Origin of the sequence: Methanobrevibacter sp. (assembly GCF_045120835.1) — an archaeon.
Taxonomy (GTDB): Archaea; Methanobacteriota; Methanobacteria; order Methanobacteriales; family Methanobacteriaceae; genus Methanocatella.
Map to the genome: position 1 here is coordinate 1 of NZ_JBGVFE010000043.1, position 57671 is coordinate 57671.

The 57671-nt window shown below is 38.1% G+C and carries 44 protein-coding genes and 1 tRNA gene (1 of these 45 running past the window's edge); 19 read left to right on the forward strand and 26 right to left on the reverse strand.

All coding sequences use genetic code 11. From position 1 onward, the window contains the following. From ACJMLO_RS04700 to ACJMLO_RS04725, 6 genes are all read right to left on the reverse strand, one after another. Positions 1 to 5337 (reverse strand): Ig-like domain repeat protein (locus ACJMLO_RS04700; RefSeq protein WP_405294406.1); only part of this gene is annotated, 5337 nt, incomplete at its 3' end. Positions 5338 to 5410: 73 nt separating this feature from the next. After that, a complete protein-coding gene (locus ACJMLO_RS04705; RefSeq protein WP_405294408.1) occupies positions 5411 to 11050 on the reverse strand; it encodes a right-handed parallel beta-helix repeat-containing protein in 5640 nt (1879 codons plus the stop codon). A gap of 207 nt (positions 11051 to 11257) precedes the next feature. Further along, positions 11258 to 16213: a hypothetical protein gene (locus ACJMLO_RS04710; RefSeq protein ID WP_405294410.1), complete on the reverse strand. Its 4956-nt coding sequence runs from the start codon at positions 16211 to 16213 to the stop codon at positions 11258 to 11260. A gap of 162 nt (positions 16214 to 16375) precedes the next feature. After that, the gene (locus ACJMLO_RS04715) at positions 16376 to 16537 is read right to left on the reverse strand and encodes a hypothetical protein (RefSeq protein WP_405294412.1); all 162 of its coding nucleotides are present in this window, start codon (positions 16535 to 16537) and stop codon (positions 16376 to 16378) included. A gap of 43 nt (positions 16538 to 16580) precedes the next feature. Then, positions 16581 to 18272, reverse strand: coding sequence for a phosphoserine phosphatase SerB (serB, locus tag ACJMLO_RS04720; RefSeq protein WP_405294414.1), 1692 nt, complete (start codon positions 18270 to 18272; stop codon positions 16581 to 16583). A gap of 12 nt (positions 18273 to 18284) precedes the next feature. Continuing rightward, positions 18285 to 18830, reverse strand: a complete 546-nt coding sequence (locus ACJMLO_RS04725; protein ID WP_405294416.1) for a TATA-box-binding protein — start codon at positions 18828 to 18830, stop codon at positions 18285 to 18287. Positions 18831 to 19277: 447 nt separating this feature from the next. On the opposite strand from ACJMLO_RS04725, the gene ACJMLO_RS04730 reads away from it, so the two are divergent. The 6 genes from ACJMLO_RS04730 to fen all read left to right on the forward strand — a co-directional run bounded on the left by ACJMLO_RS04730 (position 19278) and on the right by fen (position 24327). Further along, positions 19278 to 19406, forward strand: a complete 129-nt coding sequence (locus ACJMLO_RS04730; protein WP_405294418.1) for a hypothetical protein — start codon at positions 19278 to 19280, stop codon at positions 19404 to 19406. Between the two features lie 364 nt (positions 19407 to 19770). Beyond that, positions 19771 to 20307, forward strand: a complete 537-nt coding sequence (gene cyaB / locus ACJMLO_RS04735) for a class IV adenylate cyclase (protein WP_405294420.1) — start codon at positions 19771 to 19773, stop codon at positions 20305 to 20307. 37 nt (positions 20308 to 20344) lie between these two features. Beyond that, complete coding sequence (locus tag ACJMLO_RS04740; RefSeq protein WP_405294422.1) at positions 20345 to 21508, forward strand: homocitrate synthase family protein; 1164 nt, start codon at positions 20345 to 20347, stop codon at positions 21506 to 21508. 8 nt (positions 21509 to 21516) lie between these two features. Beyond that, positions 21517 to 22770, forward strand: coding sequence for a homoaconitase large subunit (hacA, locus tag ACJMLO_RS04745; RefSeq protein ID WP_405294424.1), 1254 nt, complete (start codon positions 21517 to 21519; stop codon positions 22768 to 22770). A gap of 11 nt (positions 22771 to 22781) precedes the next feature. Then, positions 22782 to 23339: a chorismate--pyruvate lyase family protein gene (locus tag ACJMLO_RS04750; protein ID WP_405294426.1), complete on the forward strand. Its 558-nt coding sequence runs from the start codon at positions 22782 to 22784 to the stop codon at positions 23337 to 23339. A 4-nt stretch (positions 23340 to 23343) separates the two neighbouring features. After that, positions 23344 to 24327, forward strand: coding sequence for a flap endonuclease-1 (gene fen, locus ACJMLO_RS04755; protein ID WP_405294428.1), 984 nt, complete (start codon positions 23344 to 23346; stop codon positions 24325 to 24327). A gap of 240 nt (positions 24328 to 24567) precedes the next feature. On the opposite strand, the gene ACJMLO_RS04760 is transcribed toward fen, so the two are convergent. Together ACJMLO_RS04760 and ACJMLO_RS04765 are read right to left on the reverse strand one after the other, a co-directional pair. After that, on the reverse strand, positions 24568 to 25218 hold the full coding sequence (locus tag ACJMLO_RS04760) for a DUF2119 domain-containing protein (protein WP_405294430.1): 651 nt from the start codon (positions 25216 to 25218) through the stop codon (positions 24568 to 24570). Between the two features lie 22 nt (positions 25219 to 25240). Further along, positions 25241 to 26491 carry an adenosylhomocysteinase gene (locus ACJMLO_RS04765; protein ID WP_405294432.1) on the reverse strand — a complete coding sequence of 417 codons (1251 nt, stop codon included), beginning with the start codon at positions 26489 to 26491 and terminating at the stop codon, positions 25241 to 25243. A gap of 173 nt (positions 26492 to 26664) precedes the next feature. On the opposite strand from ACJMLO_RS04765, the gene ACJMLO_RS04770 reads away from it, so the two are divergent. The 4 genes from ACJMLO_RS04770 (at position 26665) to ACJMLO_RS04785 (ending at position 31358) form a co-directional block, all read left to right on the forward strand. Beyond that, positions 26665 to 26774 (forward strand) — tRNA-Met (locus ACJMLO_RS04770). A gap of 109 nt (positions 26775 to 26883) precedes the next feature. After that, positions 26884 to 28050, forward strand: coding sequence for an aldo/keto reductase (locus ACJMLO_RS04775; RefSeq protein ID WP_405294434.1), 1167 nt, complete (start codon positions 26884 to 26886; stop codon positions 28048 to 28050). 233 nt (positions 28051 to 28283) lie between these two features. After that, entirely contained in the window at positions 28284 to 29639 is a 1356-nt protein-coding gene (glnA, locus tag ACJMLO_RS04780) for a type I glutamate--ammonia ligase (protein WP_405294436.1), read from the forward strand. Between the two features lie 39 nt (positions 29640 to 29678). Further along, positions 29679 to 31358 (forward strand): NrpR regulatory domain-containing protein, encoded by a 1680-nt coding sequence (locus ACJMLO_RS04785; RefSeq protein ID WP_405294438.1) that lies wholly within the window; start codon positions 29679 to 29681, stop codon positions 31356 to 31358. Here ACJMLO_RS04785 and ACJMLO_RS04790 read toward each other — a convergent pair whose 3' ends face one another. The 11 genes from ACJMLO_RS04790 to ACJMLO_RS04840 form a co-directional block, all read right to left on the reverse strand. Continuing rightward, positions 31359 to 31649, reverse strand: coding sequence for a DUF2097 domain-containing protein (locus ACJMLO_RS04790; RefSeq protein WP_405294440.1), 291 nt, complete (start codon positions 31647 to 31649; stop codon positions 31359 to 31361). It lies immediately after the preceding gene. A gap of 90 nt (positions 31650 to 31739) precedes the next feature. After that, complete coding sequence (locus ACJMLO_RS04795; RefSeq protein ID WP_405294442.1) at positions 31740 to 32030, reverse strand: DUF2097 domain-containing protein; 291 nt, start codon at positions 32028 to 32030, stop codon at positions 31740 to 31742. A 38-nt stretch (positions 32031 to 32068) separates the two neighbouring features. Then, on the reverse strand, positions 32069 to 32944 hold the full coding sequence (locus ACJMLO_RS04800; protein WP_405294444.1) for a formylmethanofuran dehydrogenase subunit C: 876 nt from the start codon (positions 32942 to 32944) through the stop codon (positions 32069 to 32071). Positions 32945 to 32946: 2 nt separating this feature from the next. After that, complete coding sequence (locus ACJMLO_RS04805) at positions 32947 to 34665, reverse strand: formylmethanofuran dehydrogenase subunit A (protein WP_405294523.1); 1719 nt, start codon at positions 34663 to 34665, stop codon at positions 32947 to 32949. 7 nt (positions 34666 to 34672) lie between these two features. Continuing rightward, positions 34673 to 36049, reverse strand: coding sequence for a formylmethanofuran dehydrogenase subunit B (locus tag ACJMLO_RS04810; protein WP_405294446.1), 1377 nt, complete (start codon positions 36047 to 36049; stop codon positions 34673 to 34675). Then, the gene (locus ACJMLO_RS04815; protein ID WP_405294448.1) at positions 36039 to 36608 is read right to left on the reverse strand and encodes a molybdopterin dinucleotide binding domain-containing protein; all 570 of its coding nucleotides are present in this window, start codon (positions 36606 to 36608) and stop codon (positions 36039 to 36041) included. Before ACJMLO_RS04815 ends, ACJMLO_RS04810 begins: the two co-directional genes overlap by 11 nt. Before the next feature lie 12 nt (positions 36609 to 36620). After that, positions 36621 to 36851, reverse strand: a complete 231-nt coding sequence (locus ACJMLO_RS04820; protein WP_292743149.1) for a ferredoxin family protein — start codon at positions 36849 to 36851, stop codon at positions 36621 to 36623. Between the two features lie 8 nt (positions 36852 to 36859). Continuing rightward, positions 36860 to 37957, reverse strand: coding sequence for a tungsten-dependent formylmethanofuran dehydrogenase subunit FwdF (gene fwdF, locus ACJMLO_RS04825; protein WP_405294451.1), 1098 nt, complete (start codon positions 37955 to 37957; stop codon positions 36860 to 36862). Next, positions 37950 to 38408 carry a 4Fe-4S binding protein gene (locus ACJMLO_RS04830; protein ID WP_405294453.1) on the reverse strand — a complete coding sequence of 153 codons (459 nt, stop codon included), beginning with the start codon at positions 38406 to 38408 and terminating at the stop codon, positions 37950 to 37952. Before ACJMLO_RS04830 ends, fwdF (ACJMLO_RS04825) begins: the two co-directional genes overlap by 8 nt. Before the next feature lie 439 nt (positions 38409 to 38847). Then, a complete protein-coding gene (gene fwdF, locus ACJMLO_RS04835; RefSeq protein ID WP_405294455.1) occupies positions 38848 to 39861 on the reverse strand; it encodes a tungsten-dependent formylmethanofuran dehydrogenase subunit FwdF in 1014 nt (337 codons plus the stop codon). Positions 39862 to 39876: 15 nt separating this feature from the next. Then, a complete protein-coding gene (locus ACJMLO_RS04840; RefSeq protein ID WP_405294457.1) occupies positions 39877 to 40068 on the reverse strand; it encodes a 4Fe-4S binding protein in 192 nt (63 codons plus the stop codon). A 464-nt stretch (positions 40069 to 40532) separates the two neighbouring features. Here ACJMLO_RS04840 and mobB point away from each other — a divergent pair, with 464 nt between their 5' ends. Together mobB and moaA are read left to right on the forward strand one after the other, a co-directional pair. Continuing rightward, on the forward strand, positions 40533 to 41573 hold the full coding sequence (mobB, locus tag ACJMLO_RS04845; protein ID WP_405294459.1) for a molybdopterin-guanine dinucleotide biosynthesis protein B: 1041 nt from the start codon (positions 40533 to 40535) through the stop codon (positions 41571 to 41573). Beyond that, complete coding sequence (gene moaA / locus ACJMLO_RS04850) at positions 41566 to 42498, forward strand: GTP 3',8-cyclase MoaA (RefSeq protein ID WP_405294461.1); 933 nt, start codon at positions 41566 to 41568, stop codon at positions 42496 to 42498. Before mobB ends, moaA begins: the two co-directional genes overlap by 8 nt. A 76-nt stretch (positions 42499 to 42574) precedes the next feature. On the opposite strand, the gene ACJMLO_RS04855 is transcribed toward moaA, so the two are convergent. The 3 genes from ACJMLO_RS04855 to ACJMLO_RS04865 form a co-directional block, all read right to left on the reverse strand. After that, complete coding sequence (locus tag ACJMLO_RS04855; RefSeq protein ID WP_405294463.1) at positions 42575 to 43780, reverse strand: Coenzyme F420 hydrogenase/dehydrogenase, beta subunit C-terminal domain; 1206 nt, start codon at positions 43778 to 43780, stop codon at positions 42575 to 42577. 17 nt (positions 43781 to 43797) lie between these two features. Next, a complete protein-coding gene (gene fdhF / locus ACJMLO_RS04860; RefSeq protein ID WP_405294465.1) occupies positions 43798 to 45963 on the reverse strand; it encodes a formate dehydrogenase subunit alpha in 2166 nt (721 codons plus the stop codon). Positions 45964 to 46043: 80 nt separating this feature from the next. After that, positions 46044 to 46850 carry a formate/nitrite transporter family protein gene (locus ACJMLO_RS04865; RefSeq protein WP_405294467.1) on the reverse strand — a complete coding sequence of 269 codons (807 nt, stop codon included), beginning with the start codon at positions 46848 to 46850 and terminating at the stop codon, positions 46044 to 46046. Positions 46851 to 47483: 633 nt separating this feature from the next. Between ACJMLO_RS04865 and fdhD the strand changes: the two genes are divergently transcribed. Then, on the forward strand, positions 47484 to 48233 hold the full coding sequence (gene fdhD, locus ACJMLO_RS04870; RefSeq protein ID WP_405294469.1) for a formate dehydrogenase accessory sulfurtransferase FdhD: 750 nt from the start codon (positions 47484 to 47486) through the stop codon (positions 48231 to 48233). Here fdhD and hxlB read toward each other — a convergent pair. Beyond that, complete coding sequence (gene hxlB, locus ACJMLO_RS04875) at positions 48225 to 48815, reverse strand: 6-phospho-3-hexuloisomerase (RefSeq protein ID WP_405294471.1); 591 nt, start codon at positions 48813 to 48815, stop codon at positions 48225 to 48227. The genes fdhD and hxlB overlap by 9 nt on opposite strands. Positions 48816 to 48872: 57 nt before the next feature. Between hxlB and ACJMLO_RS04880 the strand changes: the two genes are divergently transcribed. From ACJMLO_RS04880 to lysS, 5 genes are all read left to right on the forward strand, one after another. Next, the gene (locus tag ACJMLO_RS04880; protein WP_405294473.1) at positions 48873 to 49742 is read left to right on the forward strand and encodes a LysR family transcriptional regulator; all 870 of its coding nucleotides are present in this window, start codon (positions 48873 to 48875) and stop codon (positions 49740 to 49742) included. A gap of 162 nt (positions 49743 to 49904) precedes the next feature. Beyond that, complete coding sequence (locus ACJMLO_RS04885; RefSeq protein WP_405294475.1) at positions 49905 to 50819, forward strand: carbohydrate kinase family protein; 915 nt, start codon at positions 49905 to 49907, stop codon at positions 50817 to 50819. Between the two features lie 231 nt (positions 50820 to 51050). Continuing rightward, positions 51051 to 52349, forward strand: a complete 1299-nt coding sequence (gene thiC / locus ACJMLO_RS04890; RefSeq protein ID WP_405294477.1) for a phosphomethylpyrimidine synthase — start codon at positions 51051 to 51053, stop codon at positions 52347 to 52349. Between the two features lie 137 nt (positions 52350 to 52486). After that, complete coding sequence (locus tag ACJMLO_RS04895; RefSeq protein ID WP_405294479.1) at positions 52487 to 53689, forward strand: proteasome-activating nucleotidase; 1203 nt, start codon at positions 52487 to 52489, stop codon at positions 53687 to 53689. 73 nt (positions 53690 to 53762) lie between these two features. Next, positions 53763 to 55346: a lysine--tRNA ligase gene (gene lysS, locus ACJMLO_RS04900; protein ID WP_405294481.1), complete on the forward strand. Its 1584-nt coding sequence runs from the start codon at positions 53763 to 53765 to the stop codon at positions 55344 to 55346. 19 nt (positions 55347 to 55365) lie between these two features. On the opposite strand, the gene ACJMLO_RS04905 is transcribed toward lysS, so the two are convergent. From ACJMLO_RS04905 to ACJMLO_RS04915, 3 genes are read right to left on the reverse strand one after another with little or no spacing between them, the layout of a single operon-like run. Continuing rightward, on the reverse strand, positions 55366 to 55740 hold the full coding sequence (locus ACJMLO_RS04905) for a GNAT family N-acetyltransferase (RefSeq protein ID WP_405294483.1): 375 nt from the start codon (positions 55738 to 55740) through the stop codon (positions 55366 to 55368). Then, on the reverse strand, positions 55740 to 56210 hold the full coding sequence (locus tag ACJMLO_RS04910; RefSeq protein ID WP_405294485.1) for a nucleoside deaminase: 471 nt from the start codon (positions 56208 to 56210) through the stop codon (positions 55740 to 55742). Before ACJMLO_RS04910 ends, ACJMLO_RS04905 begins: the two co-directional genes overlap by 1 nt. Positions 56211 to 56241: 31 nt before the next feature. Beyond that, complete coding sequence (locus tag ACJMLO_RS04915; protein ID WP_405294487.1) at positions 56242 to 57225, reverse strand: acyltransferase; 984 nt, start codon at positions 57223 to 57225, stop codon at positions 56242 to 56244. 158 nt (positions 57226 to 57383) lie between these two features. On the opposite strand from ACJMLO_RS04915, the gene polC reads away from it, so the two are divergent. Next, a protein-coding gene (gene polC / locus ACJMLO_RS04920) for a DNA polymerase II large subunit (RefSeq protein WP_405294489.1) crosses the window boundary here: on the forward strand, positions 57384 to 57671 show its beginning. 3003 nt of this gene lie beyond the right edge of the window; only the first 288 of its 3291 coding nucleotides appear in the window; it begins with the start codon at positions 57384 to 57386; the stop codon falls past the right edge of the window.

The following is a 57671-nucleotide window of genomic DNA, read 5'->3' on the forward strand; positions in this document are numbered from 1 at the left end:
TTGAAGAATTACGGAAACGATTTTGCCGCAGACAGGATGTGATAGAGCATCAACTAGTCTTGCATGGAACTGGGTGCCGTTTAGATAATACTTGACCAGTGGAGAGACATGCAGCTGGGTTGACCTTCCGGAAATGTATATTTTTGACATCACAGAAGACCTCTTATAATCATCATCACCATCGAAGACCGCCTTTACCGTATAGACGTCAGGAGCCAAAGTAACATTCAAGTAAGCCCTGGCATTTGCATCAGTTGCTGTAATGTATTCCCGGCCATCTAAAATGAATCTGATTTCCTTGTTTTTAAGCAGAGTTCCATTGACATCGCTTAACACAACATAATAGTCTGTGGAACTCAATAGCTGATCTTCACCTTTAAGCAATACGGTTTTTGTTTTATTGTCAGCAGATTCGACAATTACCGTATTGACATTGCTGCTTGGCAAATACAAATCATTGCCTTCATAAGCAACATTGACCAGATAACTGCCGTAACCCAAGTTTAAGTTGAAAGTCAGGTTGCCGTCAGAGGATGTGAATCCTGTTTTATTCAATATGGATTCTCCATCAAAATCAAATACGCCAATCATGACCCTTGAAGAGGATATTCCAACATTCAACTCATCAGTCAGTTGGATTTTAAAGTCCAAGGTCTGATTGTCGAATGAAACGGCATCATGGGAAATGATATTTGAGGAAATCTTATCGGAATCGACGACCAACACCCTTGAAGATCCGTTTGAAGGCAAATAGTTTGGATTGCTGATGCTGTAGCTGACAATGTGTTCACCAACATCCAGATTCAGCAACAGCTTAGCAATTCCTTCAGTGTTTGTGGTTAGATTCTGGGAGATTTTGCCGTCAATGTCTACAAGTATCTGCATATTTCTGATTGGAGAATTGTTAACGTCCCGAAGTCCAATATCCAATATTCGAGATTCGTCCTTTTTTATGACCAGGTCATTGGCAAATATTCTTGTCGGTGTTTTAAAGACGCTGATTTTGTTTGAACCTGATGCAAACAGATTATAGTAAGTGTTTGAATACTTGTATGTGATATCGTATTCTCCAGGATTTAAAGTGATTTTCAGTCTTGCTAGACCGTAGACATCTGTGTTAAGGTTATATGTGCTTGACCATGTTCCGGATGACAATGTAGCTGTGATTGTCTTTCCATACTGGCTGTATGCATTCGGGTCATTGAATCTTATGATGAAAAATTTGTTTTCGCCGTAATACTGAACGAGGTCTGAGGCATTTATGAAAATATCCTGGGGAGCAACATCATTGCTTACGACAATCGTTGCCGCACCGGTTGAATCCTCATACCACAGGCTTCCTCCATAGTCCATTGTGGCCAGGTAGTTTCCTTCACCCATATCTATCCTGAACGATGCCTCCCCATTTGCGTCACATGTCTGGGAATACTGTTTTACAAGCTCACCCTGATAAAGGCTTAAAGTTATTGTCTCACCGTTGATTCTTTTGCCGTACATGTCGCTTAAAACGACTGTGTAGATTCCATTGACCGGAATGGTTGCATGGTAAAATCCTGAAAGCACTGTTAAAACCTTTTCGATTTTTATAATTCCAGTGGACAGTGAAGATCCGTAAACCTCATCGCCTATATACTCCACCTGTATATTGTAAGTGCCCGGAAGATAGTTGATTGTCAGGCTTGCAACTCCAAGTTCATTGGTCTTCAGTGTGAACCTGTCATTGATTGCACCCTGCGTTATTGTTACAAAGACGTTCTCGTCACGTATCCGATTTCCGTAAACGTCCTTTAGGGTAATGTTGTAGAGATTGCCCTCACCATATAAGGTAATGCTCGGAACAACAATTGTGGTGTTGGCGGGATTTATGACTATGTGTGATGTGGCATTGCTGTATGAATACCATGAGTTGCCCCTGAATTCGGACAGTACCGTATATTCACCTGTGTCCAATGTCAACAATGCTTCTCCCACACCGTAATTGTCCGTTACGACATTGATTACCCTTAACTGACCGTTGGAATTGAAGACCGTGAATGTCAATGTCAAGTTTCTTAGCTTGTTGTCGTTTTCACCTGTTAAAATCGCAGAAAACCTGTTGGTTTTGCCGTAATAGGTATGATTATATGAAACCAATATTGTCGGAGAGATTACGATTTCGATTATTGCGCTGGCAGATGATTTTGTAAAGTAGCCGTTGCCCAGATATTTAACCTCAACGGAATATTTTCCGACAGGATAGTCCACGTTAAACTCCGCATGACCATTGTCGTCGGTTGAAAGTGTAAATGTCTTTGCAGAAGTTTCATCGCTCACCTCAACAAGCAATGTCTGGTTGGAAATCTTGAATCCGTTAACGTTCTGCAAAGTTATTGAATACCTATTGTCCCTGCCCTTGAAGGTTACATCATCAGCTATGATATCGGTATGGGTATTTCTGACATTCACTTCCATCAGCTGATTGTCTATTCTTGCATATGCCTTGAAATCATTGTTGAAATTGCAATTGAGTACCGCATAGGCAACACCATTATTCATGGTTATGTTTTCGGGTGAAATCTCGCCGTTGTCTATTTCAAACAGAACGAGCCTCTTCTGGTTGAAGTTTGAAATCTGGCGGATGTTCCCATAGTCATCCACACATCTGGTCAGGGAAGCCCTGATTTGCTTGTTTGAAGAGTATTCCACAGACATTATTATCCAATCGGATACTGTCAGTGTTCCAAGGAACTTGTATATCTTATCAGAACCCGGCTTTTGATTGTCTCCCCACCAGTTTGTAGAGTAATCGACATTTCCTGAAGCTGAAAAGATATCATTTCCGCCGTACAGTGCGGTGTTGTTTACGAATGCGCAGTAGTGAATTTCAAAAGTGTTGGCAACCGCCCCTCCAAATGCCGCACGATTATATTCGAATGTCGAATTCAATATTGAATTGGCCGATGCAATGCCCTCTCCGACAAATGCACCGTCACCGTCCTTGTGGAGGTTTGTATTTTTAGTGAACCGGCAATCATATATTTCACCTGCCCTGACTAGGGCACTGCTTCTATAGGTAGGGTCAGTGTTTTCAATGAATATGGAATTGCTTACACTGTTTGCAATGCATATTGGTCCCTGATTTCCTATAAAGGAACAGTTGTTTATGAATCCGGAAAATGAACCGTAGTCATCATGGATTAAAAATCCTGTGCCGCTGCTTGAATAGCTATCGGAACCGGCAAAGACATTGTTTTCAAATAGGGAATTTTCAACATAGGCATATAAACCATACTCATCAGCATAATCCAGCGGCACACCCAATAGGGCACTCCTTGAATAATAGTATGGATGCAGGTTAACGATGCCTATCTGATTGTTCTTGAAAGTTGAATCATAAATTTCTATTGGACTTGTTACCGGGAAAATGCAGTTATAGCTTTCCAATCCTACAATCGTATAATAATTTGTGAATCTTTCAAAGCTTGTGTTGATGATGAATGATTTGGCAACGCCTGAAATGGCTGATCCCTTGATATCACTGAATCTGCTGTCTTCAATAACAACAGTTCCTCTGTTTTCAATGCCTCCTGAAGTGTAAACAACGCCTGCTGAAGTGATATTTGTAAATGTGGAGTTTACAATCCTCAGATTACCTCCGCTCACCAGAAAAATGGGGTCGTCATATTCCCTGTCGCTTACGGTAAAATGAATGTTCTTAATTGTAAGGCTGCCCCATTCCTTGATGTTGAACATGCTGAAGGAGTTTGACCTTACAAGGACAGTGTCATTGAAACCTATTATTGTAATGTTTTTTGTGATTGTAACATCGGAATCGGCAGGGTTTTTATTGATTCCCCCCAATATGCATAGAGTATTTCCATTTCCAACCCTTGAAAGGGCATACTGCAGAGTCAAAAAGGGCTTTTCATAGGTACCGTCTTCGGGTCCGTCATGGCCGTCGGGAGACAGATAATAGGTATACTCTGAAATTGCATTTCCCACATTAAGCACAAGCCTTTGCCTGTCAATTACTGCATAAACCTTGCCGTCGACGGTGTTTCCAATCAGATAGTTGTTTGTTATCTTATCCAAAGCCTTATAGGATGAGGCGAACTTTCCGCTCTGTGATTCAAAGCTTACATATCTTAAAGGAAGGTACTCGTCTGCACTGAATCCATAGGTATTTACGCCATCACTCCACCTGTTCAAGGTTACTGTAAACTCTCCTGTAGGATTTATTGGGATTGATGCATTTTCATATTCAAATGTTGCAACAGCCCAGTAGCTTACATTGTAATTGTTAAAGTATGACAGGGAAGGGCCTGAGTTTATTCCCCACCAGTTATATGGAGCATAGAGATAATCATATTTTCCCCCGCCGTACATGTTTGCAAGAATTGCACAGTATGTTATATTCAGATTTGAGTATCCTGATGAAATGTCGCAGCTGAAGGTTGAATGTATTGCTGTGAAATTACAGTAATACACTGACAGTCCTATGGAATAGGAACTTTGCTGATTGAACTGAGATTTTGATATGTTTACCTGCGAATTTCTAAAGCCGGCACGATTGGCGAGCCTTGAATTGGACAATGATACAGCAGCCTCTTCCACTTCCAGCAGATCTATGCTGGCGCCATCTATGAAAATATTTGCCCCTGTATATGAAAAATCATCGTATTTGCTGTTGGATTCTATTTCATCAACCCTTGAATTATGTATATTCAAATTCCTATAGTTATAGACCGTTGAAGAGACGTCCTGATTTGAATAGACCAAAGAGGTGGTCAATTTTGAATCAATTATGGTACACTCTCCCAAATTAACGATAACCTGCGCCATATTTTTTGATTTGGAGTTTGTGATAGTGGTGTTTACCACATCCAGATTTTTCTGATTGAATATTGTTCCCATTACGCTGTTCATCTTATCGAATGAGCAATCGCTGATTTTCAGATTTCCATTATTGTTTATGATTGCCAATTGGGAATAGCTGTCGGTGAAACCGTTGACAAACTTAATGTTTTTGAGAGTCAGACAAGCAGACGAGGATATCTTAAAAAACGAAAAGCGGTTTTCGCCGTCAATTATTGCGTTTCCTTCACCTTCAATTGTCAGGTTCCCGTTTATATTTATTTGGGTGTTTAAGATGCCTTTGTATGTTCCTTCATGCAGAATTATAGTTGAATTGGCAGGACTGGAAGAAACGGCATGACCTAATGTGGCATATGGAGACTGCTCATCACCTGAGTTATCGTCTCTTCCCCCATTGCTTACATGAATCGTGTTGTGCTGAATATCCCCCTCACCAATGGTCATGTTGCCGTCATCTGCACTGACGGCGGCTATTGATGCCAAGAATATAAATATCAGTGTGAAAAGAATCAGTTTTTTATTAATTTAAAACACCCCTATTACCGACCAGAAAGAATCAGTATTCCTCCTCTTCCTTTTTATTGTTACGCCTATATCCGATTACAAGCAATATCAATGTTATTGCAGTTAATATTAAGAAAATCATGAATGATGAATCGTCATTTAACAGTTCATCCACTTTTTCATCAAGTTCGTAGTATTTGGCCACATCCTGAGAGTCTCCAGAACCTGAAGAGCTTCCGCCCCCACCCTGAGAGCTTGAAGCTGCGGAAGCCGCATTTGAAGTACTTCCGACAGATTTCAAATTAGGATTATAGCTGGAGCTGTTGGTTCTGCTTAAGCTGTCCCTTTTGACATCCCCGTCAATTTTTGAATCGAGTGATGCATCAAAGCTATTCGCATCTGCATCTCCCTTAATGTTTTGGCCACGATAGGAATTCCATCCAAGGGAACCCAACGGCCCGTTATGTCCATTGCCTATTCCTCCATAGCCCATATTGGAGCCGTCACCATTTCCGCTATACCTCCAGTTTCCATTGCCGTTGCCGGAGTTGCCTATTGAAGTTCCGGTAGATATGCTGGATCCTGTAGATGAAGGATTGGTGTTGGTGGATTTTCCAGAGCCGTCATTTCCACCACTTCCTTCCTTATCAGGATTATTGTCAGGATTTGAAGTTTCAGGACCTGAAATGACCGGATTCCATTGAATCCATTCCTTATACCATGGCCTGAATTGACTATTTGAAACGGCCCATACCGAATCGTCAGGCCCTATGCGTCCATTATTGATTCCCCAGTAATTGTATCTCATGTCTATAGAGGCGCTTCCACTTGCATAAATTGTACTGCTGGCAGGTGCGACATTGTTTACAATATTGCTGTCCCGAATGAAGACATTGCTTGTACCGAACTCGAATGCCCCTGCCCTGTTCAATGCCCGATTGTTGGATATTGTTGAGTTGTAGATATTCAGATTGTCCTGAATGTGGCCATAATATGAGTAGGAAGTATATTCAAGCGCCCCTCCGTAACGGGCAGAGTTGTTTGAAATGACCGTTCTCATTATAATGAAGTTCTTGGATAGGACCAATGCCCCTCCGCTGATTCCTGCAATATTGCCTGCAAACACTGAATCCAAAATTTGACCGTCATTTGCTTTTGCATATAATGCTCCACCATCCTCAACTGCCTGGTTGGAGTAAAATCCGGAATCGGTTATGTAGAACCTGTTAAAAGTACCGTAGACAACTCCTCCATCATATCCAGAATTATATGGGAATTTACTCATGTCGTTGTCTCCTGAGGATTTCCGGGTATCGTTGGCACGGTTGTTAATGAATGTGGAGTTTTTAACTTCCAAATCGATTTTTGATACATAGCTGGATTTTGATGAGAAACTGTCAACAATCGCAGCTACTGCACCACCATATTTGGCGCAATTATCTTCAAATATTGAATTTTCGATTGATATGGATGTATTGGTGTAGATTGCCCCGCCGGATCCGATTGGAGTATTGCATATGGATGAAACCTGGTGAATATTTCCCACATCAATTGACCATGCGGTAGTGTGCAATCTGAGTGCACAGTAATCGAGAGTGGTTAGCGCAGTATTGTTGACGAATGTGGAATCCCTGATTGTGAGAGGATTTCTGGTATTTGTAAATATTGCTCCTCCATGAACACCTCTGTTGTTGTAGAATTGTGAAGATTCGATTGTGGTTTTGCCGAAATCTGCAATTGCTCCTCCCCAATGGGCAAGATTATCATATACGGCAGAGTTTGAAATTGTCAAATCACCATAATTCAGGATTGCTCCGCCCAAACCGGAATTTCTGCAATCTGTGGTATATGCATAGTCGATTTCGCCGTTGTCCTCATAGACCACATCAACCCAATGGGGATGGGAATTGTCAAAATATGATGAGGAGTTGCAGATTATTGAGTTGTCAATGACAAGCTGGCCTCTGTTGACAAATGCTGATCCCCCGTTCACATTATGTGCATTCCTGATTACGACTCCTGAAATGAGCATGCTGCAGGACTTTTCAATGTCAAATAACTGGGATTGTTCAGCATCAATAATGACCTTGCCGGGATTTAGCGAAACAAGATTTATGTCCTTATCGACAGTTATGTTGAATTCTGTGTAAGTTCCCCCATATATGTGGATTGTCGAATGCTTCAATGCGTTTTCAATTGCATGTGAAATGCTTGCATAGGGCTTTTCCTTACTTCCGTCTCCGGTAATGTCGCTTCCATTGACGCATGAAACGAAAACATCAGCGGGAGTATTAGAATGAACCGTATCAAATGGAGCATAGACCGCCCCATCGGCTATTTTTAATCCGTTGGAGCTTATCAGATAATTTTTTATAACCTCATTAAACAGGGCTTCATCAGACTTGATCATTACCGCATAATCATCGCCGGTTTTGGAATGGGAAATGATGTCATTTTCACTTACCACATTTGATTTTGATTTGCCCTCGAAATAAATTGCCGCCAGGCCGCTTCCATTGGCGACAATTGAATTTTTGCTTATTTTGCCATTGCGAACGTTTGTCGCCTTATAAACGAACATTGAAGATGCATTGGCAGTGATTGTATTGCCGACAATCTCATCAGAATCGGAGCTGCGGGAAGTGATAAAAATCAAATCATCACACAATCCGTTGAATGTGTTGTTTCTCACTGCAGTTGACTCACCGCCTGCAATGGCGATGACTGCAATTTTATCCGAAGTGATATTGAATATATTCGAAGCTATTATGCTTCCCTTTGCATTGTTTATGTTAATTGCATTATTTTTTGTGTTGGCTGAAACGTTATTGTTCAAAAATACATTATCCAAACCAAAATCAATGGTCAAAATGCAGTCAAGCAGTGAACTGTTGCATATGAGAACATCAGAACAGTTGTCGAGCTGAATTGTAGAATTGACAAATGAAACATTGGCAATCACTGACTTTGAGGCATTCCGGTTCAGTATGATTGTCACGGTTGCCGGAACGTCAAAATCATATGAGGAAATTGTCAGTTCCTGATTTATCTTTAGAATCTGATTTTTGGTTAGGTTATACATCAATAAGACATCGCCGGACTCTAAAACGTCCTGACACAGATTTCCCTCACTGTCAAAGTAAACATCATAATTTTCATCATCGAGGACATGATAGTTGCCGGATTTGTTGACAAGACAGTCATCTGTTAAGTTGATTAATGTAATTGGATGGAGAGCATTTGTATGGATTAGATTGTTCTCTGCAATTGTGTTGTTAGTATTTTTAATAATGGCTATTGCCGCATTGCCTATGCCCAATGCATCAGAGATTCCCCTGATTTTTGACAAGTCCCCTCCAAAAACGGACAGGGAATTGTTTGCAATGGAAATGTTGTCTGAGCGATAGACGCCAATTCCGTAAACTCCACTTCCGACGCCATAAAGTGTATTGTTTGCAACGGTGGAGTTTTCAACCATGTGAAGTTCAATCAGATACGCCATCTGTTTTGAATGGACAATGATTTCATTGAATGAAACGTTGAGCCCATTCAATTTTCCGACCACATCGGCAAATGCAATACCGTAGGCATAGTCATCGGAGATTATATTGATTCTGTTTGATATGAAATCACTTTCCGTCAGGATATCTGTATATATCGCTTCACAAACTCCTGTTGAAATCATTATAATTGTATTATCCTTGAATAATGCGCCTTTTGATATTTTTGCGTTTAGGTCTGAAGCTATTGCCGAGACCGCATAAGTATATTTCAATTTGGAGTTCACATAAATGTTGTTTTCCATAACGGTCAGATTGTCGCAGACTCCTCTGATTTCAATCGGACTGGAATCTGCACTGCCGTTTTTAAATATTTCCGTTATGTTATTTCCCAAAATGGTTACGTTAGCTACATAATCAACCAGAATAGCTTTTCTGCCGTTGTTGATGAAATTGAACCCTTCAATCAATGATTCATCAGCATCCCCCTTCAGAATGATTGTGACGTTATAAAGCAGATTGCTTCGCTTGTTGCTGATGAGTTTTACCTTATCGGAAAATATCAGGTTTTTGTTGGTCAAAAAGGTTAGAATGACAACCCTGTTGTCCTTTAAATCATGCTTGAAATTGCCATCATCATCAAAATACCTGTAGAAATTGTTATCGTCAATGACAATGGCTGTTGAATTCAGGATGACTCCATTGATTTCATTGTCCTCTTCAGTATTGGACTGCTCATCTGTTATTTCCTTAAATATGCCGACACTTGCATTGGTAATGATGACATTGTCCCTGATTGTAGTGTTGTAGACCAGACCGGTTATGTAAATGCCGTAACTGTCGCTGGTAATCCTGTTTTGCACAATCGTATTATTATAATACCTGTTGTCATGGGATTTTGAAGGGATGGCTATTCCATACTTGTTTGTTGTAATGACATTGTCTTCAACAAAATTGGAGCTGCCGAGAACTGATATTCCTGAATCATGATTGTTTTTAATCCTGTTTTTGAAAACCCTTGTGTCATCTCCGCCGACAGAAATCCCGACACCGTATCCGGCAATGTTTATGATGTTGTCATGAGCAGACACATGATTTTTAACGGATAACCCCACACTGACATCGGCGAATGTGATGTTGTTGTTTTTAACTTCACAATATGAATTGCCTGAACAGCTGGCAGATATTCCAACAGATTGGCTTTCTCCAAAGACATTATTGTCATGGACTGTGAAATTGCTTCCGGTAACGGCAATTCCCACTGAGCTGTCGTTTACTACATTGCCGTATACGGAAATGTCATTTCCATCCAGATTCACACCAAATGACCCCTTAATAATAGTATTATTCGCAACTACAGTTCCGTCATGTTCGGCATAGGTCATCTGCAGGATGATGGACATTGCCCCATTACAGAAACCCTTCAGATAATTATAAGAAATCACATTGCCCAGACATAGTGGAGATCCGGAATAGTCTGCATGGCCAAAGGGATTGAAGTAAATCAGATTGGTAACAGACAAATCGGAATAGGAAAGTACCTCCAGGCTGTTATTGGAAATCAGATTGTAATGGCATTGCCCCATAATTATAACGGAGGTGACATAGGTCTTCATGTCATTATGAATAATCCTGTTATTGCTTGACCATCCCATCGGCATTGCATAAACTCCTCCCGTATTGGCAATCCTGATGGTATTGTAAGCAATCGTGTTGTTGTTGGAATGTGTCAGCCATATTCCATGAAGCTGCCCGACATTTACGCCTGAAAGAGTTAGAGTACCTTTTGTATTGTTGATGAAAAGGTTTTTAACGGTTGAACCGTCACTTCCCCCAATCAGATGAATGAACCCGTTGGTTATTACATCCCCCTCGGATATCGGCATTATTGTAAGCTGGCGGTCAATGACGAAAGCCCTGTTTGAAATATTGCCTATTTTTAGGGTATCTCCCTTTGAAATTCCGGAACTGTCCAGAATCTTACCGGTTCTCATGTTGAAGTAATTGTCATAATTGTCCTGAGTAACTTCAATGGTTTTGGGACTGGTCATTATATCAGAGACCTCATAAGCAACAGCATCCTCATGTACTGGATTTTCCATACTCAATACTTCAAAGGGTTGTAATTCTTCAATTGAAGATGCATTGTTCTGATTGAATTCAGCGCCGTCGGATGCACATGCAAAATTCATCGCCAGGCACGCCAGACAAAGAATCGTCAACGAAATCAATAATTTCCTTTTTATGCTTTCACCTCCATCATAGTTAATCTAATCCAAATCGCCTATGATATAAATTTTTAACTAAAATATATTTAAATTTTATTAAAAAACAGGTGAATAACTGAAAAAAAGAGAATTTGAAAAAAAATAAAAAAGTATAGAGATTAATGAAAATCTCTATTTTTTAACTTTTACAATGGTTTTAGCAGATTTGCCGCCGTAGGTAATTTTAGCTGCGTATTTTTTACCCTTTTTAAGTTTTTTGATTACTTTTTTCTTAAGGGTAAGTTTGGCTACACCTTTCTTGTTGGTTTTTGCCTTATAGGTTTTCTTGTTAAATTTAAATTTAACTACTTTACCTTTAGCCTTTTTACCGTTGATTTTTAAGGATGCTTTTAAAACCAATTTTTTAGCAGACTTCTTGATTTTGATAGTCTTTTTAGCTTTTAAAACGATTTTATCCTTAACAGGTGCTGGGATCTCCTTAACAGTAACTTTTACTGTTACATTAGTAGTGTTGAGTGAGACCACAACATCATATTTACCGACAGGCAAGTTCAAATCAAAGCTGACCTTACCATTTGCATCAGTAGTTGCATTTAAGGTCTTGCCAGCAATGGTTGCGGTAACTGTCTGATTAGCTAAAATCTTACCGTCACTGTCAACTACAGTTACATCTAACTTTTCAGGTCCGTTGACGAATTTTTCAACATCACTGGCATTAATGACGATGCCGATTATTTTAACGTCCAAATCAACAGCCTGAACCAAATAGACCTCATCGAAATAACAGACTTTTGCAGTGTAGTTTCCTGCAGCCAGACCTGTAACATTCACGATAGTTTTAGTGCCGGTAATAGGAGCGGTAAATCTTTTGCCGTCAACAACAACAGTTACGTTATTTTTTAAATAGTCCGGAGAGGTAACTTCAACAACAAGAACCTGGCCAACATAGACTGGAGAAGTGGTTGCTGAAATGTTTGCAACGATTCTGGTCAAGTTGACTTGCTGGTTGTCGACACTTGCATTAATGAATATGTTGTCTGAACTTGTCTGTAAAGGAATGACAACATTGTTTGAGATTGTGCCTTTGTTGACTTTCAAAGTAACATTTACGCCATCAACAGCAAATTCCCTTGGATATGCTGCTCCATCATAATCGGTTACGTTTTCACCGTCAAATGATTTGAAGGCTATAATTGCATTACCCTCTTCGGTAGTGTTGACTGTTAAAATCAACCAGGTGTCAGGGTGAGTTACAGTGCTGCCCACAGTGTATGTAGGTTGTGAGTTATCTCCCCACCAGTTATTGTTAAATGTAATATTGGAATCTGCGGTTTTTGTAACTTTGAAGGTGTCATCAATAATGTATGAATTTTTAACTTCAAGATTACCTGATGAAGTAATTCTGCTTGTAGTTGCAAAATTAGTCATGTTTTCAAATACACAACCGTCAAATACCTGGTCTCCATTTACACCTGCTATTACACTATATACATTATAGAATTTAGTGTTGTATACCCTTAAAAATTCAGGAGATTTATAAGCAGTGTTCCAACCGATAGTAGGAGTGATAGCTCCAGAATTTGCATATTGAGAGTTATAAGATTTTGAATATCCGTCAATTGTAGAGTTGATGATTATTAAACGTTCACCAGCTACACCAACTACGAAATAAGGATTGTTAGCCCAGGTCTGACCGGTTCCAATTATTTCTTGACAGGTTTTACCTGATCTGAAAATTGTTGAATTGACTATGGTAACGTTACCTTTAGCACCAACTGCAACTGAGTCACCGCTCATACCGTTTACACGCAATGAATCCTGAACAATACTGTTATAGAAGAATAATTCACCAGCGGAATAGATGGTTGAACCCCATTTAGCATGGTTTCCAATGAATATGGAATTGTCCACATATAAAGTTCCTTCACTGTTTATTGCACCACCATAATTGGAATCGCCGTTGTTGAAGAAGTAAGAATTGAGTACTGTCAATTTTCCTTGAGATAGAATTGCTCCACCACTATTTCCGTGACATGCAATGAACTCAACACCATCCACTAATAATTCAGTACCGCTTTCGGTGATAATTGCTGATGTACCGATAGCCCTGCTTGGCATGTAATTAGTAGACATATTGACAAGAGTCATATTGTACAATTTAATAGATCCGCCCATACCAGTTAAAAGTTTCATGAACCAGTTTTTATTTTCACCATCAATAATGGTTTTATTCTTGCCTTGACCAATGATGGAAATATCCAATGAAGAGAATGTGGTTATATTAGTATTTCCTGCACCAGCATAAGTACCTTCTAAAACATTAATATATATTACTTGGGATTTGGTATAACCAAAAGCCAATGCTGCATCAATAGTTTTGAATGGTTTATCCAAACTGCCGTCAGCGGTTGAATCATTACCTTTTGCATCTGAAACATATAAAGTTACATTATCCTCTAAATTATTTAAAGAGACTTTAACGGTACCATTGATCATTTTGGTATCATCCACTGCATTATTCCAAATACCTGACAATACATAGTTGCCGTCTTTAAATCCTAAGTAACTGAATTCGGCACGGCCATTGACAAGGTCACTTTCGCCTATGCGTGAATCACCTAAATAAAAAGTGATTTTACCTCCACCAATAACTGCTCCGGATTTGTGAGTTACATCAGCTGAAACAGTATCATACAATTCTTTTGTAGTTAAATCATTGAATGTTACAGTCATGTCAGGCAATACGGTGATGAAAGAACTTGTCGAAGTTGATGGAGCTATGAAAATATCCTTACCGTTAGTTGCGTTATTATTTTTGAATGTGACATCGGTTAATGTTAATTCATACAAGGTCACATCCTTTGAATGTGTAGGATTATAGATTGCACCACCGTTAGCACCGGCAACATTGTCTTCAAACAGACAGTTAATCAATTGTCCGCCATAAAGGGCTATTGCACCACCGTTGCCGGTAGCTGTGTTGTTGATGAATTTTGCATCCTTAATAATCAAGGTTGGATCTCCATTATTACTTGTGGAATAGAATCTTGCTACACCATAATCCCCTTCAGCATGGTTGTTTTTGAATGTATCGTTAATGGAAACTATACTGCGTCCACTCACAGACATTACACCGCCATCATCCCTTGTGGCCTTGTTGTTTTCATAAGTGTTGTTTATACTTCTGAAATTACCTTGAACATAAAATACTCCTCCACCAGAGTAACCGGTACATGTCATATTGATGAATTTGGAGTTCTCGACAATGATTTCATCATCACTTGATACGGTAGCCAGCCATATATTACCAGTTCCGGCGGATGTGAAGTTTTCAAAGTGAGAGTCATATATTTCCCCATTATATATCATCAATTGTTCAGAGTTGGTCCAGCGTACATTTCTAAATACCACCTGGGAAGGACTATTTTGTGCATAAAGTCTTTTAACATTATTCACAATACAGTTTTCAAATGTGGCATAACGAACCTTGAAAGAGTTGGTGCCGGCCAAATCCTTAATTGTTAAATTCTTTAACAATACCTGTGTATACTGATCGGAAGTTAAAAATACGTTTTTATTATTACCGCTGATTACTGTACCTTCTTTGGATTCACCAACCAAAGATATTTTTGCAACCTGACTGTAAGATAAATCATAATCTCCTGTTTCATTATATACTCCGTTTAAAAGATGAACGGTCACATCAACTGATTTGTCAAGACCATAATCTAGTGCATGTTTAATTGTTTTAAATGGATTGGCAACTGAACCGTTACCGCTTTCATCATTTCCATCTGGGGAAATCCATAAGTCCATTGGATTATGATCAAAATTAACAGTTAACTTTCCAGGTTCAACAGTATTTTCGAAAGGATTAGCACTACCATCTGATGAAGTAAAACCATCAATAGCATATTCTCCATTGTCAAATAAGCCTTTAACGGTTAAAGTAGCAATACCATTGGTTGTTGTTGCATATCCATACTGTTTACCATTGATACAGAAGTAAACCCTTGCATATCTAGCAGTGTTGCCCATATCATCAGTCACATTTGCGGTCAACACAAATTGAGTGCCGTCTGCATTAACATCACTGAATTTAACATGAGCATTGAAATTGGTGTTGATGTAGATAAGACCGTTATCTGCAGCACAGTCTATGAACCTGTTGTTTTTTATGTAGGAATTCTGGATGAATAAAATTCCATACTCCCCATCATGAGTACAGTTAATGAAAGTATTGCCGGTTAAATTACCAATATTTTTACCATTATTATATCTTACACCTAAAATAGGATATTTTGAAATCGGCATGTTTTTGAATATATTGTTTCTAATAATGGAGATACCATTTTCCATATCAACAGAAGCACCATATGCCCATGAAGAACTTACTGTTGAATTTTCAAATTCATTGCCGATAAGAGTCAACAAATAATTCTCTCTTGAAAAATAAACATCAGCACCATTGTATGCCTTATTATTTGAGAATTTGGAATTTAAAATTGTCAAATTGTTATTTCCACTCTGATAAACAGTACCGTAGTCGCTTGCTTCACAATTGCTGAATTGACAGGTGTCAATTGTTAAAAAACCAGCATTGGAAATAGCAGAACCGCTGTTGCCTTTACCATGGACAAAAGTAATGTTGACCAGTGACACGACAGCATCAGCACTGATTGATTTGAAAATCGGCGCTTCATAATTTGCATCGATTATAGTTTTACCGATACCCTTACCGATTATAGTTAAACTGCCTCCATTTTCATTGTGAGCCAAACCAATACTTAAATCAGTATTGTTCTCACCAACAAATGTTCCCTCACCTAAATAAATAACTGTTTTTTGAGATGCGTTTGTCTCTGAAATAGCTTTATTTATTGTAGCATAAGGGCTTTTTTGACTTCCATCTGAAGAATCAGATCCTGCAGTGTCAACATAGATTGACTTTGAGGAATCATCAGAAGAAAGTGAATCAGAATTAGAATCTAACTGTATTGTTTCATGACCTGCATCAGCATCTGCGTGTGATACATCATCCATTAAATCATCCTGTGCACTGACTGCACCAAATGACAAGATAGCCAACAAAACAATAGTTAAAATCATTATTTTACTAATCTTCAAGTTGTATCTACCCCTTTTTAATAATTATAATAAACTTACAATGTATTCAAATTTAATTGAATACATAAAAATTATATTTATGTAAAATAATATTTAAAATTTATCAATGATAATTTATGAATGTTAAAGATTAGTAAAAATAGGGAAAGTAAAAAAAGGAAACTATTCTTTTTTGGCAGTCAAGTCTTCATTGTAAAAACGGTAAAAGTCAGCGCAGAAATCACAAATCGGAAACTGGCCGTTACGATAATAACCAAGGTCTGCCTTGTTCATGTCAAATTTTTTACCGCAGATAAAGCAGGTTTCTATTTTTTCTTCTGACATGCTAAAACCTTAAAAAAAAAGAAAATGGTTAGGTTAAATGAATTTAACCTATATTGTATTTTTGCAGGAGTAAAATCTCTTCGGTAGAGACTTTTCCACCTTGTTTGAATTTTTCGAAGATTTCTTGAGCTCTCTGTTTTTCTTCACGGTTTTTGTTGGAACCAGAAGATCCTTTGTTATCGGATTTTCTGCGTTTAGGTTTGTTGGAACCTAACTTCTTGTTGATAACATGGATGTCACTTAAGATTTCTTTAAATTCTTCATGTTTAGCGGATGCATTTCTGCGTGCTTCAATGAAGTTTTTATGTGCTTCATCAGCAGCAGTTCTAATGTCATCAGTTTTTCTGAAGTATTTAAGCATTTCTTCATGAGCCGCTTGAGCTTTTTCGGAAAGTTCAATGACTTTTTCATGTTCCTCTTCGGACTTTTTCCTTAACTCGTCAGCTTCAGCTTTAACACTTTCGTCTTCATGAATTTCCATTAATTGTTTTCTTAAGTCGTTAGCATTTTTAACGAGCTGATTTTCTTTTTTGATATCGAGAACACGAGTTTCAATGATTTTGTCAATCTTTTTAATCTCGTTTTCGATTTTTACTTTGTTGCGTTTACCGGAATTCCATTCAAGACTTTTGATTTTATTGTTTGCATCGTTACGAGCTTTTTTAGCAGCTTCAACTTCTTTGTTGATTTCATTACGCTCGTTTCTGTACTCAATAGCTTTGTTTAAGTTTTCTTTTAAGGATGCATTCAATTCATCTCTGATTTTGCGTTGTTCCCTTGCTGTTTTGTTGAATTCTTCTCTTTCTTCAGCAACTTTGGCGATTTCAGCTTCTTTTTCATCTTTTTGTTTTCTTACACCTTCAATGGTGTCTGCGAGAACAAATTCAGGTTTTTCTTCTTCAGCTTCTTCAGCAGCATCTTCAGCTTCATCTTCCTCAGCAGCTTCTTCAACTTCAGCCTCTTCTGCTTCTTCTTCCTCAGCAGCTTCTTCAGTTTCAGCTTCATCTTCAACAGCTTCAGCATCTTGAACTTCTTCTTCAGCTACGTCTTCAGCTTCTTGAGCTTCTACTTCTTCAACAGTCTCTTCTTCAGCATCATCAGTGGTTAATTGATCAATAATTTCACATAAGACTTTGCACAAGTCTTTTTCTTCTACTACAATATCAGCAATTTCTTTAACGGAATCTTTTGCATTGAATGCAATTCCGCAGCCTGCTGATTCAATCATGGAAATGTCATTTGCGCCATCTCCAACAGCAACTACTTCATCCAAAGTAATTCCTGCTTCTTCGACATGGTCTTTTAAGACATCCAGTTTGGAACCGGATACTAATGGACCAGTCACTTCGCCAGTTAATTTACCATCTTCGACTGTGAAACTATTAGTATAAACTGTGTCAACTCCAAGTTTATCAGTTACTTTATCAGCCACTACATCAAAACTACCACTAATGATAGCTACATCTACACCTTTATCTTTTAGACATTTGATGGTTTTGCAAGCTCCAGGCATTAATGGGAGATCATCAGCAACTTTCTCGATGTCTTCAATTGAAGTTCCTTCAAGAAGTTGAACTCTATCCTTAATAGAAGTTTCAAAGTCAATTTCACCTTGCATAGCTTTTTCAGTGATTTCAGCTATGTCGTCTTCAACATTTGCTAATTTTCCTATCTCATCTATCGCTTCACCATCAATAATAACGTTATCTAAGTCAAATACTACAAGTTTAATCAATAATACCACCAATTATATTAAATCTAGCTCACTTAATCTATCGTAAGCTCTTTCGACGCCTAATTTAGCGTCACTTTTGGTTTTAGCGCCGGTACAAACTACCTTACCAGAACCAAATAATAACAGTACCACTTTAGGGTCGGATAATCTGTATACTAAACCAGGGAACTGTTCAGGTTCGTATTCAGTATCTTCCAATTCCAAAGCGACCGCTTCTAAGTTTAGTGTGGATTCCAAATTCGCAGAAGCCACAATGTTTTGAATTTTAATATCAAACTCATGAGGAATTTCAGTATCGATAGTCCTCATTAAATCTACAGTTTTCTTGATTGCCAATTTGGAATCATCTATAGATTTCGCTCCAGTACAAACAAGCTTACCAGAGCTAAAGATTAATGCTGCTGTTTTAGGATCTTTAAGTTTAAAAACTAATCCCGGAAACTGTTCACGATTAAAATTAACCCCTTCTAAAGCTTCGGATACTTCAGTTAAGACGATATCCTTACCAATGCTTGCAGAAGCAACAATGTTTTCAATTTTAATTTCAACATCGGTCAATTTAAAACCTCCAATTCGTTTTTAAAAGTAGTAAGTAAAATTTAAGAAAACAAAAAATTAGTTAAATTTTTACTAATTAAATATATTATTTAAATAGTATATAAAGGTAGTGATTATTTGAAAATTTATGAAAAATTTTAAAAAAATTAAAAATATTAAATTTTTGAAATGGGAAACCCTTTATAAATAAAAATGAAAATCTTGTATTGAAATAAGTTATTTATAAACTTTACTACATTTCAGTATTATTTCACTAAAAATAGATAAGTAGATTTGCTTATTAAGGCAATGAAGAAAAGTTCAAAATAATGTTGTTCTCACTTTGTTAAATTGCTCCAAATGTGTAAAATTGACTTTAAATTAAACTTAAAACCTATATAGAATAGATTACAAAGAACCAAACAACACCACAATGTGAAATTAATCAATATCAAAAGTGTGATTTATATGAGTAAATTAAACGAACTTGCATATTTTTTAAATTCAATGAAAGAAACCTTGCCATTTAACGACGAAAAGGATTTCAGTGAAAAAATAGTCAGGGATAAAGCTCAAGGATTTAATAAGGTTTTTTGAAACATTTGAAATTTCAACAAATAGACTGTTCATTTTAGCAACATTGGATTATTTCAGATTGGTTTTAAGCAAGAAGTTTCAGATGACGAAACAAAAATAAATTATATGAATATGCTGAAACTATAGAAGAAGAATACTTTAAAAATGATTTATCCCCTAATGAATTAAAAAATATGGACATGAGCATTTTAAAAAATAAATTTGAGTTATTGCAGAACTATGTGAGCGATAAACTCAAAATAATGCCAAGATTGGATGAAGATACAGACTTATCAATTTTCTTTGGCTGATAATGTGAAATAATTGCATTGCAGGATTTAGATATATATAACAACTAACACCAACAAAAGTTAAACTGATTACCATGATAGAAGTTGAAGTCAAAGCTAGAATCGATAGCTTTAAGGAAATGGAAGAAAAACTAGAAAAGCTTGGCGCAGTCAAAAGCAAAAGGGAATTTCAGGAGGACATCTATTTTGCAAGCCCGATCGTTGATTTTGCAAAGACAGATGAGGCCTTGAGGATAAGAACCACAGACAACAACACTTTCATAACCTATAAGGGCCCCAAACTCAACGACAAGGCAAAAACAAGAAAGGAAGTTGAAATGGCCATTGAAAGTGCACAAAAAGCTAAAGACATATTTGAGGAAGTGGGTTTCAGAGCCGCAAGAACCGTCAGGAAAAACCGACAGTACTACACCTATGAAAATTTTGAAATCTCACTTGATGACGTTGAAGGCTTGAATCCATATATGGAAATAGAAATTGCTTTAGATGACAGCCAGGATTACAGCACCGCCCAGGATAAAATTTTCAAACTTTTTGAAAGATTGGGGATTACAGACGGTTTTGAGAGAACTTCCTATATGGAACTTTTAGAAAACTTAAATAATGACTAAATGTTAATATTATATATTAAATTAACGAAGTGATATTTTGCAATATTTTATTAGTCATTATAACAAAGAATCTGAATTGAAATTTCCAGATGATTTAATAATATATGATACAACCCTAAGGGACGGAGAGCAGACCCCTGAGGTTTGTTTTAGCCTTAACGACAAATTAGAGATAGCAAGAAAGTTGGATCAGTTTAAAATCCATCAGATTGAAGCCGGATTTCCGATTGTTTCACAAAGGGAAAGGGAATCTGTAAAAACAATAGCAGGCGAAGGATTTGACGCTGACATCATAGCCCTTACAAGAACAAAACCGGAAGACATTGATGCCGCTCTTGACTGTGACGTTGATGGTATCATAACTTTTGTTGGAACATCAGATATCCATCTCGACCACAAGATGCACATTACAAGACAGGACGCAATCAACCTGTGTGAAACCGCAGTCGATTACGCCAAAGACCATGGTTTGTATGTTGCATTTTCAGCAGAAGACGCTACAAGAACAGATATTGAGTTTTTAAAGAGAATCTACTCAAAAGCTGAAGAGTGTGGAGCGGACAGGGTTCACATTGCAGACACCACAGGTGCAATCACACCCCAAGGAATTGACTATATGGTTCGTGAACTCGTAAAGGACATTGATGTAAACATTGCCCTTCACTGCCACAATGACTTCGGCCTTGCCGTGATCAACTCCATAACAGGTGTCCTGGCAGGGGCCAAGGGAATCTCAACCACTGTCAATGGTATCGGTGAGAGGGCAGGTAACGCATCACTTGAAGAGCTTATCATGGCCATAAAAATCCTATACGGGAAGGACTATGGATTCAAGACAAAATACATTACCGAACTGTCAAATCTCGTCTCAAAAGCCAGCGGACTTCCTATTCCATACAACAAGCCCGTTGTCGGAAACAACGTATTCAGACACGAATCAGGAATCCATGTTGATGCGGTCATCGAAGAGCCTTTATGCTATGAGCCTTACGTTCCCGAGCTTGTGGGCCAGAAACGTCAACTGGTGCTCGGAAAGCATTCAGGCTGCAGAGCTGTTAGAGCCAAATTGAACGAATGTGAACTTGACGTGAGCGATGATGAGCTAATTGAAATCGTAAGGCAAGTTAAAAAACAAAGAGAAGAAGGAAAATACATTAACGATAGGGTTTTCAAGGAAATCGTTAAGAATACTAAAAAATAGGCAAGATTATGAACATTACTGAAAAGATATTATCCGCAAAGGCAGGCCATGAGGTAAGTCCAGGAGAGATTATAGAAATCCCAGTCGACCTTGCAATGTCCCATGACGGAACAAGCCCGCCTGCAATCAAGACATTTGAAAAGATAACCGACAAGGTGTGGGATCCTGAAAGGATAGCCATTATCTTCGACCATAACGTTCCTGCAAACACCATAGGATCTGCTGAATTTCAGAAGGTATGCCGCCAGTTTATCGAAAAGCAGAATATCACTAAAAACTTCATTCACGGCGAAGGAATCTGCCATCAGGTAGTGCCTGAAATGGGTCTTGTGGAACCCGGCATGGTTGTTGTCGGTGCCGATTCACATACATGTACCTATGGTGCCTTCGGAGCATTTTCAACAGGCATGGGTGCAACTGACCTTGCAATGGTTTGGGCAACCGGAAAGACATGGTTTATGGTGCCTGAAGCAATTAGGATGAACGTTACCGGACAGCTGAATGAATACATTGCACCAAAGGACATCATCTTAAACATTATCGGAAGCATAGGAATCGCCGGTGCAACCTACAAGACCGCCGAATTCTGCGGCGAGACAATAGAGAAGATGGGCGTTGAAGGCAGAGCAACAATGTGCAATATGGCAATTGAAATGGGTGCAAAGAATGGCATAATGGAACCGAATAAGGAAGTCATCGATTATATCGCAAAAAGAACAAACAAAAGCCCTTCACAGCTGAACATAGTAAAATCAGATGAGGATGCGGTTTATCAAAAGGAGCTTGACTTTGACATCAGCGATCTGGAGCCTCAAATCGCCTGTCCGAATGACGTTGACAATGTCAAGGACATCTCAAAGATTGAAGGCACATCAGTCGACCAGTGCCTGATCGGGTCATGTACCAACGGCAGGCTGTCTGATTTGAAGGATGCCGCCAAAATACTGAAAGGCAGAAAAATCGACGACAGCATCAGACTATTAATCTTACCTGCTTCCAGGGAAATCTACAAGCAGGCCATTCATCTGGGATACATCGATACCTTCATTGACGCCGGAGCGATCATCTGCAATCCCGGCTGCGGACCTTGTCTTGGAGGGCATATGGGAGTTCTCTCAGAAGGGGAATCCTGCATTTCCACTACAAACCGTAACTTTAAGGGCAGGATGGGAGATCCCAAATCCGAAGTATACTTATCCAACTCCAAGGTCGTTGCGGCCTCCGCACTGACCGGAGTCCTTACAAATCCTAAAGACATATAGGTGTAAAAAATATGACCATTGATAAAAACGAAGCAAACAGAAGTCTAATTGATAAAATCAACAAATTAGAAGAGGAAAACGATGAGGAATTTTCACATGCTCAAAAAATTCTTCTGACAACAGACGGGTCCGTTACAGCCATTTTGGATGTGCTTTTCGGCAAAATTTCCCTCACAACCATCGAACAGCATTTTGATGTTGCAGACAAGGAGCATGCAGAACTGCTAAACATCAATGAGGGTGAGGAAATCAATTTCAGGGAAGTAATAATGCACAGGAACGGAAAACCTTTGATATATGCCATATCACATATTCCATTAGGAAGATGCTCAAAGGACATCTGTGCGGATTTGGTAAGGGCAGACATACCGATCGGCAGAATCCTAAAAAATTACAGTATCGAATCCCGTCGTGAAATCAAAAACATCTGGATTGAAAAGCCTAATGCCCTTCTAAAGGAGATTTTCAAGACAGATGAGGATATGCTCGCAAGGGATTATGTCATAATCAACAATGACGAAATACTCATGTGGATTAAAGAGGTATTTCCAATATCTCATTTCAGGTGATTGGATGGGTGTCAAGCTTAAGGATATTGTGGAACCGGAAACAATAGGCTTTAAGGATCTGGAAGGAAGAGTGGTTTCAATAGATGCATTCAATACCCTTTATCAGTTCCTATCAACAATCAGACAGCGGGATGGAAGGCCTTTGACTGATGAAAACGGCAACATAACCTCACACTTAAGCGGAATCCTATACAGGAACTCCTCAATGATTGAAAAGGACATAAAGCCAATCTATATCTTTGACGGCAAGGCGCCTGAACTTAAAAGTGAAACACAGGCAAAAAGGAGAGAAGTCAGGGATGAAGCCGAACAGATTTACAAGGAGGCACTGGCTGAAGGAGACACGGAAAAGGCCCGCAAATTTGCAATGAGGTCATCCAAGCTATCTCCCGAAATCATAGAGTCATCAAAAAAGCTTCTTACATATATGGGAATACCTTATGTTGAGGCCAAGGGAGAAGGTGAAGCTCAGGCCGCATATCTTGTTGCAAACGGTGATGCCTATGCTGTCGCATCACAGGACTATGACTGTCTTCTGTTCGGTGCAAAAAGGGTTGTCAGAAACCTTGCAGTTTCATCAAACCTTGGAAACCTTGAATACTACCAGCTGGACCGGGTCCTCAAGCAGTTGGACATCACAAGAGAACAGCTGGTTGACATGGGAATCCTAATTGGAACCGACTTTTGTGAAGGACTCAAGGGAATCGGCGCTAAAACAGCTCTTAAATTAGCTCACAACGGCAAACTTAAGGAAAAAATAGATGAGCTTCAAAGCCAGTCAAGCCATGACCTCGGTGAAGTTCGCGATATATTCCTGAAGCATAACGTGAATACCGATTATAAAATCAAATGGGAAAAGCCTCAGCCGGATAAAATAATCGAATTTTTAAGCTATCAGCATGGATTCTCAGAAGAGCGTGTAGCTAAAGCATCAGACAAGCTAAAAAATCTGAATTCATCCCAAGGCAGTCTTGACGCCTGGTTTTAGTATAATATAACATGCATTATGCATTAGTTTATATACTACTTATAATAATATATTTAAATGGATTCAAAATATTGGATACACAAAATACAATCTACCACCACACACCCCAGATTGTATTAAAACACTTTAAGATAGCGAATGTCAAGGGGACAAGGAAGGCTATTACTTTATTCAATATATTCATAGAATCCCAGGTGTTGATGGTTTCTCACCACCACAAAACCCAGAAGCCATCAATATCTAATAAGGCGGAAAATCTTCGCCGAAAACTTTTTTTGCATATTCCATTGCCAGGAACACCTGCTCTTTGTATCTTATCATCATTTCACTTTCGAAATGCTTTCGTGAAGGGGATATCAAAATCAGCTTAAGCAGGTCTTCATAAGTTCTGCAGGCAAGGCCCTTATCAAAATCGTACTTTTCAATGATTTCCGGAGTCAATTTTTCAAAGCATGGAATTTCCAATGTCTTGCAGACGGTATCGGTTGTAAAATAAGTCATTCGAATTAAAGGAGATACAGACGAAACAAGCACATGATTTCCAAGTTTAATCAATGGAGGAATTCCGGTTTGCCTATACCTTTCCATTGAAGTCAGCCTTTCATAGTTTTTCAGATTGTAGCAGTGCAGTTCAGTGTAGAAATCAGGCCTTAACTCCTCAATCAAATCAAGAATCTTCAAGCCCAACGGAGACTCATAATATTCCTTCCTGATTGTGGAGATATAAGGAGTTTTATCAAAATTATAAAAATAGAACTGTCCGGGCGACAGATCCTCCTGATTAATCCCTTTAATGAATTCAAGAGATGTTACGCCCTCATTTCCATGGACTCCCCCAATGAAGAGTTTGGTAGGTCCACTTCCATTATCGACATAGCGAAAATAAGACATAAAAAAAAGTATTAGAAGGAATTTATGTTCCTTCCTGCCAATTGGCCATATAGGCTTTTTGCTTATCGGTTAATGAGTCGATTTCAATTCCCATAGCTTTCAGTTTCATGCTTGCTACGGTGTAGTCGATTTCATCAGGAGCCTTGGTTACGCCAACAGGCAAATCGTTTTCAAGAATGTGTTTAGCTGACAGCGCCTGTACGGCAAAGCTCATGTCCATGATTTCAGCAGGGTGGCCCTGTCCTCGTGCTGCAGAAAGGTTTACCAAACGACCGTCTGCCAACAGGTAGATTTTGCGACCGTCTTTTGTGGTGAATTCCTCAATACTTTCGCGCACTTCCTTAACACCAGTTGAAATGGCCTCCAAATCAGGACGGTTGATTTCAACATTGAAGTGTCCGGAATTTGCAAGCATACATCCGTCCTTCATGTATTTGAAGTCATCACCGCAGATGATGTCTGCATTTCCGGTTACAGTTATGATTAAGTCAGCTTGTTTTACCGCTTCCCTGATGGTCATTACGCGGTATCCGTCCATACGTGCTTCCAAAGCACGGATAGGATCAACTTCAGTTACTATTACATCAGCACCTAAACCTGCTGCTCTAAGCGCAAGTCCTCTTCCACACCATCCGTAACCGCAGACAACAACAGTCTTTCCTGCAATTACCATGTTAGTTGTTCCCATGATTGCATCGAAACTTGACTGTCCGGTACCGTAACGGTTGTCGAACAGGTATTTTGTGTAAGCGTCATTAACGGCAATTACAGGGAATTTCAATGCTCCGTCAGCGTGCATTGCCTGAAGTCTGTGCACACCGGTTGTGGTTTCTTCACATGCTCCTTTGATATGTTTTAGGAGCTCTGTTCTTTCATTGTGAAGAACCATAATCATGTCCGCTCCATCGTCGATGATTATGTCAGGCTTGTGATCAAGAACCATGTTAATGGTTTGGTAATATTCCTCATCGTCCTGTTCTCTCCAACCGTAAACGTTAAGGCCCAAATCAGCCGCTCCTGCAACTGCATCGTCGTGAGTGGAAAGCGGATTGCATCCGGTCATCGCCACTTCAGCCCCACCTGCCATCAAAGTCAAACCTAAATTGATGGTTTTAGGTTCCAAATGCAAGCAGGACCCGATAGTTATTCCTTTGAACGGTTGAGTTTCCAGATAATCTTGTTTGATGTGTTCCAAAACAGGCATGTGTTTTTGAACCCATTCTATTTTTCTTACACCTTCAGGTGCAAGTGACATGTCTTTTACTTTACTCATAATATCATCAAGTTAAAAATTGTTAATGTTATTTTTTTGAACTTAGCAGTTATTAAATATAACTTTTTTAGACTTGAAAAAAAATATTTTGACAAAAATTGAAACAACCTCAAAAAAACCCTAAAAAACAAAAACTTTAAATGTAATGATAAAAATACATATATTTGTTAGATGCCGGGGTGGCTCAGCTGGTTAGAGCGCACGGCTCATAGGGTAATAAAGCAGTGCTCTAGCTTATTCCTGGGATACCGTGAGATCGCGGGTTCGAATCCCGCCCCCGGCATCCTAAATCCCAGGAATATTTCCATCTAAATACTATTTTTTTAAGGCAATTTATACAAATCATAACAATTTTATACTTTTTTTAACAAATTAGCATTTGAGGATTTGAAATGATATACAACACACTTGGAAAAAGCAATCTCAAGGTTTCAAGACTGGGTTTTGGGACAATGAGACTTCCAACAAAAGCTAATAATGCTGATATTGATGAGGCCGAAGCGTCAAAAATGCTTACATACGGAATTGAAAACGGAATCAACATAATCGATACCGCATATCCATACCATAGCGTAGGATTGGACGGCGACGGAAACAGCGAAAAATTTCTAGGAAGCTTTCTTAGTGAAAACGGCCTGAGAGATGAGATAATCCTGCAGACAAAATCGCCTTCATGGCTGATGGAAAAGCACTCTGACTTTGAACATTATCTTGACATACAGCTCAGCAAACTTCAAACAGACTACATTGACGTTTATCTGCTCCACTCCATGACCGTCCCCGACTGGAACAGAGTCAATTCACTGGATGTCCTGGATTTTCTTGATGACTGTCTGGCTTCAGGCAAGATAAGACATGTCGGATTTTCATCACATATTGAGGTTGACTATCTCATTGAAATACTTGACGAATATCCAAAATGGGAAGTTGTCATGACCCAGATGAACTATCTGGATGAATACTATCAGTCCGGAGTCATGGGCCTTGAGTATCTAAAGCAGATCAATGTGGGAAGCATGATAATGGAACCCCTAAGAGGCGGAAGGCTTGTTCAAAACATTCCCGACAAGGTGCAGAAGCTGTGGGACATGGCCGAAACCAAAAGAACACCAGTCGAGTGGGCCCTCCAATACCTGTGGAACCGTGACGATGTTGATTGTGTTTTCAGCGGCATGACAAGCTTTGAACAGGTCAGGCAAAATATAGAAATAGCTTCAAGACAAGACATCATTTCAGAAAATGACCAAGAGCTGATACGGGAAGTAGCAAGAACCTACAGAACCTTTCTGGGCAATAGGTGTACCCGCTGCGGGTATTGCATGCCGTGCCCTCATGGAGTTGACATCATCAACTGTCTGACCGAATACAACATTGCACACATGATGCAGAACCCCAAAGCCAGCGCCATGCAATATTTCTCATTGATTGATGAGGATGCAAGGGCTGAAAACTGTGTTGACTGTGGAGAATGCATACCATTTTGTACACAAACTCTGAATATTCCTGAAGAGCTTGAAAAGGTATACGAATACTTCGGAGACGAATTTGACCACTTTTAATCGGAATCCCAAATGGAATTTAAACATTGGGTCAAATTACCTATTCTTTTTTTATACATATTGAACAAAAATATATCAATTCTTGAAATCATTAAAACAATTTTCAGTAAAAAAAAATAAAACTTACACATAACTATACTAAAAATCATATATTAAAGTTTATATACTACAAAAAGGAAATATATTTTCAATAGGAAAATGTTTTCCGACTATAAAATATTGGAGCCATGAAGATGAGTGATATTCCAGAAGAAAAGATTCAAGCTGTAGCAGAAAAAATGAGAGAGGACAACATCAAGTTCATCCGTTTGCAATTTGTTGACATTAACGGTACCGTAAAAACTATTGTCATTCCATTTAACGGAGAAGACATGAGTGAACTATTTAATGAAGGAATGCTGTTTGACGGATCATCCATTGCAGGATTTGTTGGAATCAATGAAAGTGACCTTGTATTGAAACCTGACATCAATACATATTCAAGGCTTTCATGGAGACCTGAAGAATCCGCAACATGCAGATTCATTTGTGACGTATGGACCGCAGACCATGAACCGTTTTTAGGCGATCCAAGAGGAGTGCTTAAAAAATCCCTTGCAAAACTTGCAGATATGGGCCTTCAATACAACATAGGACCAGAACCGGAATTCTTCATTGTCGATATTGATGAAAACGGATATCCGATGCCATACGATAACGCAGGATACTTTGATGTGGAACCTTTGGACAAGGGCCCTGATTTTAGAAGAGAGCTAACTCTAAACCTGGAAGACCTTGACTTTGAAGTGGAAGCATCTCACCACGAAGTGGCACCGGGTCAAAACGAAATCGCATTCAAATTCAAGGACGCTCTCAAGACTGCCGATGCAGTAATCACATTCAAACAGGCAATCAAGGCTATCGTAGACAATATGGCTACCTTTGACCAGATGGATTACAGGGTAACATTCATGCCAAAACCGTTCTTTGGCGTGAGCGGAAGTGGAATGCACTGTCACCAGTCAGTATTCAAGGGAGATAAAAACCTTTTCTCAGATCCGGATTCAGAAACCGGCCTTTCAAGTGATGCGCTTCACTTTATGGGAGGATTACTCAAACACGCTCCAGCAGTAACAGCCATTACAAATCCTATCGTCAACTCATACAAACGTCTGGTGCCAGGTTACGAAGCTCCAGTATACATGGCATATGGTTTTAGAAACAGGTCTGCCCTAATCAGAGTTCCGGCAGCACGCGGAAAGGCAACCCGTATCGAATACAGGTCCCCAGACCCTGCATGTAACCCATACCTTGCATTTACAGTAATGTTAGAAGCAGGTATTGACGGTATTGTAAACAAAATCGACCCTGGAGAACCTGTTGAAGCCGACATTTACAGCATGAGCGAGGAAGAGCGTGAAGCTGCAGGAATTGAAGTGTTACCTACCAGCTTATGGGAAGCTTACCATTCCCTTGAAAAGGACCCGCTGATATTGAATGCCCTTGGACCTCATGTCAGCGAAAAGTTCCTCGAGCTTAAATATCAGGAATGGGACGAATATCGTGTTCAGGTATTTGGATACGAACAAAGAAAGTATTTAGATATTTAAATCTAAATATTTATTTTTTATTTTTATATGGGGCTTTTCATGTCAGAATCAGAATCCCGAATCATTGAAATTCTAAGAATACTTGCAAAACAGGAAAAACCTATAGGATCCAAACTAATAGCTGATGAGTTAAAGGAGAAAGGTTTTAACTTGGGTGAGCGTGCAGTAAGATACCATATGCAGATTTTAGATGAAAAGGGATATACCGAAAGAAAGGGATATTCAGGAAGAGTAATTACTGATTTGGGTCTTGAAAAGCTTGAAAAGGGATTGATATATGACCAGGTGGATTTCATTTATTCAAAATTTGAAGAAATGATTTATTTAACTGACTTCCTATATATGGAGCAAATAGGAAATGTAGTTGTGAATACCTCAACTGTTTATAATGAAGAATCGATCAATATAATGAAAGAAATTTTTAAAAGTGGTCTTTGTGTTAGTCCTTACGTTAATTTAAATGAAGATAAAAACACCGGTGAAATCGAAGTCACTACAATTTGCGGAACAACAATCGATGGAGTGCTCCTGAACAACGGAATTGCATCCCAGCCTCAATATGGAGGGCTCTTAAAAATTGAAAACAACCATCCAATGAACTTCACTGAAATCATATCCTACAAAAAGACTTCAGTTACCCCGCTGGACGCATTTTCAAATTCAAAGCTAACATCCGTTTTGGATGTGATTACAAAAGGCACCGGATTGATTCCCGCAAACTTCAGACTGATTCCGGGAATTGCAAAGGAAAAAACTCTCAGCATCATAAATCAGCTGGAAAACATTGGAATTGGAGGAGTAATCGGAATATCTAAAGAGGGCCAGGACCTATTGGGTCTGCCGGTTCCTGATGGAATGGTTGGAATAGCCATAGTTGGAGGAATAACTCCTTTTTGTGCAATAAAAGAATTGGGAGAAGATATTGACATTAAACTGGCTGAAGAGATAAGGAATTTCAACACATTGTCTCCAATCACTGAAATTATTGACTCCCCCCTAAAGACTCCATCAGTTGAAAAACAACCGAAATTACCATTTTTACTTTCAAAATCATGGAATCTGATACAGCAGGTCAATTTTGATGTTGAAAAACAGAAGGGAGAAATAATTGCCAATGTATCCTATGTCAACAGGGACAAATTAGATTCCGCATTATCAATTATGGAAGACGCCTACAATAACAATCCAAAATACATCAATCCATTCTACAAACTGATTCCACATCCGGACAACGATGAAAAAGTGGGCATTGCCACAACATGCAGCTTGAGTATCGATGGAATATTGATAAACAATGGAATAATGAGCAATCCGAAATTCAGTGGATTGCTGGAATTGACAGAACCGCCATTATTCATTGACCTGATTTCATACAATGGGACAACACTGGATCCCCACAAAATCTTTTTATCAAAGAACATGACTTCAATTACCGGAAACAAGCCGAATAAAATATTGGCAAGCGTAAAGGAAATTCCATATGTATCAAGGGACAGGGCAGTGCATCTGTTGGATATCTTAAATAACATAGGATTTTCCATCTATAAAATTGGAAAACCTAGAGAACTGGTATATAATTCAAAGGTCGACAACTATAACTTTGGTGTCATCACTGGTGGTGGGCTTAACTCAATTGGTGCTGTAAAAGAAAGCGGAATAGATATTGAAGTAAAGGCCATTGAAAAACTAATTCCTTTTGAAAAAATGGAAAGGCTGTAATCAGATTACAGTTACTTCCGCATCTTCGCCATTTTTAGGATAGTGAACAAATTCTATTATGTCCTCCTGAACCTCATATACATCTATTTCTACAGTGGCTCCCAGGTCACTTTCATCAAGGGACACCAGCAATTTGAATCCCGGTTCGCCAAAGTATTCGGAAAAATCAACGTTCAGGACTTCACCTTCAGCAAAAATTCTGTTATATGAAATTTCCAGTTTATCATGAATTTTTACATTTTCTTTCAAGTAATTCACTGCTTGTTCGGTAGTTAACTTTAATTCTTTCATGATAATCAACTCCTATATAACAATATGTTTCATAACATATAAATGTTTGTATTCATACGAACAAAAAAAATTTCAATAAAAAAAGAGAATCTAAAGAATCTCGATTACAAGTTCTTTATCATCATGAATATGCCTCATTTCAATTAAATCCTCACCGATCTCATTGAAATCGACTTCAATACATTGATTTAATATTTCACCGGTTAACTGCAAACCAACTCTGAGACCTTCTCCAGTCATTTCATCCTCTTCGGTAATGCCTAAAACTTCACCTGGAGCAAAAATTCTGCTGTAGGATATTTCCAAAATGTCTCTAACCTGAACATTGTTCCTGACATATTCAATTGCATCATCTAAGGTCATTTCAACTTCTTCTATCATTTTACCACAACTTAAAAAAAAGAAAAAAGAGAGAGGAATTATAAATTCCTGTATTCTCTGATTGAAGTATATTCGTCGTCTAATTCGCCGTAAGTAGCTAATTTTTCTTTGTTAGCTTCAGCACCTAAGTAAAGGTTACCTTTACCGTTGAGACCAATATCTCCAGTGTATTTAATGTATTTACCTGGGAAAGTGATACCGTCCACTTCAGGATCAACTACGATACCATCCAATACGAATCCTTCGAGTAATCTTCCGAGGAATCCGTGGATAATGATGTTACCGTTTTTCATTTGTCCACCAGGCCAACGGTTTACGTCACCGTCAATTTCGATAATACCTTTGGTCATGTGGATACCTGCTAAAATATCACAGTTACCTTTAACGTGGATTTTACCACCGGTTAAACATTCACCACATTGTTTTCCGGCATTACCTCCGACAACGATTTCACCACCGGTCATACCTCTCCATTCACCAATGTATGAAGCACCAGTGAATTCTTTGGTATTTCCTTCAATTTCAAGGTATCCGCCAGACATTTCTCTTCCAGCGTGAGCTGCTGCGTTACCTTTAACGAGAATGGAACCACCAGACATTTCTGCACCAACGTGTAAATCTACACTGCTGTTACATACGATGTTTCCACCGCTCATTTTACAACCGATGTATTTTACTCTGTTTAAATCACCGTTTAAAATCATTTCAACTTCATCAGGTCCGTTAGCTTCTCCTTCTACAGTTATATTGAAGAAGTCAGTGATTGGGAATCTTGAATTTCCAATTGGAACTTGATATTTTGCGAAATCAGCTTCGGTCCATGAATAAATTTCATCAGGAATTAATTCATCGAATTCCAAAGCGATTGAAGAAGTTTTTATTTGATCAAATGTAATTGTTTTCACAATAATCACCCCTATTTACCATCAACGTCTACTCTAATTGGGTTGGATACGTAGTGGTCGTGTACTGGGTAGTTTTCCCATTTGACTGAGTAGTATTGGGTGAAGAACGGCATAATGTTGTCGATAACTTTTTGCTCGTTTTGTTCCCATCCTTTTACGTTAACCCAAACGTTTTGGCTTTCTTTAACTTTAACAATTTCTTTGTCTTTCACTAAGATTTGACCATCTTTAATTGTGTATTGAGCAACATCGAAACCTTTTTCGATATCAGCAGCTTGTCTGGATGGATCAATTTCATTAGGATTTATGTCGTATACTGCAATGTCAGCTCTGTATCCAGGAGTAAGTGCACCTCTGTCGGTGAATCCGTAGATTTTAGCAGGGCCAGCTCTTGTAATAGTTGCAATATCGTAGAAATCGTATTCTCTGTCAAGAGTTGCAAGAGTGGTTCTTTTTTCTGCCCATTTGTGTACTTCTCTGTTTTCAATCATTTCCATTCTTCTTTGGTTACTCATCAACCAGGAAATGATTCTAGGATATCTGGTGAACGGACCTGCGTTAGGGTGGTCAGTTGTTAAACATACTTGCCATGGGTTTTTAATGCTTAAGAACAATTCTAAACCGATAGCCCATTGTAATGTGTTAACAGGGTTTTTACCTGAGTAAATACATGGAATGATACCTGCTGCGGTTTCACATTCAATATCTTTGTTGGTCCATTTGAGACCGGATAATTTGAATAAGTCGTATTCCATAGGAGCATCTGCAGTCATTGTAGTGGTTTCATCCAAAGTGACCTGACCTACGTCACAGGTAATGTGATCGTGTTTGTTAATGTAGTCAGCGAGCTCAGGAGCTGCAGATCCAGCGTCTTTCCAACTGTTACCAGTGTATGAGTGGAACTGCAAGTGAGTAACGTGCATGGTTTGGTTTCTGATTTCAGCTGCGCCGGAACCTTTTTTAATGTCTTTAACAGAATCCATGGTTTCGAGAGTGGTAGTGTAGTTACCAGGGTGTCCTAAATCGTTAGGATGAATGTGAATAGAGTGAGGTAAGTTTAACATTTCGTTTGCTTTTGCTAAAGCGATAACTACTTCTTTGGAGGTTACATCAAAGTATGGTGCTTTGTCATTGTAACCGTGTACGTTCATACCCCATCCCCATGCTTCACTTCCACATGGGTTTACGATTTTGATTCCGTAACCTTTGGATATTTTTAACCATGCAGCTACGAATGCTGCGATGTCTTCAATATTGTTATCTTTTGCATATTCCATTACGAACCAGTTGTTACCGAATAATGGTAAAGCTGGAATATCTAATTGTGGAATAGTTGCGATTTCTTCGTGAGTGTGTTTTGCTTCAAGAGGAGGCATAGCTGCTTCTACAACAGTACCGTAACCTAATCTTGAGTATCTGTAACCGGTTGCAGGACAACTTGGAATGGAGAATCCAGATTCTGATCTTAATACTTTGGTTTTTTGAGTAACACCTCTTCTGGAATCTTCAGGTCTGTATAATCTTCCTACTACTAATTTAGGACCTGCAACGTGTGCGTGAGGGTCAACACCTGCTGGCATGACTATTTTATCGGTAACGTCTAATACTTTAGCATCTGCAGATACGTTATCTACAATGATACCGTCTTTGAACATAACGTCCATCTTTTCCCCATTTACTTCATTGGCTGGGTCGTAGACAATACCGTTTTTAAGAATATATTCCATTATATCACCTTTATAGTGCGTTTGGATTTGGCACATATTTTGGAGCTACGTTTGGCTCTTCTCTGAGTTTCATTACTCTTTCTTTCAATTCACGGACAATCCATTCGTCGTCACGACAGGTTTCTGGTTTGTCGATTGCTTTTTTCATGTAGATAGGAACACCATCCATACGGTAACTGGTACCGGCACATTCAACAGCAATGAATGAACCTGGCAATACTACATCAGCGAGTTCGGTTGATGGACCCCAGTGAATATCGATTTGAATAACAGGAATGTTAGCTAAGTGTTGGTTTGCTCCGTTAGGGAAGTGAGCACCAGGGTCAGCTGCAATAACCATGAAACAGTCTGGTTCTTTTCTGGTTAATAAATCGATAGTGTTGGTTTCTCCTAACATATATCTAGGGTAACCTCTACAGTAGTCAACACCGAAAGCAAATCCACATTCGAATGCCATGAAAATGTTGAATCCGTTTACGTTAAAGTGACCTCTCATTGGAGTAAGACCCCATTTACTGTATTTGTTTAGGTCCTGTACCATTTTAATTGCAATATCAATGTTTCTTTGTTTTGATAATGTGTGGGTTAAACCTAAACCGAAGAAGAGAACACCGAATTCTGCGTTTTTCATCTCTTCAGCTAATTCGTAAATGTCTTCTTTAGGAATACCGGAAATTACGTCTTGGTATAATTCTTTTCCTCTGAGAACTGCTCTAATAGCATTGTAGAAACCGTAGTCCCCGTTTTGTTCAAATCCGATCCATTTGTCTGAACATTTAGCGGTATCGGAGAATTTAGGGTCCATGGTAATAACAGTTCTGTCGAATCTTCCTCTTTGTCTGAAATATCCTCTACAGAACACAGCATATCTTGCCATGTGTCTTGGGTGAGAGTTCATAGCGTTACTTCCAGAGTAGGCAACAACGTCTGCTCTGTTTTGAACTTCTCCTAAGGTTTGAATAGGGTAACCTGCGTTTTGCACAGCTTGCAGAGAAGGTCCGTGACAGATAGTAGCTTGGTTATCTAATACTGCACCGATGTATTCACCTAATGCTACTCCTTCTTTCATACATTCAGTGGAAGTTTCTGACCAACCGTAGAATACTGGTCTGATGGAATTAGCAATGTATTCAGCAGCTTTGTCTAAAGCGGTATCCCAGTCTACTTCCATAAGTTCTCCGTTTTCATCCCTAATCATTGGAACAATTAATCTTTGGTCCATATCTTCCATGATTTTACTTGCTCCTAATCTGCATGCGTGTCTAACTGCTACAACGTGATTATCTTTTACAAGGTAATCCAAATCGTCACAGTTACAACCACAGAATGCACAGGTACAGTTTTCAACAATGTAATCGTAATCAGTTACAGGTGGTTCATAAGTCATGGTCAATCAACTCCTCCCATTTACGTCCGTGATAAACAGGTCTTTCACCTAAAGATTCCATGTTTTCAACAACATCGTCATCTTCTTCATCAACGTATTTTTTGTATACCCATCTCATTAAGTCAGCCATGAGTAATACTTTTCTGTCGGTTTTTTCGACAGTACATCTGATTCCTTTGTAGGTAGGGTCTGAACAGCAGTAAGTGTCGTGACTTACAATAGTGTTGGCCCATGGTCCTTTACAAATGAATACAGTTCCTTCGTGAGGTGCATCTCTTGATACTGCGCAGTTTACTACTACTTCACCGAAATCGGTTTTTACAAGTACAGTATCCCAGTTGTTTACACCTAATTTTGCCATATCTCTTGGATCCATGTAACAAGTACCTGAAGCGTTTTTGTACTCTTGTTTTAATGTGGATCCTCTTTTTTTACAAGCACCTTGGTAGATGTCAGAACCAGTGTTTAACATACATTTTAAAACATCGGTTGTTCCTTCACCAGTAATTTTTACATCAGGTACTACAGGTTTTTCTAAATAAGTATTAGCATAATGCATAGATTTATCCCCCTATTCTAACCATATAGCATTTACTGGGCAAAACATTTGACATGTTCCACACTCTTCACATTTTTCAGGACTGAAAAGTTTGATGAATCCGTTTTCTACCATCATAATAACTTCTTCAGTCTTTGCACCATTACCACCAGCGTTTTCCGGACTGATGGCAGCATTTACAGGACATGCGATTACACAAATCCCGCATCCTAAACAATTATCTTGATTAACTTTAAGTTCCATCGAATCACCTAATCTTTAATTGCGTCTAAAGCTTCTTTCCAGGTAGTTGAATTAATAGGAGTGTGATCGATTTCGGTTCTAGTTACAGTTATAGCACCGTTAGGACATGCTTTTGCACATGCTTTACATTTTACACAGTATTCATTGTTAGCGATAACATGTTCCATTCTTGAACCTGGTCCGCTTGATACTGGGAATGCTAAAGCGTTACAACCACAAATATCAACACAAGCTCCACAAGCTTGACATTTATCATCGTCGACTTCAATAGTACCTTCAAACGGTTTTTTGTGTTTTGCTGCATCAGTTGGACATACTCCTTCACACCATCCACAGAATACACATAAGTCTGAATCGATTACAGAATTACCGGTTACTACTGCTTTAGCAGGGTCTAAATCATATTCACCATAGGAACATGATCTACAAAGTGCTTTGATAGCATTGGTAGGACAGGATTTTTTACATACTAAACAGTATACACATTTATCTTTGTCAATGACAATAGATTCTTTTCCGGTTTCTTTGTCAACAACGATAGCTTCTGCAGGACATAATTCTTGACATACTCCACAGTAGATACATTCGCTGTCATCGACTTCAATTTCACCGGTTACCAAGTCAGCACGGTCTGGTAAAATTCTTTCAATGACAATAGCGTCACGTGGACATGCAATTTCACATCTTTTACAGTAAATACATTCATCATCATCGATTTTTGAGAAAGCGTTGTAGTGAGGATATGCATCGATTTCTCTGATTGGTACGCCATCAATAGTCAATACTAATGCATCAACAGGGCATAATCCGGAGCACATACCACATAATACACATTTACTTTCGTCAATGCTTATTCTTTGAACATCAAATTCATCTTTGAAGTTTTGTGTAATCTTTTCATGACCACTGAAGTAGATGTCGTTTGAGATTCTGTGACGTGCGTCTACAGCAATTGCATTTAATGTAATTGCTTCGACAGGACATGTTGATTCACAGATTCCACATCCTAAACAGGTATGGTCATTGAAAGACAAGTTTCTGACTTCTTCAGCATCTCTTATGATGTCAAAGTTGTTGTCTTTAACCTCTTTTAAATTTCTAATCATATTCAATCTCCAAAATTTTTATAGAATCAGTTGGGCAGTCGTCGCTACACAGCTCGCAGCCGCAACATTGTATGGAGTCTGCATGGGCTTGCAATGATTCTAATTCAATAGCTTTCATTGTACATGCATTTACACATAAGCCGCAACCAATACAAGAATCTTCTATAATTACTTCGAAATCTCTTTCTCTGCAAATATTCACAATTTTTCGACTCTGTTCTGGTTCGTCAAATATTGCTTCGGCCATTTTCAGGAAATCTCTGGGACATAGTTCAGTTATTGACTTTGCAACGTCTATTGAGTTCCAGGACAGGTTTCTACCATTCAGATAATGTGAAATGGTTGAACGGTCAACACCCAACTCGTCAGCAATTGTCTGATGACTTTTCCCTGCATCCTTCAACTTGACCGCAGCCAAATATTTAAGACCAGATGCAATATGTTTCGGCATTTTAAACCACCATGTGTAATGATAACACTTATGTTTTCTTATATAAATATACTTGCCTACTAGAATTAAGTCGAAAGCTTTTTATATTACTGTGGGAATACTACACAAAAAAATTTTTAAAAATTAAGTAAAATCATTAAAATTAAAAAAATCCATTGTAAATCCATTCCATTTAGTCGGAATAACATGAAAATATAATTTTATCTTAAATAAAATCCTTAAGATGCTTGAATTTGAAAAAATTTAAAAAAAATATCAAAATTAAGTAATAAAAATTTATGATAAAAGTATTACGAAATTGGAAAAAATCAGAAATATTTTTTAGGTTTACCAAAAATGTGTAGTTACTACACATAAATAATTAAAAAATATGCACCAAAAATTAAAAAAAAGGGTGGTTATATGGTGACAGTTTTGTGGTGAATATGATTAACTAAGATTATTTGCCAACAAGCAATGAATCAAGGATTTCATTCCATGATTTGGAATTGATGTTATCCAGTTTCATAGCGGTTCTTGACAATTCTCTGATGTTTTGTGGACATGCAGTAATACAGGCTCCACATAAGTTACAGAAGTCCAAATTGGTTGAGGCCTTACCATCAACAATTTCAACGGCGTTACATGGACATACATCCTGACATGCGTGACAGGATTCACCTTTACAGATTTTTTCTTCTGCTTCATTTTCATTCAATTCTAATGTACCTTCAAATGGTTTTGTAATTGTAATTGCATCTTTAGGACATATTTCAGAACACCAGGAACAGCTTACACAGGTATCGTCAACAATGAATACATCTCCTGTGACTTGAGGAACTTCAATTTCATCATTGTACATACATGTGGCACAGACTTCCCTGATTGCATTTTCAGGACAGATCCTTTTACATACTCCACAGAAAATACATTTAGATACATCAACTTCAATAGAATTGTTTACGACTTCATTGGTTGCTGTTGGAACGTTTTTAACAGTGATCGCTTCAGCAGGACATAAATCGGCACAGAATGAACAGTAGATACATTTTTCGTCATCTATGTCAATTTCCCCTCTGACTAATTCGGAACGGTCAGGAAGTTCCCTTTTGAATATGATTGAATCCTGAGGACAGACTTCATAACATCTGCCGCAGTAGATACACTCGTCATTGATATCGGATCCAACATCCCAGTGAGGATAAATATCCAATTCTTTTACGCTTGTACCGTCAATTGTTAAATCCAAAGCACCAAATGGACATGCTACAGAACATAATCCACAAAATGCACATGAATCTGCTTTTATAGATACCAGATCCATTTCGATTAATCCTCTTGCAATAGGGACTGTAGGTCCTAATCTAAGTGATTCGGTCGGACAAACGTCGGTACAGATACCGCAACCCAAACAATTTGCATCCTTGTAGGATAATACACGATGCTCGGTACCGTCCCTTTCTATATTAAACATATTAACTCTCCTCTCTTATGCTTTTGAAATTGCTTGGTTTGGACAATTTTGGATGCATAAATCGCAATCATCACATTTTTCAGCAATGATGGATACGTCTCCGTTCTCCTCAATTAATGCACCTTGTTCACAAATTTTAACACATAATCCTTGTACTGGACAATTTTCAATGTGTCCACAAGCATCTGAATCTATTTTTACTGCCATAATACTACCTCCAATATATTAACATATAATGTCAATTAAAATATTTCTCGAATTGTACATATAAACATATCGGTTATTTTCTCGTAATTTCCAAAAATTCGCCAAAAATTAGATTTAGGAGTACCTAATTTAAATTCACAAACATTTTTATTAAAAATTAAGAATTATAAAGAATATATAGAATAAATAAAGTTTATCAGTGATGATTAAAAATAATTAACTAATTATCAAAATAACATTTCATCACTAACCCTACAAATTCCAAGAAATGTTAAAATTACCGATGATTAATTAATATCTTTAAAAACAGGCCGATTTAAGAAAATAAAAAATTCCAATTTTATGTGTAGTAACTACACATGACTGTAAAAATCACCTGATATTCAAAAATGATGTGTAATAACCCCACATCCATTGAAAAGATATAATTAATACTAAAACATATAATATAATGGGGGAGAAAAATGAAGATAGTATCCATAGTAGGCAAAAAAAATACGGGAAAAACTTCACTGACAGTGAAAGTCATCAAAGAGCTGACAAAAAGGGGCTATAATGTAGCTTCCATAAAACATTCACACCACTCAATTGAAATGGATAAGGAAAATACGGATACCTGGAAACATAAACAGGCCGGTGCAAACCTTGTTGTAGGTGTTGGATCAACAACTTTTTTTAATGCCCGTAAAGAAATGGATTTAAACAGGATACTCTATCTTATAAAGCATTTTGACGAATATGATTTTGTAGTTATTGAAGGATATAAAAGCTACAACTATCCAAAAATCATTACATCCCCAAATGTAAGGGACGAGTACACAATTGCCGAAGTCGATTCCTTTACAATAGATGATGACGGCGTAAGCGAACTGGCCGATTTGATAGAAAAAAGAGGACACGACATTGTCGATACATTATTTGCAAACAACTGCGGTTTCAACAATGGTGAAGTGATTGCAGGTGAAATTAGAAACGGAAACCTGACAGTCGAGGATTTGGATGATGTGTGGAGTTATCTCTCAATTGACGGAAAGGTGGTCGGACTCAACAGGTTTGTAAGCGACTATCTAAAACAGTCCGTAATCGGAGTAATCAACACCCTGAACCTCCGGGAGTATGATGTGGAGGATATAGGAAAAATTGAAATAGTAATTCCAAATGAAAGGACTGGCCAAAATCAGAAAGAAGCAGAATGCAGCATTTCAATCAATGACAAATCCCTTGAAATTAATGATTTTACAGAAAAAATCGTGTCAAATTCCGTAAAGGCAATGGTCGGCTCAATCAAAACTGAAGACAACGTCAAAACAATAGACATTGAAATAACAGATATTGAAAATGAATTGAGTGACGCCGGCATAACCCTTAAAACCAACGGCCATGACGTTGAAATAAATGATTTTACACAGGGAATTTTAAAGGAAACCCTATATGCAATCATAACTACGTTAAAGGTCGACTCAGAAATCAGAAAAATAACAATCAGGGTGAAAAGCGATGCTTGAGGAATTCACTTTAGACAAATATGAACGACCGATTATTTCTCTTAGAATCACTCTTACAAACAGATGCAATGTAAACTGTCTGTATTGCCATCATGACGGAATGGTAAAGTCTAAAGACGAAATGACTTCAGATGAGCTGTATACAATCTGTAAAATAGCTAAAAAAATCGGAGTTAAAAAAATCAGACTTTCAGGTGGAGAGCCGCTGCTTAAAAAGGACATTGTGGAAACCGTTGAAAAAATTGCCAGTCTTGATTTTAAAGACATTTCAATGACAACCAACGGAATCCTTTTAGGCAAATATGCAAAAAGTCTTAAGGATGCAGGCCTTGACCGTGTGAATGTGAGTCTGGATACACTCAACAGAAAGACCTATGAATTCATTACCCGAAAGGATTATCTTGAAGATGCAAAAAACGGAATTCTAAAGGCCGTTGAGGTTGGCCTATACCCGGTTAAGATCAATATGGTCATAATGAAGGATGTCAATCAGGATGAAATTGATGACATGTTCGAGTTCTGTAAGGAAAATGACATTGTTCTTCAGTTGATTGAACTGATTGAAAGTGAAAACTGTGATGATGACAAATTCAGTGCAGACTATCACTATAATCTCGATGAAATCGAAAATGAGTTTGCTGATATAGCTGACGATATTCATGAACGTGAATTTATGCAGGGACGTAAAAAATATTACATAGACGGTGGAGAAATCGAGATAGTAAGACCGGTTGACAACTCTACCTTTTGCGCAAATTGCTCCAGATTGAGGATAACACCTGACGGTAAAATCAAACCATGTCTTTTGAGAAACGACAATCTGGTCGAGTTGATATCACATGTCAGAAATGGTGAAAGTGAGAAAAGACTGGAAGAAATTTTCATTGCCGGAATTAATAATCGTGAACCGTTCAACATGGAATGATTATTATTTTTTTGATTAGAAATATAACATTGTTAATTCTTCATCGCAAAAAAATAAAAAGGAAATAGGGTAAACCCTATAACCATTTAGCTTTGGATACGTGGTCGGTGAATGGAAGTGGATCTTCACTGCCCATACCAGGGATGTATCCGTAGATTTCTCTTACTTTGTTGTTTACAGTACTCCATACTTTAGCTACAGGGATTTCACATGGACATACTTCGGAACATTGTCCACAGTTGGTACATGCGTCAACCATGTGCACTAAACGTGTTAAGTGGAAGAATGGAGCTGCAGGAGTGTATCCACCAGGTACCCATTCAGGACCTTCAGCTTCTAAACAGCAGTCTTCACAGAAACATAATGGACATGCTTCACGACAGCCGTAACATTTCATACATTTGGAGAATTCATCTTCGTATTTGTAGAATACATCGATAATGTCTCCGGTAGTACCTGCGTAATCAATTTCTTTTTTAGCTTGAGATTCCTTAAGCATGAAGTTGTTGACGTTTTCTCTGATTTTGATACCTTTTTCGATTGGTTCTTCGGTAGCAATTAAACCTGCGTCAATTACTTTACCTAAAACATCTGCACCGGTTTCAGTGAATACTTCAACAAAAGTAGCTTTTCCTGCTAAAGGACCGATAACTCCCCAGTTACCTAAAGCTAAGTCAGCGTTGGAAGGTATTTTGAGATTACATCTTTGACAGTTTTCTCTTCTACCCATACCTTGTTCTTCTAATTCATCGATTTTGAAAGCTTTTTCGCCGTCAGCAGTTTCCATGATGAGTTTACCTTTAGCGATTTCTTCTTTGACAACATCTTTAGGATCTAAATCGTATACATCTCTAATCATGTTCATGGTTGGAACAGGTGACATAGTTCCACCACAGTTAACACCGATCATAATGACGTTTTCTTCGATGATTTTTCCTTTTTTCATTAATTCACGGATGGTCATTGCATCACATGGTTTACATGCGACTGCTAATTTCATGTATCTTGCACCATCTAAGTATTTGGATACGAATTTAGCAATGTTTAAAGTACCACAGTGAATGGAACCTGCGGTTTTGATAACGTCAGCAGGGTCAGTTATAAGAGTTGGAACACCATCATAAATATCGTGACCTTGGGTTACACCAACAACACCGTCAACGATACCTTCTTCTAATAAGTATTTCATGATAGTAGTAACTACTCCACCGTACTCTCCTTTTTCTTTGATATCTTCAATAGCAGAGTATGCGTAGTACATATCGTTAATTTTTGCGCTCATTTAAATCTACTCCTTATTTATTTTCCTACTTGTACGGTAGTAGTTGACATGTTTTCAGCTTTAATTTCAGTGTCAGTACCTTCTTTGTAGACTTCTCCTTTCATTTCAAGAACTTCAGGGAGTTTTTCTACTTGAATAGCACAAGCTTTTAATTCAACCATTTTGGATTTAGGGTCGAAAGAATCGGAGTTGGTTAATACGTTAGCTGCACATTCTACAAAGTGCATTGGGATGTTTACAATACCTTCTCTGATGTCATCAGTTACACGAGCAGGAATTGCGATTTCTCCTCTTCTTGAGAAAGCTCTTACTACTTCACCGTTTAAGATTCCTCTTGCTTCAGCATCTTTAGTGTTGATTTCGATGAATCCTGTTTTTACCTCATTGCTTAAGGTTTCACATCTTCTGGTCATTGCTGCGTGATAGTGGAACAATATCCTAGTAGTTGTTAATAATAATGGGTATTCATCATCTACAGTTTCAACAGGACCTTTGTGTTCTAATGCTTGGAAAATTCCTAAACCGTCAGGGTGTGCGAATTTTACTTTGTGCATTAATGGTTGACATGGGTCGTCTTCAGATGGGCAAGGCCAGTGAAGTGCTTCAGGAGTGTCTAATCTTTCACGGTTCATACCGGCCATGATTGGAGCACATTCTCTGATTTCATCAAAGATGTCTTCAGCAGTTTCGTAGTGGAAGAGTTCTCTTGGAACGCCCATTCTAACTGCGATTTCTTCCATGATTTTCCAATCTAACCATGCGCCTTCAGGAGGTTCTTGTGCTTTGTGTAAGCATTGTACTCTTCTTTCACCACTGGTGAAGGTACCTTCTTGTTCACCCCAACCTGCTGCAGGAAGTACAACGTCAGCACATTGTGCAGTATCGGTTAAGAAACATTCTTGTACAACTAACATTTCTAAGTTTTCAAGTGCTTCTTTGGTGTGTTGTACGTCAGCATCGGAAAGTACAGGGTCTTCCCCGTGGATGTATAATACTTTTAAGTCACCAGCGTGAGCAGCGTTCATCATTTCTACTAAGGTTAAACCAGGAGTGGTTGGTAAGTTTACTTCGTAACCGTATCCACTGTAGTAGTCGTTGAACCATGCTGTGGTTTCTGGGTCTTTAACTTTTCTGTAACCTACGTAATCGGAAGGTAATGCACCCATATCACAAGCACCTTGTACGTTGTTTTGTCCTCTTAATGGGTTTACACCGGTACCAGGTCTACCAATGTTACCGGTTAACATTGCAAGGTTTGCGGTGGACATAACGTTGTCAGCACCGTGAGAGTGTTCTGTAATACCTAATGAGTATACGATAGCAGCTTTGTCAGCAGATGCGTAATCAATAGCTAAGTGTTCAATTACTTCAGGTTTGATTCCGGTAATTTCGGAAGCCATTTCTAAAGTGTATTTTTGAACGGTTTCTTTCATTTCTTCGAAACCTTTGGTTCTGTAGTGGATGAATTCTTCATCTTGTAATCCTCTGTCGATGATTACTTTAATCATAGCGTTCATTAAAGCTACGTCAGTACCGGTTTCAAATTGTACATATTCATCTGCGATTTTAGCAGTAGGAGTAAATCTTGGGTCTAAAACAACTAATTTAGCACCGTTTTGTTTAGCTTGGATTAATTTACGTCCAAACAATGGGTGTGCTTCCATGTTGTTAGATCCAATACAGAAAATGTAGTCAGCTTCTTTGACACTGTCGAATCCGTTGGTCATAGCACCGGAACCGAAAGTGTTAGCCAAACCTGCTACGGTAGGACCGTGACAGATACGTGCACAGTGGTCTACGTTTTGAGTTTGACAAGCTACTCTTGCTAATTTTTGAGTAATGTAAATGTTTTCGTTTGGTGAACGAGCACATGCGTAGAATCCAACTTTGTTTGGATCTTCGTCAGATACTTCTTTGAGTTTGTTAGCAACAAGGTCTAATGCTTCGTCCCATGATGCTTCTCTGAATTCACCGTTTTCTTTTATTAAAGGAGTAGTTAATCTGTCTTCCCTATTAATAAATTGGTATCCAAAGTTTCCTTTTGGACATACTTTACCCTCGTTTACAGGGTGTCTTTTTAAAGGTTCTACACCAACAATTTTTTCGTCTTTTACAACGAAGTTGAGTCCACAACCAGTACCACAGTATGGACAGATTGTTGGTACGTATTTAATCTCAACCATTTTATAATCTCCAAAATATTTTTTATTATAATATATAAAAAAAGAAGCTTTGAAAAGCTTCTTTAATTTGATTTACTAGCTTATCCTTTTAAGTAGGTGTACCAATAGATACATGCTACAAAGATTCCTCCACCGATGATGTTACCGATAGTTACAGGTACTAAGTTGTTGATGATGATAGTACCCCAGGTTACACCTTCAGCACCTAAGAACATACCTAATGGTATGAAGAACATGTTTGCGACACTGTGCTCAAATCCAATGGTAACGAAAGCCATAATTGGGAACCAAATACCGACAATTTTACCAATGATATCGTCAGATGCGTTAGCTAACCATACAGCTAAACAAACAAGCCAGTTACAACCGATAGCTTTAATTAATGCTACATCGAATGGCATGGTAACTTTTGCTTCTGCTACGGCGATTGCCTTTGCGGAAATTGCATAAGCTGGTGCGGTTGTGTCAGTAGGAGTAATTCCTCCCATGAAAGCTAAAACGTATGCTACGAATAAAGCACCTACAAAGTTGAAAATCCAACTTAATACCCAGTTTTTAGCGAGACCGCCAACAGATGCGGAACCGTCTAAAACACCGATGGTCATAAACATTACGTTTCCAGTGAAAAGTTCTGATCCTGCGAGAACTACAATGATCAAACCTACAGGGAACACTGCACCGAATACGAATTTTTCTAAACCTATTGGAGCGCCTGCTTTAAGCATGCCAGCGCTTGCTACTACAGCTAATAAACCACCAAATGCAATGTATGCTCCTGCTAAGAAGGAGAGCAATACTACATTACTGATTTTTGCTGAGTTTTTTGCTCCAGCAGTTGCGGAAATTGCTTTCGCAGTATCTACTGGACTTTTAAATGATGAACTCATTTTATCAACCTCTTTTATTCCCTTTTAATTAATTTTTTATAATACTGAATGAATCCCACAATTAGTTCAAATAGTATTATGATACTATATTAGTATTTAATATATAAAAAGGATTTATCATTAGGACGTAAAAGAAATATTTAAATACTAAAAATTAGTAATAATTAATGTAATGATAAATCATGATGGATTACCTACACATCGTTAAATTTCTCTTTTTTTAAAAATCTAAGTTTTAATCAATCATAATATACACTATTGAATCTAAAAAATCGTTGATTTTAAAAAAAACAAGTTAAAATAAATTATATTAATATTCAATGAAAAAAATATCAATATGAATTATCCTTTAAATCGATGCTTTTTTGCGAAAATGATGAAAAATACACATCAATTAAGAATATCTTAAAGTATAAAAGAACAAAATCGTTCGAGTAAAAAAATCTAAAAGCTAAAAATATTTATCCTAACCTAAATTTAGGATTTATAATAAGTTGAAGAATAATTTAAACAAAAGTATAACTTTATAAAAAAATTATATCTACGGCAACTACAATACCCTAACATATCATAATGTTTCATTAAATAATCAGACTTATATCTGATGTAATATATATTTATTATTCAGGTGAAATGATGAAAATAGAGGAAATTGATGCAATAAACTTCAAAAATGATGAAGCGATAAACACAAAGGAAAAAGTAGTAAAAGATGAAACAATTACCCTTACAATAAATGGAGATATTTCACGTAGCCTATCAGCAATCGAAGACTCCCTCAAAGAATTTGCAGTCGGATATCTCTTTAATGAAAACATGGTGAAAACTCTGGAGGACATTAAAAAAATAGAAATTGACGGCGTGCAGATCAATGTTGAGATTGATGATACCCTTCTTAAAACAAACGAAACCGTACTGTGTTCAGATTCTGCAGGGGGCTGGAGAAGCAAAATCAAACATGTCAATCCGGTAAACTCCGATTTCCAGGTGGATGTTCATGAGCTGATATCAAGAATAAAAGAGCTGAAGGACAATGCTGAAATCTGGCAGACCACAGGAGGAACACATGTTGCTGGAATTGTCTATAAGGATAATTTTGTAGTAAAAGAAGACGTTAGCCGTCACGTGGCTGTTGATAAGGTTATAGGCTATGGAATACTCAATGACTTTGATTTGGCAAATTCCTATGTAATCTACAGCGGAAGAATGCCTGCAGACATGGTCATTAAAATGACCCGTGCGGGAGTGCCGATTCTTGCATCAAACGCAGCTCCTGCAAATTCCGGATATAACATTGCAAAAAAAGGAAATATTACTTTAGTCGGCTTTTTAAGAGGCCAACGCTGTAATATATATAATAATCAGAACAGAATTCTATTCTAAAACAGTGTGCCTTGCTTTCAAGTCACTTTCTGTTTGATGCATTTTCTCCATCAGCTCGGAAACAATGGCATCCAGGAACACCAAGGTAGTCAATTCAAATGCTGTACCCAAAGGAGTTAGAGAAGTGTAGTTTCCATGGATTTGACGTTTCATATAGTTTTCATCGTCAACTTCCTTTTTGGTTCTCCCCTTAACAAGGATAAATGTATCGGCCAATTGACCTAAAGTGGAATCTGGATAAGATGTTAAAGCTAAAACTTTTGAACCTCTATTTTTAGCAATTTTAGCAGCTGAAACTATGGTATTTGTTTCACCGGAACCTGAAATAGCGACAATCACATCATCGGCATAAATAGCTGGAGATATTGTTTCGCCTACAACATAGGCACTTAACCCCAAATGCATCAGTCTCATTGCAAATGCCTTGGCAGCAAGTCCTGATCTTCCGGCTCCAGTAACGAAAATGTTTCTGGCTCCTATAATTATATCTTCAAACTTATCAATTGAATCTTCATCCAAAAAGTCTTGTGCACTTTCTATATTATCCAATATAGCCTTAATAGAGGTTTTCATTATTTCCATTTTATCTAACCCACAAATCAATATTATTAATTATGATTACAATTTTATATATAATTAATGAAATTCGATAGCGAAGGGTTAATCAGTTTGAAGATTGATGGTGAAATTTATGACTATAAGCTATATCAAAGTCTGAATTCTCTGAATCGTACAAAATCACAAAGAAAATCAGCAAAAGAACTAAACATTTCACATACTGTTTTTAACAGAAGATTGCTGAAAGCAGAAGATAAATTAGGCGTCAAAATTACCAAAAAAGTTGGAAACGGCACCGTCCTTACTTCCGAAGGATTGAGCCTGCTTGAGGAATTCCGGAAGTATATTATTCAAATAGAAAAGACTTCAAACATCAATATCGTAGGAGGACACATCAGTACAGGACTTTTGGAAAGCATTGAAACTCCCTTCAACATCAACGTCTACAGCAGCAGCGATGAGGATGCATTTGAACTTGCCAAAAGGGGCGCTGTCGACATTCTAACACTGGATGACCCATTAATTGCTTATGAAAGGGACATCAACTTTATGCCTATAGCCTATGATTATCTTGTTTTGGTTTCAGGCCCAAAATCAAAGAACATTGAAAGCATTTCTGATTTGGAGGGGCTTGATTTCGTCAATGTTAACGGTTCGGCCCAAAGGCTTGCCTGGAACAGCTTAAGGCATTATGACATTGAATACAATATAAAGGAAAGTGTCAATTCACAGTTTGATGCCTTCAAGCTCGTTAAAAATTCCGAAAATCTATACACATTTTTAAATGCCAGTTATTTTAATGGAAATGAACTGTTAAAGTATGATACCCAGCATGTAATTAGCGTCATTAAAGTTAACGAAGACAAGGCCGAAGTCGATGAATTCATCAGATTTTTACTCAATGAAGGGCAAAATTCCATTGAAAAAGAAGGTTTTACTCCAATGGGATGATTACTTATCACATGCTCTCGGCAAAATGAGATTATTAAATTATTATATAATACTATAGTACTTGTGTTTTTGTGAAAGTCCACATGTGTGCGAATGTGAACTTTCAAAACATTAAATAATGATGAAACACAATATATTATTGAAAAATAAAAAGGCGATATTATGGCGAAAAACAGAGATTTACTAGCAATTGGTCACTCTGCTCATGATTACATTATTAGAGTGCCTGAATTTCCAAAAGCTAATTTTTCAGCTCCAATAACAAAAATGAAAACTTTTAATGGTGGTGCAGCTGCAAATGTAGCTTGTGTTGGTGCAAAATTAGGATTAAAAACTTCACTCGTTTCAGCAGTTGGCGGAGATTTCAAAAAAAGTGAATACTATGAACATATGCAAAATTTAGGTATCGACACTGAATCACTAATTATTGTTCCCGGTGAAGCAACACCTACCGCATTTGTCCTGACCGACGACAATGACGACCAGATCAGCTATTTCTACTGGGGTGCTGCACGTGAATTTGCAGAAAGCAAAGTGCCAGTGTCTGCAATTAAAGATGCCGAAGCAATTCACTTGGCAACAGGAGACCCTAATTTCAATTGGAAATGTTCACAGGAAGCAAAAAATGAGGATTTGCTCGTTTCATTTGACCCTGGCCAAGATTTGGGCATGTACGATACCAAAAAATTAAGGGATGTAATTGAAAACACCACAATACTGTTTGGAAATCATCATGAGATAGAAAGAATCCTCAATGCGCTTGAAGTTGATTTGGACGGTTTAAGAGAAATAGGCCCTAAAATAATCGTTAAGACCTGCGGTGCAATGGGAAGCGAAATTTATTCCAATGAAGAAAAAATCATTATCGATGCAATTGAAAGGGAAGCTATCGACCCAACCGGTGCCGGAGATTCCTATAGGGCAGGATTTTTATCAAGATTCCTAAATGGAGAATCACTTGAAGCATCCGCAAAATTTGCATCCTCAGTTTCATCATTTATTATTGAGCATCAAGGCTGTCAAACCAATATGCCTACTTTTGATGAAGCCTTTGAAAGAATGAACGAATTTTATTAATTCTTTTATTTTTTCAATTTTACTTTATTTTTCTCAAAATTAATTTATTTTTATTATTGTCGCTTAAAAATTACTCTTTTTTAAAAAAAACTTGACTTATATCAATAAAGTTGGAATTAGAATTAATCCTACTAATTTAAATACTATTAAATTAAAATAAGAAATTATCAAATTAAAATGAGAAATTTATAAAATAAATTTGACTGTTTTAAACTTAACTGGAGAGATACTATGACACAGATTAGTGATGCAAAAAAGGGAATTCTGACAGATGAAATGAAACACGTTGCAAAGATTGAAGGCGTTACAGAAGACTTCATATTAAGGTCCGTAGCCGAAGGTACTATCGTAATCCCCGGCAATGTTCACAGAGACATTGAAGCTGCAGGTATCGGTGCAGGACTCAGAACAAAAGTAAACGCAACAGTCGGAACCTCAACCGATATCGTTGACTTTGATGAGGAAGTCCTGAAAGCGCAAATTGCAATCGACAACGGTGCAGACTGCCTGATGGAACTCAGTATCGGAGGAGATTTGGACGTCATCAGAAAAAGGGTTCTTGACATGTCCCCATTGCCTGTGGGTTCAGTACCTGTTTATCAGGCCGCAATCGAAAGCATAAGAAGGGACGGCTCAGTAGTCTATATGACTGAAGATGACCTGTTCAATACAATCGAAAAACAGGCAAAAGACGGTATCGACTTCATGGCAATCCACAGCAGCATCAACATTGAAACCCTGACAAGACTTAAAAGGCAAGGCCGTGTGACAGGATTGGTATCCCGTGGAGGATCATTCATGTCCGGATGGATTGTGGAAAACGAAAAGGAAAATCCATTGTATGAAAACTTCGATTATGTTTTGGAAATTGCAAAAGAACATGATGTTGTCCTATCCCTTGCAAACGGTATGAGAGCAGGTTCAATCGCAGATTCAACCGACAGGGCCCAAATACAGGAACTGATCATTTTAGGAGAATTGATTGACAGATCCCGTGAAGCAGGAGTTCAGTGTATGATTGAAGGACCGGGACATATCCCGATCAATGAGATTCCAACAAACGTAATGATTCAAAAGAAAATGTGTTCAAACGCACCGTTCTACATGCTGGGACCTATTGTATGTGACGTGGCACCAGGCTACGACCACATCGTATCTGCAATCGGAGCGGCATCATCTGCAAAGGCTGGAGCAGACTTCATCTGCTATGTAACACCTGCAGAACACCTTGCCCTTCCAAACCCTGATGATGTAAGGGAAGGAGTTATCGCAACAAAAATCGGTGCCTATGCAGGAGACCTTGCAACTGGCCAGATTGACGGTTCACAAGATTTGGCAATGGCTGAAGCACGTAAAACCCTTGATTGGGAAGCACAGTATGCATGCGCAATGTTTCCTGAAGCTGCACGTGCAAAAAGAGATCAGAGACCTCCAGAAGAGGAAGATACATGTACCATGTGCGGTAACTACTGTGCAGTGAAAATCGTTAACGAATGGTTGGACCAGTCAGATTCCGAGTTAATTAAATAGACTTGAATTTACCATTCCAGACATAATCAAAGGATAAATCATCTCTGATTTATCTTTTATTTTTTAACACAACCCCTATTTTTTACCAAAAGTAACATGACCACGAAGCCACATACATTATTTCAGGAGATGTTTTTATGGAATCCGTAAGTGATGCTTCAAAAGATGAATTGATTGAAACAATCGAATCCCTGAAAGAGGAAAACGAAAAGACAAAAGATGAATTGATGCAGAAAGTTAGAAGCCTTGAAGGAGAACAGTTAAAAGCAAACATAAATAATCGTCAGCTTGAAGGCAAAATTAAGGAACTTAAAGGCGAAATCAAATCCTTCAAGAAAACTCCCCTGATTCTTGCAACAGTTACTGAAGTCTTTGATGACAATCAGGTTGGAATCCAGGGTCATGTCGGCCATGAATTTCTTGTAACCTATCCCAAATCAATTAACACCGAACATCTGGAAGCGGGTGCAAGGGTATCATTAAACCAAAACACATTGACCGTTGTAAATGTTTTTCCTAAAAAGAAAGATGCCAATATTACTGCAATGGAAGTTGATGATCGCCCAAATATAACCTATGGCGATATTGGAGGTTTGAAATATCAAATAGTGGAGTTAAGAGAAACCGTCGAGCTCCCAATCAAACATCCGGAGATATTTGAAGAGATAGGAATAGACCCTCCAAAGGGCATATTGCTGTATGGACCTCCCGGAAACGGAAAAACATTGCTTGCAAAAGCCGTGGCAAAGGAAACCAACGCAAGATTTATCAAACTTGTCGCATCAGAATTCGTGAACAAATACCTTGGAGAGGGTTCAAGATATGTGCGTGAGGTATTCGAACTTGCCCGTGAAAAGACACCGGCAATCATATTCATTGACGAAATAGATGCAATTGGAGCTAAAAGAACAGGAGAAACAAGTGGGGCAGACCGTGAAGTTCAACGTACATTAATGCAATTGCTGGCAGAACTCGATGGATTTGACCCAAGAGGAAATATTGGAATAATTGGAGCAACAAACCGTCCGGATATTTTAGATAATGCCCTTTTAAGACCTGGAAGATTTGACAGGACAATAGAAGTGCCGAATCCTTCGAAAAATGGCCGTAAACATATTTTTGAAATTCACACAAAAAAGATGAAAATCGATGATGACATAGACTTTGACAAGATCAGTGAAATAACCGAAGGATTCTCGGGTGCAGAACTGAAAGCGGCATGTACTGAAGCGGGAATGTTTGCAATCAGAAACAATCGCAAAAAGGTCATAACAAAGGATTTCCTTGATGCTATAGACAAGATTATCGACTCAGCAAAAATCAGTCTGCAATTAAAATAATCTTTTTATATTAATAAAAACAAAAGTTACCTTAGTATAAAACTTATTCTTATTATTTTAATGGTGAATATAAATGACACATTGGATTGAAAATGTAGCTAGAGAACTAGCCAAAAGAGACACAGATGAACATGTTATTGCAAGCGGAACCTCCATTTCAGGTTCCATTCACATTGGAAACTCATGCGACATATTTGTAGCTAACGGAATCGGAAAAAAATTAAGGGAAATGGGAAAACAGGCTAAAACCATCTGGATTGCTGATGACCACGACCCATTAAGAAAAGTCCCATATCCTTTGCCTGAAGATTATGACAAATACCTGGGCATGCCTTACTCAATGATTCCGTGTCCTGACGGATGCTGTGCAAACTTTGTAGAGCACTTTGAAAAACCATTGCTTTCAGTGATGGATGATTATGGAATCGAAATGGAAGCAAAATCCGGTTTTGAAATGTATAAAAATGGAGACTATAACGATTATATCAGAACATCCCTTGAAAGGGTTGAAGAAATCAAGGAAATCTTTAACCAATACAGAAGAGAACCATTAGCCGACGACTGGTTACCTTACAACCCAATCTGTGACGAATGTGGTAGAGTAAACACTACACAGGCTTATGATTATGATGGAGACATCATCAAATACAGATGTGAATGTGGTCACGAAGGTGAAATGGACATCAAATCAGGAAACGGTAAACTCACATGGAGAGTGGAATGGGCTGCAAGATGGAAAATATTTGGAACCACATGCGAACCCTTTGGAAAAGACCATGCGGCAAGTGGAGGATCTTACGATGTAAGTAGCGTAATATCCGAAAAGATATTCGACTATCCTGCACCTTATCCTGTACCATACGAATGGATTACCCTTGACGGTGAAGCCATGAGTAAATCCCACGGAGTGTTCTTCGCTCCTGACGAATGGTTGAAGATAGGCCCTGCCGAAAGCCTTCACTACTACCTGTTCAGGTCAAAACCTATGAAAGCAAAAGATTTCTCACCAAAAATGCCTTACCTTGACTTCATTGATCAGTTCGATACTGTAGAAAAAGTATTTTACGATGAAGTAGAGGCTCCATCAGAAAAAGAAGGCAGAAAATTCAAGGAAATCTATGAAATCGTTCAAATAAATGAAGGAAGTCCACTGCCTTTCAGACCGCCGTTCAGATTCCTGGTCAATGCATATCAGATAGCTGGAGACGACCTTGAAAAAATCTTTGAAATATTGAAGAAAAATTCACAGCTGACCAAAAGCTTTAAAGATAAGGAATTTGGTGACTTGACAGAAACCGAATTGGCACAGTACCGTGAAAGGGTTGACAATGTAATTTACTGGTTGGACACCTATGCACCTAAATTCGTCAAGTTCCAAGTGCAGACCAAAAAAGTGCCAAACTTACCGTTGACTCCAGAACAGGATAAATTCCTGGCGGATTTGGCAACATTAATGGAAACAACCGAATTTACAGACGCTGCAGATTTGCACGATGCAATGTATGAAATTCTTGAAGCTCAAGAATTGAAACCTCAAAAAGGATTCCAAGCTATTTACAAAATGATTCTCGGTCAAAAACAAGGGCCTAGAGCAGCATCATTCCTATTGAGTTTGGATAAGGACTTTGTTGTTAAAAGATTAAGAAAAGAAGCTTAATCTTTTTAATTTCTTTTTTTTAAATCAGACTTTTAAATTCCTTTTTCATTAGAAGGTCATCGACAAACTCATAATCTAATTTTTCAAATATCTCAATGAGAATGTCTTCACGGCTGTCAAAGCTGACGACAACACTTTTGAACTCATAATCGATAGCTATCTTTTCAAGCTGCCTCAATAACTTATAAGCAATCTTTTCCTGATTTCTGGAGTTTAAAAACAAGGTTGTTATTTCAGCGGATTGGGAGTCATATACCTTGAAACTGGCACATCCCACTATTTTTTTAAAGTCATTTAAAAGCAGCACAACCTGAGGTTCCTCCAAATAACAGCCAAAGGAATCGCAAAACTCTATAAATCTTTCATCCCTCTCATCAGTAACTATTATCTCCATCATTTCACCTCGGTAGTATTTCCTACTTTTGCAAGCTCCCTGTCCCATATTTCACAGTCGTTGCATGTGAACTCCAAAAACAGCTCACGGCACCTAACGTCATTCAGCACAACAACCTCAACTCCATTGGATTCCAGCAGATTCTCAGCTCCCATCAGAGTGGTGTTTTCCCCAACCACGACACGGGGAATGTTATAAAGTATTACCGCTCCGGAACACATGGGACACGGAGACAATGTAGTGTATAGGCAACACCTGCGATAATCCTCATAATCAAGACGGCCCGCATTTTCAATTGCATCCATTTCCGCATGTAGAATTACGGAATCATTTTGAATCAATCTGTTATGGCCTCTGGATATAATCTCATCATCCTTTACAAGTACTGCACCTATTGGAATTCCGCCTTCATTTAAGGATTTCTCAGCTTCCCCAATAGCTTCGGCCATGAAATAGTCATCGGTTTTCATAAAAAAATAAGGTATAGATGAAATTAATCATCTATTTGAATCTGTTAAATAATCCTTTACTGGATTCTTTTTCCAATTTTTCTTCAAGTTTTGTAACTTGTTTTCTTAAATCAGAAATTGTTTTGCTTGATTCATTGGATAATTTGTCATAGCTACTTTCTTTAACTTTAAGTTGAGTCCTAAGTTCAGAAATTTCTTGCTTGTAACCGTCGATTTCTTTTTTGCTTTGTGCATCGACTTCATCCTTATAATTTCCAAATTCGATTATTTCAGCTCTCAGTTTGTCAACTTCTTCAGAAAGCTCTATGTTCTCTTTTCTAGAATCAGATAATTTTTCTGTTAAATCATCCACTTCTTTAGATAACGCATCATTTTCTTTTTTGATAGCATCAACATCAGTGGATTTGAGTTTGCTTTTAAGATCTGATATTTCAGTTTCTAAATCTTCTTTAATAGTATTTATTTCATTTTCTAATTTATCAGCTCTTACTTTGTGAACTGCACCTTCAGCACCGATTTTTCCTATTTGACTACTTAAATCAGCATTAATATCAAGCTGATCAAAGTATTTTCTTGTGCTTTTTTCAAGTGCATCAGTCAATTCTTTTTTGACTTTTCTTAATTCAGCATTTTCCTTTTTAAGTTTAGGAATAACTTTATTGGTTAAGTAATTGAGCTCATTAGACTGGTTAGATAGTTTTTTATCTTTTTCAGCTAATTTAGCTTTTAAATCACCTTTTGGAGAAGTTTTTTGTTTTGGCTGTTCTTTTTTAGGTTTTTCTTCAACAACCTCTTCCTCAACAACAGGCTCTTCAGCAGGTTCCTCTTCAACAACCTCTTCCACAGCAGCTTCTTCAACTACAGGTTCAGGAACTTTATTTTCAACAACAGGTTCTTCAACAACCTTTTCTTCAACTACTTCTTCTGATTTATCTTTAGACTTAGATCTTAATTTACTTAAGTCCAATTTTACTTTTTGCCCATACATAGCATTCATTGGTTTATCATCAGACATTAAAATCACCATAATAGCAACATTAGTTTTTAAAGTTCAACAACAAGATACATTAATAATTAAGATTTTGGTATATTTAAGTATTATCTAAAAAACATTAATAACGATGAAAAACAATAATTATATACTAAATTAATTTTGTAACTTATGGCGATACCATGGATTATTTTGACAGATTAGAAAAAGAAACCAATCACCTATACGAAATTGCTAATGAGGCAAGGTCAAAGGGCTTGGACGTTGAAACACAGACTGAAGTGCCACTTGCAAAGGACCTGGCCGAAAGAGTAGAAGGGCTTGTCGGCCCGGAAGGTGTTGCACAAAGAATTAAAAAATTAGAAAAGGACGGCATGGATAGGGAAAGCGTCGCCTTTGAAATAGCCGCTGAAATCGCATCCGGAAAATTTGAGCTTACCGGTGAAAAGGCAAAATGGAACGAGGAACAG

Coding starts and splice junctions, on each gene's coding strand:
- ACJMLO_RS04705 (WP_405294408.1), bottom strand. CDS start 11,050: ATGAATTTTGCATGTGCATCCGACGGCGCTGAATTCAATCAGAACAAT.
- ACJMLO_RS04715 (WP_405294412.1), bottom strand. CDS start 16,537: ATGTCAGAAGAAAAAATAGAAACCTGCTTTATCTGCGGTAAAAAATTT.
- ACJMLO_RS04730 (WP_405294418.1), top strand. CDS start 19,278: ATGAGTAAATTAAACGAACTTGCATATTTTTTAAATTCAATGAAAGAA.
- cyaB (WP_405294420.1), top strand. CDS start 19,771: ATGATAGAAGTTGAAGTCAAAGCTAGAATCGATAGCTTTAAGGAAATG.
- hacA (WP_405294424.1), top strand. CDS start 21,517: ATGAACATTACTGAAAAGATATTATCCGCAAAGGCAGGCCATGAGGTA.
- ACJMLO_RS04750 (WP_405294426.1), top strand. CDS start 22,782: ATGACCATTGATAAAAACGAAGCAAACAGAAGTCTAATTGATAAAATC.
- fen (WP_405294428.1), top strand. CDS start 23,344: ATGGGTGTCAAGCTTAAGGATATTGTGGAACCGGAAACAATAGGCTTT.
- ACJMLO_RS04760 (WP_405294430.1), bottom strand. CDS start 25,218: ATGTCTTATTTTCGCTATGTCGATAATGGAAGTGGACCTACCAAACTC.
- ACJMLO_RS04765 (WP_405294432.1), bottom strand. CDS start 26,491: ATGAGTAAAGTAAAAGACATGTCACTTGCACCTGAAGGTGTAAGAAAA.
- ACJMLO_RS04775 (WP_405294434.1), top strand. CDS start 26,884: ATGATATACAACACACTTGGAAAAAGCAATCTCAAGGTTTCAAGACTG.
- glnA (WP_405294436.1), top strand. CDS start 28,284: ATGAGTGATATTCCAGAAGAAAAGATTCAAGCTGTAGCAGAAAAAATG.
- ACJMLO_RS04785 (WP_405294438.1), top strand. CDS start 29,679: ATGTCAGAATCAGAATCCCGAATCATTGAAATTCTAAGAATACTTGCA.
- ACJMLO_RS04790 (WP_405294440.1), bottom strand. CDS start 31,649: ATGAAAGAATTAAAGTTAACTACCGAACAAGCAGTGAATTACTTGAAA.
- ACJMLO_RS04795 (WP_405294442.1), bottom strand. CDS start 32,030: ATGATAGAAGAAGTTGAAATGACCTTAGATGATGCAATTGAATATGTC.
- ACJMLO_RS04810 (WP_405294446.1), bottom strand. CDS start 36,049: ATGACTTATGAACCACCTGTAACTGATTACGATTACATTGTTGAAAAC.
- ACJMLO_RS04815 (WP_405294448.1), bottom strand. CDS start 36,608: ATGCATTATGCTAATACTTATTTAGAAAAACCTGTAGTACCTGATGTA.
- ACJMLO_RS04820 (WP_292743149.1), bottom strand. CDS start 36,851: ATGGAACTTAAAGTTAATCAAGATAATTGTTTAGGATGCGGGATTTGT.
- fwdF (WP_405294451.1), bottom strand. CDS start 37,957: ATGATTAGAAATTTAAAAGAGGTTAAAGACAACAACTTTGACATCATA.
- ACJMLO_RS04830 (WP_405294453.1), bottom strand. CDS start 38,408: ATGCCGAAACATATTGCATCTGGTCTTAAATATTTGGCTGCGGTCAAG.
- fwdF (WP_405294455.1), bottom strand. CDS start 39,861: ATGTTTAATATAGAAAGGGACGGTACCGAGCATCGTGTATTATCCTAC.
- ACJMLO_RS04840 (WP_405294457.1), bottom strand. CDS start 40,068: ATGGCAGTAAAAATAGATTCAGATGCTTGTGGACACATTGAAAATTGT.
- mobB (WP_405294459.1), top strand. CDS start 40,533: ATGAAGATAGTATCCATAGTAGGCAAAAAAAATACGGGAAAAACTTCA.
- moaA (WP_405294461.1), top strand. CDS start 41,566: ATGCTTGAGGAATTCACTTTAGACAAATATGAACGACCGATTATTTCT.
- ACJMLO_RS04855 (WP_405294463.1), bottom strand. CDS start 43,780: ATGAGCGCAAAAATTAACGATATGTACTACGCATACTCTGCTATTGAA.
- fdhF (WP_405294465.1), bottom strand. CDS start 45,963: ATGGTTGAGATTAAATACGTACCAACAATCTGTCCATACTGTGGTACT.
- ACJMLO_RS04865 (WP_405294467.1), bottom strand. CDS start 46,850: ATGAGTTCATCATTTAAAAGTCCAGTAGATACTGCGAAAGCAATTTCC.
- fdhD (WP_405294469.1), top strand. CDS start 47,484: ATGATGAAAATAGAGGAAATTGATGCAATAAACTTCAAAAATGATGAA.
- hxlB (WP_405294471.1), bottom strand. CDS start 48,815: ATGGAAATAATGAAAACCTCTATTAAGGCTATATTGGATAATATAGAA.
- ACJMLO_RS04880 (WP_405294473.1), top strand. CDS start 48,873: ATGAAATTCGATAGCGAAGGGTTAATCAGTTTGAAGATTGATGGTGAA.
- ACJMLO_RS04885 (WP_405294475.1), top strand. CDS start 49,905: ATGGCGAAAAACAGAGATTTACTAGCAATTGGTCACTCTGCTCATGAT.
- thiC (WP_405294477.1), top strand. CDS start 51,051: ATGACACAGATTAGTGATGCAAAAAAGGGAATTCTGACAGATGAAATG.
- ACJMLO_RS04895 (WP_405294479.1), top strand. CDS start 52,487: ATGGAATCCGTAAGTGATGCTTCAAAAGATGAATTGATTGAAACAATC.
- lysS (WP_405294481.1), top strand. CDS start 53,763: ATGACACATTGGATTGAAAATGTAGCTAGAGAACTAGCCAAAAGAGAC.
- ACJMLO_RS04905 (WP_405294483.1), bottom strand. CDS start 55,740: ATGGAGATAATAGTTACTGATGAGAGGGATGAAAGATTTATAGAGTTT.
- ACJMLO_RS04910 (WP_405294485.1), bottom strand. CDS start 56,210: ATGAAAACCGATGACTATTTCATGGCCGAAGCTATTGGGGAAGCTGAG.
- ACJMLO_RS04915 (WP_405294487.1), bottom strand. CDS start 57,225: ATGTCTGATGATAAACCAATGAATGCTATGTATGGGCAAAAAGTAAAA.